Origin of the sequence: Flavobacterium suncheonense GH29-5 = DSM 17707 (assembly GCF_000430025.1) — a bacterium.
Lineage (GTDB): Bacteria > Bacteroidota > Bacteroidia > Flavobacteriales > Flavobacteriaceae > Flavobacterium > Flavobacterium suncheonense.
This window is the reverse complement of the sequence record NZ_KE387021.1, coordinates 25,138-71,423: the sequence shown is the minus strand read 5'-3', so window position 1 is coordinate 71,423 and position 46,286 is coordinate 25,138. Positions and strand designations below refer to the sequence as shown.

General features: G+C 39.7%; 45 protein-coding genes, 1 other RNA gene and 1 pseudogene. 29 read left to right on the top strand and 18 right to left on the bottom strand.

Annotation, left to right across the window (positions count from 1 at the left end; translation table 11 throughout):
* The 4 genes and pseudogenes from G498_RS16040 to G498_RS0112780 all read left to right on the top strand — a co-directional run.
* Window positions 1–179 (top strand): annotated as a pseudogene (locus G498_RS16040) (HYR-like domain-containing protein); the annotation flags it as partial.
* A 9-nt stretch (window positions 180–188) separates the two neighbouring features.
* A complete protein-coding gene (locus G498_RS0112790) occupies window positions 189–3,947 on the top strand; it encodes an HYR-like domain-containing protein (protein WP_154656457.1) in 3,759 nt (1,252 codons plus the stop codon).
* 47 nt (window positions 3,948–3,994) lie between these two features.
* Entirely contained in the window at window positions 3,995–4,903 is a 909-nt protein-coding gene (locus tag G498_RS0112785) for a PorP/SprF family type IX secretion system membrane protein (protein WP_026981511.1), read from the top strand.
* Between the two features lie 11 nt (window positions 4,904–4,914).
* Window positions 4,915–6,846, top strand: a complete 1,932-nt coding sequence (locus G498_RS0112780) for an OmpA family protein (protein ID WP_026981510.1) — start codon at window positions 4,915–4,917, stop codon at window positions 6,844–6,846.
* Window positions 6,847–6,948: 102 nt separating this feature from the next.
* Here the strand turns inward: G498_RS0112780 and G498_RS0112775 are convergent, their stop codons facing one another.
* The 6 genes from G498_RS0112775 to pyrR all read right to left on the bottom strand — a co-directional run bounded on the left by G498_RS0112775 (window position 6,949) and on the right by pyrR (window position 11,322).
* The gene (locus G498_RS0112775) at window positions 6,949–7,455 is read right to left on the bottom strand and encodes a CAP domain-containing protein (RefSeq protein WP_026981509.1); all 507 of its coding nucleotides are present in this window, start codon (window positions 7,453–7,455) and stop codon (window positions 6,949–6,951) included.
* A 154-nt stretch (window positions 7,456–7,609) separates the two neighbouring features.
* Window positions 7,610–8,254 (bottom strand): pyridoxamine 5'-phosphate oxidase, encoded by a 645-nt coding sequence (pdxH, locus tag G498_RS0112770; RefSeq protein WP_026981508.1) that lies wholly within the window; start codon window positions 8,252–8,254, stop codon window positions 7,610–7,612.
* A gap of 70 nt (window positions 8,255–8,324) precedes the next feature.
* The gene (locus G498_RS0112765; RefSeq protein ID WP_026981507.1) at window positions 8,325–9,230 is read right to left on the bottom strand and encodes a ribonuclease Z; all 906 of its coding nucleotides are present in this window, start codon (window positions 9,228–9,230) and stop codon (window positions 8,325–8,327) included.
* Between the two features lie 74 nt (window positions 9,231–9,304).
* On the bottom strand, window positions 9,305–9,637 hold the full coding sequence (locus G498_RS0112760; protein WP_026981506.1) for a hypothetical protein: 333 nt from the start codon (window positions 9,635–9,637) through the stop codon (window positions 9,305–9,307).
* Between the two features lie 88 nt (window positions 9,638–9,725).
* The gene (locus G498_RS0112755; protein ID WP_026981505.1) at window positions 9,726–10,652 is read right to left on the bottom strand and encodes an aspartate carbamoyltransferase catalytic subunit; all 927 of its coding nucleotides are present in this window, start codon (window positions 10,650–10,652) and stop codon (window positions 9,726–9,728) included.
* Window positions 10,653–10,719: 67 nt separating this feature from the next.
* Window positions 10,720–11,322 carry a bifunctional pyr operon transcriptional regulator/uracil phosphoribosyltransferase PyrR gene (pyrR, locus tag G498_RS0112750; protein ID WP_026981504.1) on the bottom strand — a complete coding sequence of 201 codons (603 nt, stop codon included), beginning with the start codon at window positions 11,320–11,322 and terminating at the stop codon, window positions 10,720–10,722.
* A gap of 187 nt (window positions 11,323–11,509) precedes the next feature.
* Between pyrR and G498_RS0112745 the strand changes: the two genes are divergently transcribed.
* The 5 genes from G498_RS0112745 to G498_RS0112725 all read left to right on the top strand — a co-directional run bounded on the left by G498_RS0112745 (window position 11,510) and on the right by G498_RS0112725 (window position 14,913).
* Window positions 11,510–12,388 (top strand): pirin family protein, encoded by an 879-nt coding sequence (locus G498_RS0112745; protein WP_026981503.1) that lies wholly within the window; start codon window positions 11,510–11,512, stop codon window positions 12,386–12,388.
* A 204-nt stretch (window positions 12,389–12,592) separates the two neighbouring features.
* Complete coding sequence (locus tag G498_RS0112740) at window positions 12,593–12,913, top strand: GNAT family N-acetyltransferase (RefSeq protein ID WP_026981502.1); 321 nt, start codon at window positions 12,593–12,595, stop codon at window positions 12,911–12,913.
* Between the two features lie 100 nt (window positions 12,914–13,013).
* Window positions 13,014–13,628, top strand: a complete 615-nt coding sequence (locus G498_RS0112735; RefSeq protein ID WP_026981501.1) for a hydrolase — start codon at window positions 13,014–13,016, stop codon at window positions 13,626–13,628.
* A gap of 3 nt (window positions 13,629–13,631) precedes the next feature.
* Complete coding sequence (locus tag G498_RS0112730; protein ID WP_026981500.1) at window positions 13,632–14,519, top strand: pirin family protein; 888 nt, start codon at window positions 13,632–13,634, stop codon at window positions 14,517–14,519.
* Between the two features lies 1 nt (window position 14,520).
* Window positions 14,521–14,913: an OsmC family protein gene (locus G498_RS0112725; protein ID WP_026981499.1), complete on the top strand. Its 393-nt coding sequence runs from the start codon at window positions 14,521–14,523 to the stop codon at window positions 14,911–14,913.
* A gap of 46 nt (window positions 14,914–14,959) precedes the next feature.
* On the opposite strand, the gene G498_RS0112720 is transcribed toward G498_RS0112725, so the two are convergent.
* On the bottom strand, window positions 14,960–15,487 hold the full coding sequence (locus tag G498_RS0112720; protein WP_026981498.1) for a helix-turn-helix domain-containing protein: 528 nt from the start codon (window positions 15,485–15,487) through the stop codon (window positions 14,960–14,962).
* Window positions 15,488–15,794: 307 nt separating this feature from the next.
* Between G498_RS0112720 and G498_RS0112715 the strand changes: the two genes are divergently transcribed.
* The 10 genes from G498_RS0112715 to G498_RS0112665 all read left to right on the top strand — a co-directional run bounded on the left by G498_RS0112715 (window position 15,795) and on the right by G498_RS0112665 (window position 23,983).
* Entirely contained in the window at window positions 15,795–16,595 is an 801-nt protein-coding gene (locus G498_RS0112715; RefSeq protein ID WP_026981497.1) for a hypothetical protein, read from the top strand.
* A gap of 296 nt (window positions 16,596–16,891) precedes the next feature.
* Complete coding sequence (locus G498_RS0112705; protein ID WP_026981495.1) at window positions 16,892–17,275, top strand: hypothetical protein; 384 nt, start codon at window positions 16,892–16,894, stop codon at window positions 17,273–17,275.
* A gap of 16 nt (window positions 17,276–17,291) precedes the next feature.
* Window positions 17,292–17,948: a sigma-70 family RNA polymerase sigma factor gene (locus G498_RS0112700; protein ID WP_026981494.1), complete on the top strand. Its 657-nt coding sequence runs from the start codon at window positions 17,292–17,294 to the stop codon at window positions 17,946–17,948.
* A 196-nt stretch (window positions 17,949–18,144) separates the two neighbouring features.
* Window positions 18,145–18,813: a VOC family protein gene (locus tag G498_RS0112695; RefSeq protein ID WP_211227766.1), complete on the top strand. Its 669-nt coding sequence runs from the start codon at window positions 18,145–18,147 to the stop codon at window positions 18,811–18,813.
* A 189-nt stretch (window positions 18,814–19,002) separates the two neighbouring features.
* Entirely contained in the window at window positions 19,003–19,680 is a 678-nt protein-coding gene (locus G498_RS0112690) for a response regulator transcription factor (RefSeq protein WP_026981492.1), read from the top strand.
* The gene (locus G498_RS0112685; protein WP_026981491.1) at window positions 19,677–20,951 is read left to right on the top strand and encodes a sensor histidine kinase; all 1,275 of its coding nucleotides are present in this window, start codon (window positions 19,677–19,679) and stop codon (window positions 20,949–20,951) included. The genes G498_RS0112690 and G498_RS0112685 overlap by 4 nt, the downstream gene beginning before the upstream one ends.
* 68 nt (window positions 20,952–21,019) lie before the next feature.
* A complete protein-coding gene (locus G498_RS0112680) occupies window positions 21,020–21,469 on the top strand; it encodes a PepSY-like domain-containing protein (RefSeq protein WP_026981490.1) in 450 nt (149 codons plus the stop codon).
* Window positions 21,470–22,294, top strand: coding sequence for a DUF2490 domain-containing protein (locus G498_RS15170; RefSeq protein ID WP_051269907.1), 825 nt, complete (start codon window positions 21,470–21,472; stop codon window positions 22,292–22,294).
* A gap of 335 nt (window positions 22,295–22,629) precedes the next feature.
* Window positions 22,630–23,475 (top strand): tetratricopeptide repeat protein, encoded by an 846-nt coding sequence (locus G498_RS0112670; RefSeq protein WP_026981489.1) that lies wholly within the window; start codon window positions 22,630–22,632, stop codon window positions 23,473–23,475.
* Between the two features lie 82 nt (window positions 23,476–23,557).
* Window positions 23,558–23,983 carry a DUF1801 domain-containing protein gene (locus tag G498_RS0112665; protein ID WP_026981488.1) on the top strand — a complete coding sequence of 142 codons (426 nt, stop codon included), beginning with the start codon at window positions 23,558–23,560 and terminating at the stop codon, window positions 23,981–23,983.
* Between the two features lie 71 nt (window positions 23,984–24,054).
* Here G498_RS0112665 and G498_RS0112660 read toward each other — a convergent pair whose 3' ends face one another.
* A complete protein-coding gene (locus G498_RS0112660; protein WP_026981487.1) occupies window positions 24,055–25,671 on the bottom strand; it encodes an ABC-F family ATP-binding cassette domain-containing protein in 1,617 nt (538 codons plus the stop codon).
* Between the two features lie 157 nt (window positions 25,672–25,828).
* On the opposite strand from G498_RS0112660, the gene G498_RS0112655 reads away from it, so the two are divergent.
* The gene (locus G498_RS0112655; protein ID WP_026981486.1) at window positions 25,829–27,238 is read left to right on the top strand and encodes a TlpA family protein disulfide reductase; all 1,410 of its coding nucleotides are present in this window, start codon (window positions 25,829–25,831) and stop codon (window positions 27,236–27,238) included.
* A gap of 134 nt (window positions 27,239–27,372) precedes the next feature.
* Here the strand turns inward: G498_RS0112655 and fsa are convergent, their stop codons facing one another.
* The 5 genes from fsa to ffs all read right to left on the bottom strand — a co-directional run bounded on the left by fsa (window position 27,373) and on the right by ffs (window position 30,487).
* Window positions 27,373–28,029, bottom strand: a complete 657-nt coding sequence (fsa, locus tag G498_RS0112650) for a fructose-6-phosphate aldolase (RefSeq protein ID WP_026981485.1) — start codon at window positions 28,027–28,029, stop codon at window positions 27,373–27,375.
* A gap of 40 nt (window positions 28,030–28,069) precedes the next feature.
* On the bottom strand, window positions 28,070–28,873 hold the full coding sequence (locus tag G498_RS0112645; RefSeq protein WP_026981484.1) for an SDR family oxidoreductase: 804 nt from the start codon (window positions 28,871–28,873) through the stop codon (window positions 28,070–28,072).
* A 1-nt stretch (window position 28,874) separates the two neighbouring features.
* Window positions 28,875–29,264 carry a hypothetical protein gene (locus G498_RS15165; protein ID WP_161625344.1) on the bottom strand — a complete coding sequence of 130 codons (390 nt, stop codon included), beginning with the start codon at window positions 29,262–29,264 and terminating at the stop codon, window positions 28,875–28,877.
* A 61-nt stretch (window positions 29,265–29,325) separates the two neighbouring features.
* The gene (locus G498_RS0112635; RefSeq protein ID WP_026981483.1) at window positions 29,326–30,324 is read right to left on the bottom strand and encodes an enolase C-terminal domain-like protein; all 999 of its coding nucleotides are present in this window, start codon (window positions 30,322–30,324) and stop codon (window positions 29,326–29,328) included.
* Between the two features lie 64 nt (window positions 30,325–30,388).
* An RNA gene (gene ffs, locus G498_RS15660) (signal recognition particle sRNA small type) lies at window positions 30,389–30,487 on the bottom strand.
* Window positions 30,488–30,575: 88 nt separating this feature from the next.
* On the opposite strand from ffs, the gene G498_RS0112625 reads away from it, so the two are divergent.
* Window positions 30,576–31,652: a glutaminyl-peptide cyclotransferase gene (locus tag G498_RS0112625; protein WP_026981482.1), complete on the top strand. Its 1,077-nt coding sequence runs from the start codon at window positions 30,576–30,578 to the stop codon at window positions 31,650–31,652.
* 50 nt (window positions 31,653–31,702) lie between these two features.
* A complete protein-coding gene (locus G498_RS0112620) occupies window positions 31,703–32,032 on the top strand; it encodes a HopJ type III effector protein (protein WP_026981481.1) in 330 nt (109 codons plus the stop codon).
* 65 nt (window positions 32,033–32,097) lie between these two features.
* Here G498_RS0112620 and G498_RS0112615 read toward each other — a convergent pair whose 3' ends face one another.
* On the bottom strand, window positions 32,098–32,706 hold the full coding sequence (locus G498_RS0112615; RefSeq protein ID WP_026981480.1) for a hypothetical protein: 609 nt from the start codon (window positions 32,704–32,706) through the stop codon (window positions 32,098–32,100).
* Between the two features lie 157 nt (window positions 32,707–32,863).
* Window positions 32,864–34,750 carry a molecular chaperone DnaK gene (gene dnaK / locus G498_RS0112610; protein WP_026981479.1) on the bottom strand — a complete coding sequence of 629 codons (1,887 nt, stop codon included), beginning with the start codon at window positions 34,748–34,750 and terminating at the stop codon, window positions 32,864–32,866.
* Window positions 34,751–34,966: 216 nt separating this feature from the next.
* Here dnaK and G498_RS0112605 point away from each other — a divergent pair, with 216 nt between their 5' ends.
* On the top strand, window positions 34,967–36,328 hold the full coding sequence (locus G498_RS0112605) for a DUF6056 family protein (RefSeq protein WP_026981478.1): 1,362 nt from the start codon (window positions 34,967–34,969) through the stop codon (window positions 36,326–36,328).
* A 9-nt stretch (window positions 36,329–36,337) separates the two neighbouring features.
* Here the strand turns inward: G498_RS0112605 and G498_RS0112600 are convergent, their stop codons facing one another.
* Complete coding sequence (locus tag G498_RS0112600; RefSeq protein WP_026981477.1) at window positions 36,338–37,594, bottom strand: SMP-30/gluconolactonase/LRE family protein; 1,257 nt, start codon at window positions 37,592–37,594, stop codon at window positions 36,338–36,340.
* 139 nt (window positions 37,595–37,733) lie between these two features.
* Between G498_RS0112600 and G498_RS0112595 the strand changes: the two genes are divergently transcribed.
* Window positions 37,734–39,155, top strand: coding sequence for an L-serine ammonia-lyase (locus G498_RS0112595; protein ID WP_026981476.1), 1,422 nt, complete (start codon window positions 37,734–37,736; stop codon window positions 39,153–39,155).
* A 77-nt stretch (window positions 39,156–39,232) separates the two neighbouring features.
* Here the strand turns inward: G498_RS0112595 and G498_RS0112590 are convergent, their stop codons facing one another.
* Window positions 39,233–39,667: a Cif family virulence factor gene (locus G498_RS0112590; RefSeq protein ID WP_026981475.1), complete on the bottom strand. Its 435-nt coding sequence runs from the start codon at window positions 39,665–39,667 to the stop codon at window positions 39,233–39,235.
* A 142-nt stretch (window positions 39,668–39,809) separates the two neighbouring features.
* On the opposite strand from G498_RS0112590, the gene panB reads away from it, so the two are divergent.
* The 5 genes from panB to ypfJ are packed head-to-tail and all read left to right on the top strand — an operon-like array spanning window position 39,810 to window position 44,458.
* Window positions 39,810–40,628 carry a 3-methyl-2-oxobutanoate hydroxymethyltransferase gene (panB, locus tag G498_RS0112585; protein ID WP_026981474.1) on the top strand — a complete coding sequence of 273 codons (819 nt, stop codon included), beginning with the start codon at window positions 39,810–39,812 and terminating at the stop codon, window positions 40,626–40,628.
* 36 nt (window positions 40,629–40,664) lie between these two features.
* Window positions 40,665–41,360: an RluA family pseudouridine synthase gene (locus G498_RS0112580; RefSeq protein WP_026981473.1), complete on the top strand. Its 696-nt coding sequence runs from the start codon at window positions 40,665–40,667 to the stop codon at window positions 41,358–41,360.
* Window positions 41,361–41,399: 39 nt separating this feature from the next.
* Window positions 41,400–42,773 carry a DUF5723 family protein gene (locus tag G498_RS0112575; RefSeq protein WP_026981472.1) on the top strand — a complete coding sequence of 458 codons (1,374 nt, stop codon included), beginning with the start codon at window positions 41,400–41,402 and terminating at the stop codon, window positions 42,771–42,773.
* Window positions 42,774–42,797: 24 nt separating this feature from the next.
* The gene (locus tag G498_RS0112570; RefSeq protein WP_026981471.1) at window positions 42,798–43,583 is read left to right on the top strand and encodes a DUF2189 domain-containing protein; all 786 of its coding nucleotides are present in this window, start codon (window positions 42,798–42,800) and stop codon (window positions 43,581–43,583) included.
* 20 nt (window positions 43,584–43,603) lie between these two features.
* A complete protein-coding gene (gene ypfJ, locus G498_RS0112565) occupies window positions 43,604–44,458 on the top strand; it encodes a KPN_02809 family neutral zinc metallopeptidase (RefSeq protein ID WP_026981470.1) in 855 nt (284 codons plus the stop codon).
* A gap of 98 nt (window positions 44,459–44,556) precedes the next feature.
* Here the strand turns inward: ypfJ and G498_RS0112560 are convergent, their stop codons facing one another.
* The gene (locus tag G498_RS0112560; protein WP_026981469.1) at window positions 44,557–46,092 is read right to left on the bottom strand and encodes a YifB family Mg chelatase-like AAA ATPase; all 1,536 of its coding nucleotides are present in this window, start codon (window positions 46,090–46,092) and stop codon (window positions 44,557–44,559) included.
* Window positions 46,093–46,286 lie beyond the last annotated feature (194 nt).

The following is a 46,286-nucleotide window of genomic DNA, read 5'->3' as shown; positions in this document are numbered from 1 at the left end:
TAAGTTGTTCCTCATTAGTACCAACAGCTGCCGTACTTACCGCTAACGATAATTGTGGCGGAAGCGTAACCGGTGTACCAAACGATGTGGTAATTCCGGGAAGCTGTCCTAATTCATATACAATTTTACGTACTTGGACTTTCACAGATTCTTGTGGTAATAGCTCTACGGCTTCACAAACTATTACCGTGAACGATAATATTCCGCCTGTAGCACCTTCTGCTCCGGCTAATATTACCGTAAGTTGTTCTTCATTAGTACCAACAGCTGCCGTACTTACCGCTAACGATAATTGTGGCGGAAGTGTAACCGGTGTACCGAATGATGTCGTAACTCCGGGAAGCTGTCCTAATTCCTACGTGATTGTACGCACTTGGACTTTCACAGATTCTTGTGGTAATAGCTCTACGGCTTCACAAACTATTACCGTGAACGATAATATTCCGCCAGTTGCTCCGGCAGCTCCGGCTAACATAACTGTGGCTTGTTCTTCTTTGGTACCGACTGCGGCTGTACTTACCGCTAACGATAATTGTGGCGGAAGCGTAACCGGTGTACCAAACGATGTGGTAACTCCGGGAAGTTGTCCTAATTCCTACGTGATTGTTCGCACTTGGACTTTTACAGATTCTTGTGGTAATAGTTCTACGGCTTCACAAACTATTACCGTGAACGACAACATTCCGCCTGTAGCACCTCCTGCTCCGGCTGATATAACTGTGGCTTGTTCAGGATTGGTTCCGGCTATGATTTCTTTAACAGCTACTGATAATTGTAACGGTTCCATTACTGTGTCTGGTGTTGACAGTATTACTTCCGGTAATTGTGCCAGTTCTTATACAATCACAAGAATCTGGACTTTTACAGATGGTTGTGGTAACACTTCATCTGTAAGTCAGACAATTAATGTTGCTGATACTTCTTCTCCAGTATTGCCTCAAGCACCGGCTGATGTAACTGTCGCCTGTAGTGCTGATGTTCCGGCAATGATTTCGCTTACTGCCACTGATACCTGTGCAGGACCAATTACTTCTGTAGGAGTTGATACCATTACTCCGGGAAGTTGCCCTAATTCCTATGTAATTACCAGAACTTGGACTTTTGGAGATTTATGCGGTAATACATCATCCGTTTCGCAAACGATTACAGTAAATGATAACATTGCACCTGTCGCTCCTGCAGCACCGGCTAACGTTACTGTTTCTTGTAGTGCAGAAGTACCTGCGATGATTTCACTAACCGCTAACGATAATTGTCAGGGTGAAATTACAGTACAAGGAACAGACAGTATTACTCCGGGCGATTGTGTTAATTCGTTTGTAGTTGTCAGAACCTGGACCTTTGTGGATGCTTGTGGTAATACTTCATCAGTTAGTCAGACCATAACAGTGGATGATAATGTAGCACCTGTTCCGCCATCACCTCCTGTAAAATTAGAAATCTCTTGTAGTTCTGAAGTACCAGCTATGATTTCACTTACTGCAATTGATAATTGCTCGGGACCAATAACCGTACCAGGTGTTGATAGCATAGCTCCTGGTGATTGTCCAAATTCATTTGTAATTACCAGAACCTGGACATTTACGGATGCTTGTGGTAATACAGCGGTAATTTCACAACTTATTGAAGTTGAAGATACCGTAGCACCAGTAGTTCCTGAAGCTCCGGCCGATGTTACTATAGCCTGTGGAACCGAAATTCCGGCCATGATTTCCCTAACCGCGACTGACAACTGTCAGGGCGACATAACCGCAGAAGGTGTAGATACAATCACTCCGGGACAATGTGTTAACTCTTACGTAATCACCAGAACCTGGACGTTTGTCGATGCCTGTGGTAATACTTCATCGGTATCGCAAACCATCAATGTAAATGATACCATTGCTCCGGTTATTCCTGAAGCTCCGGCTGATGTAACTGTAGCTTGTGGAACCGAAATTCCGGCCATGATTTCCCTAACCGCAACAGACAACTGTCAAGATCCGATAACTGTGGAAGGCGTTGACGCCATCACTCCGGGTGCATGTGCTAATTCTTATATAGTTACAAGAACCTGGACCTTTGTCGATGCTTGTGGCAATACATCATCGGTATCGCAAACCATCAATGTAAATGATACCATTGCTCCGGTTATTCCTGAAGCTCCGGCTGATGTAACTGTAGCCTGTGGATCTGAAGTTCCGGCCATGATCACCTTAACCGCAACAGACAACTGTCAAGATCCGATAACTGTGGAAGGCGTTGACACCATCACTCCGGGTGCATGTGCTAATTCTTATGTAGTTACAAGAACCTGGACCTTTGTCGATGCTTGTGGCAATACTTCATCGGTATCGCAAACCATCAATGTAAATGATACCATTGCTCCGGTTGTTCCTGAAGCTCCGGCTGATGTAACTGTAGCCTGTGGATCTGAAATTCCGGCCATGATTTCCCTAACCGCAACAGACAACTGTCAAGATCCGATAACTGTGGAAGGTGTTGACACCATCACTCCGGGTGATTGTCCAAATTCTTATGTAGTTACAAGAACCTGGACCTTTGTCGATGCTTGTGGCAATACATCATCGGTGTCGCAAACCATCAATGTAAATGATACCATTGCTCCGGTTGTTCCTGAAGCTCCGGCTGATGTAACTGTAGCCTGTGGATCTGAAGTTCCGGCCATGATCACCTTAACCGCAACAGACAACTGTCAAGATCCGATAACTGTGGAAGGCGTTGACACCATCACTCCGGGTGCATGTGCTAATTCTTATGTAGTTACAAGAACCTGGACCTTTGTCGATGCTTGTGGCAATACTTCATCGGTATCGCAAACCATCAACGTGAGCGACACTATTGCTCCTGAATTACCGCCGGCTCCTGTTGATATCACAGTTTCCTGTTCGGGAGATGTTCCGCCATCAATATGGTTGACAGCTACAGATAATTGTGGCGTTGAAATAACTGTCTTGGGAGAAGATTCCTCAACAAGTATTGCAGAAGGAACCTGTATTAATTCCTATATCATCACCAGAACCTGGACGTTTACAGATGCTTGCGGAAACACTTCATCTATCGCACAAATAATAACTGTTCACGATGAAATTGCTCCAATTCTTGAAGATGAAGATTTCCAATCTGAAATGACCGTAACCTGTACAAACATACCAGATATGCCAGAGCTCAATTTTACAGACAATTGTGGTGGTTCGGTAACGGTTGAAAGTTCTCAGGAAATTGCAAATGAAGTACAGGACGAAAATAATCTGATTATCTCCTACGACATCATCAGAACCTGGACAGCTACCGACACTTGCGGAAATTCAACTGTCATTACACAAACCATTCATGTAACTGTTGGCGACACGTTCAATGCAGGAACTAAAGAATTATGTAGTAATGATTCTGCTAATGCAAGTTATAACCTGAATCAGCTGCTGACAGATTTAGTGAGTGAAGACGAATTAGACGGAACATGGACTATTGAAAATGCAGGTTTTGAATCAGCACTTCAAGGCAGCATTTTAAATGTGACTGCACTTCCTGTTGGATATTACACTTTGGTTTACAATTTAGACACTAATGATAGTTTCTGTCCTAGAAAATATGAGTTCTACCTCCATGTTCTTGATGATTGTGGAGTTTTGGCAGAATGTTCTATAAATGTATTTAATGCCGTTTCTCCGAATCATGATGGTTTAAATGACATTTTTTACATTGACGGTATTACCTGTTATGCAGAAAATAACGTAAAAATTTATAACAGATGGGGTATTTTAGTATACGATGAAAACGGCTACAACAATGCGGATATTTCCTTCAATGGTGTGTCTGAAGGCCGTTCTACACTCAACAGAGGCGAAGAATTACCAGACGGAACCTATTTCTACATTTTAAAATACAAAAGTAATGAAACAGGAAACTGGCTGGATAAATCAGGATACTTATATTTAAACAGATAATTCTCATAATACTGTTATGTACTAAAATTAATATTAAATTAGTGATCATGAAAACAAAAATAATAACACTCGTTTTAGGATTAATCGGTATGATGGGGTATTCGCAACAAGACTCACAATACACGCAGTATATGTACAATACTGTTAATATAAATCCTGGTTACGCCGGTTCGCGTGAAGTACTGAGTATTTTCGGATTGCACAGAAGCCAATGGGTAGGACTGGACGGTGCGCCAACCACTAATGCGTTTTCGGTAAACTCCCCTATTGGTGATTCGAGTTTCGGAATTGGGCTATCTGTAGTAAACGACCGCATTGGTCCGGCAGAAGAAAATGCCATCTCCGCCGATTTGTCTTATTTTATTCAAATGTCTGACAATTATAAACTGGCTTTCGGTTTAAAAGGAACTGCCAATCTTTTCAGTATCGATGTCAACAAACTGAACATTCAGCATCAGAATGACCCGCAATTCCAAAATCTGGATAACGATTTCAGTCCGAATGTGGGTGCCGGAATTTACTTGTATTCCGATAAATTTTATGCTGGTTTGTCTGTTCCGAATTTCTTTGAGACCAAACGTTATAAAGACAATTCGATTTCCATTACACAGGAAAGATTACACTATTATTTCATAACCGGATACGTTTTTGAAACAGGCCCTAACTTAAAAATCAAACCTTCCGTTTTAGCGAAAGCTGTTGAAGGTGCGCCATTACAGTTAGATGGTTCCTTAAACTTCCTGCTTTATGAAAAATTAACTCTTGGAGCAGCCTATCGCTGGGATGCTGCGTGGAGTGCGATGGCCGGATTTCAGATTACCAATTCCATTTTTATAGGATATGCGTACGATGCTGAAACTACTCAATTAGAAAATTACAACTCTGGTTCCCATGAAGTTTTCCTTCGATTCGAGTTGTTCAACAATTCTAAAATGTTAACTCCACGTTTCTTCTAAACTGAATGATCATGAAAACCAAAGCAATACTTTTACTGGCAATTTTCACCACTTGCAGCGCATATTCCCAATTAGGAATAGGACGATTGGCAACAGCTGATAAAAAATACGACAAATACGCTTACATAGATGCAATTGAGATTTACGAAAAAGTAGCCGAAAAAGGACATAAATCCGCAGATTTGTTCGAAAAACTGGGCAACTCTTACTATTTCAACGGCGAATATGATAAGGCGGAAAGATGGTACGGCGAGTTATTTGCCATGACCAACGATGTGGAACCGGAATACTATTTCAGATATGCACAAGCACTGAAAGCAGTCGGAAAATATGACAAAGCAGACGAGTATCTTATAAAGTTCTTTCAGAAAACCAACAATCCAACCGGAGAGGAATTGCAGAACAACAAAGATTATCTGAAACAGTTACGCGTAAATTCAGACCGTTATACAGTCGAAAATGCAGGAATTAATACCGAATTTTCAGATTATGGTGCTTTCCTGAAGGGAGACGAGGTAATCTTTACCTCTGCCCGTTCGACCGGCGATGTTTTCCAGAAAAAACACACCTGGACGGGACAATACTTTACAAGATTGTTTACGGCAAAAGCCGGTGAAGACGGAATGCTGAGCGATGCCAAAGAATTCTCGAAAGATTTAGACAGCAAATTCAATGAGGCAACGCCGGTATTTACGAAAGACGGCAATACCGTGTATTTTACCCGTAACAATTACAACGACGGTAAAAAAGGGAAAAGCAGCGATAAAATCAATAAGCTGAAAATTTACAAAGCCACGTTAAAAGACGGCAAATGGACCGATGTAACCGAACTGCCTTTCAACAACGACAATTACAGCGTTGCTCACCCGGCTTTAAGCGCTGATGAGAAAACATTGTACTTTTCTTCAGACATGCCGGGAACTTTGGGACAATCGGATATTTTCCGGGTTGCGATTAACGATAACGGTACTTTCGGATCGCCTGAAAATTTAGGGCCGGCTATCAATACGCCGATGCGCGAGACCTTCCCTTTCATTACAGATAAAAACGTGTTATACTTTGCTTCCGACGATCATTTGGGTATTGGAGGTTTGGATGTTTTTGAAGCCAAAATGAACAAAGACGGAAGTTTTACCGCTATCAAAAATGTAGGAGCTCCCGTTAACAGTGCCAAAGACGATTTCGGTTATGTTGTAAATTCCAAAACACACATTGGTTATTTTACTTCCAATCGTGACGGTGGTGTTGGTTCGGACGACATTTACAAATTCAAAGAAAATGTTTGCGAACAATTGCTGAAAGGAACCATCACCGATAAAGAAACGGCTGCAGCGCTTCCGGGAGCAAAAGTTTCCCTTTTCGATGCCAATATGGAACTGATCAAAGCTGTTGAAGCTAATGAAAACGGTGATTTCGCCTTTGAAGAAAACATCGACTGCGACAAAAAATACTATGTACGAGCCGAAAATCCGGACTACGAAACGAAAGAAATCAGTGTTTCCATTCCGTTAAAATCCGGCGAATCGAGAGCCGATATTGCCTTAGAAAAACGCATCAAACCAATAGAGGTTGGTACCGATTTAGCCAAAATTTTCGACATCAGCATCATCTATTTCGATTTGGACAAATGGAATATCCGCCCGGATGCAGCCGTCGATCTGGAAAAAATCATAGCGGTTATGAAACAATATCCGAACATGAAAGTTGATATCCGTTCCCACACAGACAGCCGACAGACTCATAAATACAATGAGCGATTATCAGACCGAAGAGCAAAATCAACTTTAGAATATATGGTTAAAAACGGAATCGAACGCAGCCGATTGTCTGCTAAAGGTTTCGGAGAGACACAGCTGGTTAACGGATGTTCCGACGGTGTACCTTGCAGTGAGGCCGAACATCAGAAAAACAGACGTAGTGAATTTATTATTCTTAGCATGTAATTTTAAAAATTTACAACCATTAAAAAAGCATCCGTTTTGGCGGATGCTTTTCTTTTTTTGGATTATTTAAACCCAGAAACTAAACACATATTTTTAGTAAGCTTACTTTCTGATAAACAAGTTGGTAAAGTATTTCTTTCCTTCAGCATTCTCTCGTACCGAAATACCACAATGCGTGTAATTACCTTCAATGTTTGCTTTGTGTGACGGGCTTGCCAGCCAGGCATCCACTACAGACTGCGCAGTCGAATAGTTGTATGCAATGTTTTCCCCAACGGAAACCGCACCTAACGTTTCTTTTAAATTATCCTCTCTTTGGGCAAAAAGGGCGTGTGTTAACGTATTAACCGAGATCATATATTCGTCATGATCTTCTGCGACATTCGAAATATGGTTGATTTTTTCAAGCGAATTAAGTCCTTTACTCTCTCTGTACTGATTAATCAATTCGGCAATCTCCAACTCAATAGGACTGTATGCATAGTTATTGTTTACAACATAGTTAGCGCTTTCTGCCGGAGCTGTTTCATCTGTACTATCTGTAGAACAAGAAGCAAAAGTTATGAGTAAGGCAATGATCGATAAGGGGCGAAAAATTGTTACTTTCATAAACTAAAATTTAAATGTTATTGTTTTTGCTTCGGTATCAATTTCAATTCGTAACTCATTGATAACGAGACAAATGTACATCAAATTCGATTAACTGCAAATTAAATCGACGAAATGCACAAAATTTTAACATTTAAATCTATTTTATTAACCTTTAAGGAGATAGTCTTTCAATTTTCCAGTCAAAATTGTCTAAAAGTGTGTAACGGATTCGGTCGTGCAAACGATTCGGTCGTCCTTGCCAAAACTCAACGGAAACGGGTCTGACCAGATAGCCACCCCAGCTTTTCGGTCGCGGGATTGCTCTGTTTTGGTATTCTTTTTCCAAAGTTTTGAGATTTTCTTCTAAATAAGTTCTGGACGGAATCACTTCGCTTTGCGGTGAAACCACAGCGCCGAGTTTACTGCCGTCCGGTCTGCTGTCGAAGTAATTGTCCGAAACGGTTTCAGGAGTTTTCTCGGCAATCCCTTTAATGATTACCTGCCGTTCCATGGAATGCCAAAAGAATGACAGACAGATATTAGGATTGTTGGCAATAGCTTTTCCTTTTTCAGAATTATAATTCGTGTAAAAAATAAAGCCTTCTTCGTTAAACTTTTTAAGCAGTACCACGCGCGATTTAGGAAAACCATCTAAACCAATCGTGGATACGGTCATGGCGTTCACTTCTCCTTCTACTCCCAAATCTTCCGTTTCGTAAAACCAGCGATGAAACAGATTCATCGGATCTTCGGGTATATTGGTTTCCAGAAGTTCGCTCTTTTCGTAGGATTTGCGGTAGTTGCTTAAATCAGACATGGCTTATTTGCATTATTTCTTTTTGGTGAATAACCTGAAAATAAATTTAATTATTCTGCTGAAATAGGTTTCAGAATTCGATTTCTTTTCCATCATCTGCCAGTATTACGTTAGTAAAAACGGTTTGCGCTTCTTCCTGAAAACGCTCAATTTTATCATATCGGGTGGAATAATGTCCCAACAGTAAAATTTCCGCATTAGCCAATTTAGCAATTTTTGCGGCTTGTTTGGCAGTGGAATGCATAGTTTTTTCCGCCAGATATTCTTCGGAATCCAAAAAAGTACTTTCGTGGTACAAAACCGTAACGTTTTCAAGCAGCGGTATAATGCTTTCATCGTAAACGGTATCCGAACAAAAGGCATAGCTTTTAGCCGGTTCCGGATCGAAAGTGAGTTTTTCGTTGGGAATTACACGGCCGTCTTCTAAAGTAATATCACCTCCGTATTTAATTTTATTGTAGTAAACCACATCAATGTCATGATTCAAAATCGCATCGATATTCAGTTTACGCTCTATATTTTTCTCTAGGAAAAGATAACCGTTGGTGTACACCCGATGCTTCAGCGGAATGGTTTTTACGACTACTTTTTCGTCTTCGTAAACCACTTCGCTTTCAGTACTTTCCAATTCATGAAAATATAAATTGTAACCTGTATAAGAATTTGATAATCTGAGTTGTAGCAGGATTATCTCTTTTATTCCTTTAGGTCCGTAAACGTGTAAATCCGCCTGACGGTTTAAGAGCATAAACGTTGAAATCAGCCCAACCAAACCATAAAAATGATCGCCGTGAAGGTGCGAAATGAAAATGTGCTCTATTCTTGAAAACTTGATTTTGTTCTTACGAAGCTGTACCTGTGTTCCTTCCCCGCAATCGATGAGAAACATGCGGTTTTTGATTTCCAGAACCTGAGACGTCGGATTGGTTATAGTACGTGGAGTTGCGGCATAACAGCCTAGAATAGTGAGTTTCATGTGTAAAGTATTCAGTGTTCAGAAAGCAGTATTCAGTAAAAAATCTATGCTTCTAACCGCTACTTTCAACTAAATTAAAAACCTAAATCCCGTTCGATTTCTTCCATTTCAATCATGTCGTGGGCTTCCAAAAGTGTCGGAACCACCAACATGGAAGACGGAACATCATTAAAATCAATATTTTCTGCGACAATTACGAACGATTTTTTGGCTTTTTTGTGTTTTTTAGACAAATCCGCAAAGGCCTTAATTCCTTTAATATCCACCGATTTGTCTTTGGTTATATCCAAAACGAGATTGCGTTCTTTAAGCGCATCGTACTGACTGGTAACCTTTTGCAGAAATTGCAGAATATTACCTTCGGTATCTTTAACTATAGTGGTATGTTCTTTATGCTCTACTTTCATAAATTAATTGGTAAAGTGCTGAAACGCTAAGTTACTGAGGATTTTTAATTTCTACAACAACTTTTCCCTTTTCCCTTTTCCCTTTTCACTACTTAATCTTCTGCGCCAGCAAATAAATCACCGCCATACGAACCGCCACGCCATTCTCCACCTGATTTAGAATTACAGATTGTTGAGAATCAGCCACATCCGAAGTAATTTCAACCCCACGATTGATTGGTCCCGGGTGCATAATTACGATTTCTTTATCAAGCGAATCAAGTAACGCTTTATCCACACCATATTGTTGGGAATATTCTCTTGTGGACGGGAAATAATTCACATCCAAACGTTCATTTTGTACGCGAAGCATATTTGCTACATCACACCATTCCAATGCTTTGCGAAGATTTGGTTCATATTTTACCCCTAATGATTCAATATATCTCGGGATCAGTGTTTTTGGGCCACAAACCATTACTTCAGCACCTTGCATCTGCAAAGCAAAAATATTGGACAACGCCACACGTGAGTGCAGAATATCACCCACAATTACCACTTTCTTCCCTCCTACATCACCAAGTCTTTCTCTAATTGAATAACTGTCCAATAAAGCCTGAGTTGGATGTTCGTGGGCTCCGTCACCGGCATTTACAATGCTCGCTTTTACATTTTGCGAAAGGAAATAAGCTGCTCCGGGGTTTTTATGGCGCATGACCACCATATCCACTTTCATCGAAAGAATGTTGTTTACCGTATCGATAAGCGTTTCCCCTTTTTTAACTGAGGATTGTGCCGCTGAAAAACTCATCACATCGGCCGAAAGCCTTTTTTGAGCTAACTCGAAAGACAATTTGGTACGCGTACTGTCTTCAAAGAAAATATTCGCAATGGTTATGTGTTGTAAAGACGGTACTTTTTTAATCGGACGATTAATCACTTCCTTGAACTGGTCGGCAGTTTCAAAGATTAAATCGATATCGTTTTTGTTGATGTATTTTATTCCAAGTAAATGATTGACACTTAGCTCTTTCATTGTATGTTGTGTTGTTGTATTATTTAGATTGAAAGATTGAAAAATTAAAAGATTAAAAGATTAAAAGTCACATATCCGATTCTTCTCCCTTTCCCTTTTCCCTTTTCTCTTTTCCCTTTTCACTTCTCACTTCCTTCGCCACCAAAAGCACCTGATCTTCCCCATCATTTTCCTTCCAGTTCACGATTACTTTTTCGTTATTGATGGCATCTACCTGTCTTCCGCGGTAATCCGGCTGGATGGGCAAATCGCGACTGAAACGTCTGTCAATGAGCGTTAAAAGCTCTATGCCTGATGGTCTTCCGAAGGACTGAATGGCTGTTAAAGCGGCACGGATGCTTCTTCCGGTGTACAGTACATCGTCTATAAAAACCACTTTTTTGTCTTCTACAATAAAATCGATTTGGGTTTTATTGGCTTCTAAAGGTTTTTCGTTTCGGCGGAAATCATCTCGGAAAAACGTAATATCCAGAAAACCAAGCGGAACGTTTTTGATATTGTATTCCTGCTCTAAAATCTGTTTGATTCTTTCTGCCAGATATTTGCCTCTGGGCTGAATTCCGATAAGAATAGTGTTGGAAAAATCGAGGTGTTTTTCGATTAACTGACAGGCCAAACGATGCAGAATGATATTGACTTCCTTAGAAGTAAGCAATACTTTTTGACTCATAATGAAGTGTTGTGTTTGGGATGTAAAAGTACGATAAATTTATTAATCTGAAAGATTATCCCTGATAATTGAGTAACTTTAGACAATATTTCTTCTTACAATCGCATCGTTTATTTCTTAACCTAAATTAAGTGCTTTCCCACTTTTGATGCCGTAACTTTGTGTAACAATTTAAATCAAGAACATCATGGCAACAAAAAAAATAGAATTAGTAGCCGAACCAAGAGCACCACATTTTGTGGGCGACGGCTTCAGAGTACACAACTTCATTCCAAGCGGATTTCGTTTGGATATGGAACGCATGAGTCCGTTTATCATGTTGGATTACAACTCCAAATATCGTTTTGCGCCGTCTGAAATTCCGAGAGGCGTTGGCGTGCATCCGCACAGAGGTTTTGAAACCGTAACGATTGCCTACAAAGGAAAAGTAGCGCACCACGACAGTGCCGGCGGCGGCGGAATTATAGGTGAAGGCGATGTACAATGGATGACCGCAGCTTCCGGTGTATTGCACAAAGAATATCACGAAGAAGAATTCAGCAAAACCGGCGGAGAATTTCAGATGGTACAGCTTTGGGTGAATTTGCCGGCGAAAGACAAAATGAGCCAGCCCAAATATCAGGCGATTGAAAACAGCCAAATGGGACGTTACGAACTTCCGGACAATGCCGGTTTCATCGAAGTGATTGCGGGAAATTATAAGGATGTAAAAGGCCCTGCTTCCACTTTCACTCCGGTACATATGCAAAATGCAAAACTGAACAAAGGCGGAAAAGCAACTTTTTCATTCCCGGCACATTACAACACCGCTTTATTGGTAATCGAAGGTAGCATCAAAGTAAATGACGACAAAACCGTTCCGACCGATCATTTCGTATTGTTCGAAAACGAAGGCGAAGAATTTACCATCGAAGCATTGGAAAACGCCGTAGTTTTAGTATTAAGCGGCGAACCAATCAACGAACCGATTTTCCCTCACGGCCCATTCGTAATGAATACCCGAGAAGAAATCATTCAGGCCATTGAGGACTTTAATAACGGAAAATTTGGATATCTTGAGGATTAATTGAGAAGCAAGGGATGTGAGATAAGGGATAAGGGATAAGGGATAAGGGATAAGGGATAAGGGATAAGGGGTAAGTATCTAACACTCTAATAATCTTATTATCAAATTATCAAATTATCAAATTATCAAACCATCAAATTATCAAACCATCAAACAATCAAACCATCAAACAATCAAACCATCAAACAATTTAAAAATTAAGAAATGAAACCTGAATTTGAAAATATCCCCTTAGTAAAAAACGAAGCAACCCATCGTTTTGAAATCACTGTTGACGGTCATAAAGCCTTTATCGACTACAAAGAAAGACCGGGAAAAATCTCTTTAATTCACACCGAAGTGGAACCCGAACTCGAAGGCAAAGGTGCCGCAACCGCTGTAATCGAAAAAACATTGGTTTACATCGAGGAAAACGATTATAAACTCGTTCCGCTTTGCCCGTTGGTGTTTGCGTACATCAAAAGACATCCGGAATGGAAGCGTATTGTTTCTGATGATTTTAAAGGATTTGAGGAGGAGAAGTGAGAAAGAGACAAGAAGCAATAAATAAATAAACTTATATGACTCACAGGGTTAAATTTAAATTTTCAATCTTTAAATTATTCAATCTTTAAATCTTCTTAACATGAGCAGTACAGTACCTATTCGCGACCCCAAAACCGATCACTTGCTAAGTCCTGAAAATTCAGCGCTTATTATTATTGACTATCAGCCTGTTCAGGTTTCTTCCATTAAATCGATGGATCAAGCTCTTTTGGTTGAACAGATTGTCCGCCTTGCCAAGACCGCAAAAGTGTACAATATCCCCGTGGTTTTGTCTACCGTAAATGTGAAAACAGGCCGAAATCAGGATACTATTGCGCCTTTGAAAGAAATTTTGGCCGATGAACCTTCCTACGACCGAACAAGTATCAACGCCTGGGAAGACAAAGAATTTTATGAAGCCGTTAAAGCCACCGGAAGAAAAAAACTAATCATGGCAGCCCTCTGGACGGAAGCCTGCTTAACTTTCCCCGCTTTAGACGCTCTGAAAGAAGGCTTTGAAGTTTATCCTGTAGTTGATGCCGTTGGCGGAACCTCTTCAGAAGCTCACAATGTTGCTCTAAGAAGAATGGAACAAGCCGGAAGTCAGCTAATTTCAGTAAACCAATTGCTTTGCGAATTACAGCGCGACTGGAACAGAGAAGAAACCGTACCAGGCTTCTTTCAGGTATTATTTAAAGACGGAAAAATACATTAAACTATGTCAAACGTACAATTAATTATAGAAGAACGTTCTGCCGATATCGGTAACTTTATGGTGGGACGCTTGCTTCCGTTTCGTGAAAAAAGAACCGTTGGCCCGTTCGCCTTTATCGACCACATGGGGCCAACCTGCTTAAAAGACTATCAGAATCTGGATGTTGCACCGCATCCGCACATTGGGCTTTCTACCCTAACCTATCTGTTTGAAGGCAGCATCATGCACCGCGACAGTTTAGGAACCGAAGTGGAAATCCAACCGGGAGCCGTGAACTGGATGACCGCCGGAAAAGGCATCGTGCATTCCGAAAGAACGCCGGAACGCTTAAGAACTTCCGATAAAATGCTGCACGGCTTACAAATCTGGGTGGCACTTCCGAAGGAACTCGAAGAAATGGAACCGAATTTCACTCATGTGGAAAAAGACGATTTGCCGCATTGGGAACAAGACGGCGTTTCCATCAAACTCATTGCCGGGGAAGCGTTTGGCAGAAAATCTCCGGTTCCGGTGTACAGCCCGTTGTACTTTCTGGAGATAAAATCCACATCGGCACAAAAAGTAAAAATCGGTGAAGATTTGTTTGGTGAAAGTGCGCTGTATATCCTCGAAGGAAGCATTACGGACGGCAACAACGTATTCGAACCCAAACAGATTTTAATCGCCAAAGACAGCAAACTCTGCGAATTTGAAATGGCGGAAAACACGACTGTTTATATTTTCGGCGGCGAAGCTTTCCCGGAAGAACGCTTTATTTACTGGAATTTCGTTTCCTCCCGAAAAGAGCGCATCGAACAAGCCAAATCTGATTGGGAAAATCAAACTTTTCCGAAAGTTCCGGGTGAAACCGAATTTGTCCCGCTTCCGCCAGCCTTAAAAAACTTTAAATAACATGGAAAAAATAACTGCACATATCGGAACCCAAAATTATAAAGTTGACGTTCAGGGCGCCAAACAAACCCTAATCATTGATGAGCCGGCCGAATTAGGCGGTCAGGATTTGGGTGTGAATCCGAAGGAATTGCTTGCCGCTTCCCTGGGCGCGTGTACGTCCATCACCCTGAAAATGTATGCCAATCATAAAGGCTGGGATTTAACCGATGTGAATATCGAAGTGACTTTCGACTGGGACAAAGAAAATTCCAAATCGTTCTTCACCCGAAAAATTGAACTGATTGGCAATTTAGACGACACCCAACGCCAACGCCTGCTGAAAATCGCCGACAGTTGCCCAGTGCACAAAGTTTTTATGAATCCTGCGGAAGTGACAACGGTTTTGGTGTAAACCACTCACCTTTCCAAACTGAAAAAATTTAAAAGGGTTGGAATGCCTATTTAAAACGTTCCAACTCTTTTTTTATTAGCTCTTGCAGCTGCTGCTGCGCCTTTAGTTTAAGTTCGCACTGCAACTGCGCCGCCTTTCCGTACTTTTCAATACCGCTCTTGGCTCTGTAGTGTAGCATTGCTATAAATTCCTTTGACGGCCTTTCGTCTTCCGGAAGTTCGGTTTCCAGATATAGCGCCAGTTCCCCGGCAGAAATGCTTTTCTGATACTTCGCCTGTATTTTTTCAAGTTCGCGGTTTAACTCGTAGATTTCGATTTCGGTGTTTCTGAATTCGTGCTCCAATAAGGCAATGCATTTGGCATTTTGCGCTTTATCATCGGGTAATGTGGCTTTTTCCTGTAGTTTCTTTTGTACGTGGTTGTACATCAGTACAAGTTTGAACATTTTGACAGCAGGTAATAACCGTAAACCCAGCTCAAACAAGGCGATTTGACTCTTGGTTGTTTTTAATAAAAAGGCAGTTTCCTCTTGGGTAATGCCTAAAATTGCTCTGTAATCCCTCTGTTTTGTCATGTGAATGGGCGTGTAGTATGCTGTAATTTTTTGATCTTGATTTTTGATTTGATTACAAATTTGTAATTTTTATTTCAAATGTAACAATTTGATTACAATTCTGTAATCTTTTTGAACTATTTTTTCAATTGATTACAAGAGTTATTCACCGTAATGAGCAGTTTGATTGTCAATAACTTTTGGGATGAGTTTGTGAGAAAATTGATATTTTTGGATGGCTGATATGTATTTGTATACATATCTATGAGTTAGCAGCCACTTTAAATTAACGATGCCATAAAAACCCAATCTAAAATGCAAATTTATCATGGATGAAGCAGTTAAACTACCTCATATAAGACTTAAACCTACTATTAAGCAAAAAATTAATTTTCATCCTAGTGAATTAGATAACACTATAGTTCCTGAAGAAAGTAAAAACTGGATTAAGAAATACCAAAAATCAAATCAACTTCATGATGGCTCGACAATTTTAATGTTTGACGATGAGATTGTATATGGATTTGATTTTCTTTATAAAAACGAAAAATATATAGTTCAAGAAGTTAATCCTGTAACAATTTTTTATTCAAATGCTGTTATGTGTCACCGATTACTTGTGGACGCTAGAAATAAATTAATTGCCAATTCTCAAAGAATAAAAGATCTAAAAAAATCAAATACTCAACCAAGTGATTTTTCAGATTTCTTCCAAGTTGCTGTAAATATGATTATAAACTTACAAGCTACTATTGAGAGTTTTGCTAATCGTTTGATTCCAGAAGATTATGCGTTTGTTGACATTAATGGCAATTCGTTCGAACCTTCCATAATACATAAAATAAATACAACTTTACCAGAATTAAAAGGTGAAAAATTTAAATCCAAACATGGAAAACAGAATAATTATTTAAGGCAATTAATTGAATTAAGAAACGAAATTGTACATTTAAAACCTGCAGGAGATCCAAATTCAGCTTATAAAGAAGTTTATCGCAGATTAATAAATTTCAAATATCTTGAAACACTGCAAGCGGTAAGATTATTTGTGGATTTTTATGAAAAGGATTTAATAGAAGAATGTCCTTGTCAAAAGGAATATTTTTATAAAATTGAAGTTATTGAATAACTAATTCTAAAATAAAAGCGGCTGCTAACAGCGGTTTTGTGCAAGCGGGGTTTGGGTGTTTATCGGTAAAGTCAGTGTTTGCACTTCTTCTCCGAAGTGAGGCTTTTTCTTTCAAACTTTTAGGTATATTTGTAAACATCAGTAATAAAAATCCCCGCCTTCACAAAGCCGGCGGGACGTTGCACAACATTTTTAAAACAATCGCAAAAAAAAACAACCAGCCTGTAACCTTTCCGTTTCAGCCCTACTCTAAAATAGTATAAGTCTAATGTATTGTAACACTTAATACTAAAGAAATGGAAAACACAAATTTAAATCAGGCAATCCAACCAACCTTTACTTTATTGAAATTTACTTTTGGCCTTGTGCCCATAGTAGCCGGTTTGGATAAATTCACCAATCTGCTAACCAATTGGGAACAATACATGCATCCCGGCATTAGTGAAATGTTGCCTTTTTCCGCGCACACTTTCATGATGGTTGTTGGAGTGATTGAAATTATTGCAGGTATCATTGTTTTGAAAAAAACCGAACTTGGCGGATATATTGTAGCCGCCTGGCTTACCCTTATTGCCCTTACCCTTCTGGCAAGTTTAAACTATCTGGATGTTGCAGTGCGCGATCTTGTAATGGCAATTGCTGCATTTTCTATGGCCAGAATCGCTAAATTTATACAATAAAACAACAAAGGCATCAATGAATTCATTCGAACAATATACCGATTTTGAACTGGTACAAAAGATTCTCGCGGGCGAAACGGAGTTATTTGAAATCATCATCCGCAGGAATAACGCGGCTTTGTACAAAATCGGAAGATCCTACAACTACAACCATGAAGATACACAAGACTTAATGCAGGACACTTACATTGATGCCTTTACCCATTTATCGAAATTTGAAAACCGCGCGACTTTTAAAACCTGGATTATAAAAATCATGCTTAACAACTGCTTCCGCAAGCAGCACAAATGGAATTACCAAAATATTACCGCCAAAGAAATAACCGATAAATCCCAACCGATGTTTTCAAACCCCCAACATACAGACACCAACAGCTCCGTTCTAAACAGAGAACTGAAATTGGTTATTGAAAACGCCCTGCAAAACGTCCCGACAGATTACCGCCTGGTTTTCACCCTGCGCGAAGTTAACGGCCTGAGTGTGGCGGAGACTTCAAATGTGTTAAACATCAGCGAATCCAACGTAAAAGTCCGCTTAAACCGCGCCAAAACCATGCTCCGTAAAGAAGTGGAAAAAGCCTATTCCGCAGAAGAAATTTTTGAATTCAACCTCATTTACTGTGACACCATGGTTGAAAAAGTGATGCAGAAACTTAAAGAACTTCCTAAGTAAAAGCATCGCATTAAAATCACCTTTACTTTCCTCTTTTTTCGTTAAATAACAGCACCGCAAGAACCAGACAAAATTATTAGCGGGTTTTTAAATTTTTGGTGATACACTTCCCTCCTTCACCCTTTTCCCTTTTCCCTTTTCCCTTCTCACTTTTCACTATCTTTGTAAACACCAACCACCCAAAAACCAAACCGTTATGAATAATTTCAGTAACCGCCCTCGTTTAGACAGAGCCAAAATGACAAGACCAAAAAGGAATAAATCCTTTTTTCTGTGTGCCATTGCGCTTTGCCTGACAACCTCTTGTTCAAATTCAAGTCAGACAAATAATCCCGACAAGTCAGTCAATCAGAACACCACAACAAACGACATTAACACAACGATTAAAAATAAAAATATGATTACTCAAAAAATTACCCCCTCAATTTGGGTAGAAACAACAGATGCTAAAGCCGTTGCCGACTATTACCTTTCAATTTTTAAAGACGGTAAACTTAAGGAACACCACAAATACACAAACCCACCGGAAGCAGGAGGCGGAAAATTTGAAACAGCGCTTATTGAAATTGCCGGTATGGAAGTAAGTATTTTAGCAGCAGGGCCGTTTCAGAAATTTAATGAGTCCGTTTCCCTTGTGATTAATACAAAAGATCAAGCCGAAACAGATTACTATTGGAATGCATTGACTACAAACGGCGGACAGGAAAGCTCCTGCGGCTGGTGCAAAGACAAATACGGTTTATCCTGGCAGGTGGTTCCAGTTGAATTTTATGAACTAATAAACAATACTGACCCAAAAATCAGAGAAAAGGCATTGAAAAACACTTTACAGCAAAAGAAACTAATCCTTTCCGAGCTTAAATAAACCCTGTTTCCTGACAGAAACCTATGATTAAGCAGCGCAAAACCGAACTGCTGGGAAGCCTTGTATTCCTACTCCAGCAATATTCTGAAAAAGGAAGGAATTCCCAACTCTTTCCCAAATTCAATCCTTAACTTTGTGGCTGTGAAATGCTTTGTATTCTGTCAAACCTAAAAAGCAAATTAGTTACAGATGAAAATTCTGATTGTTGAGGATGAACCCGCCTTGCTGAAAACCTTAGTCGATTCACTTACGAAAGAGTATTTTGTAATTGAAACGGCGAACGACTTTTATTCGGCAGAGGAAAAAATGGAATTGTACGACTACGACTGCATTTTACTCGACATTATGTTGCCCAACGGCAGCGGACTTCAGCTTTTGGAACAACTGAAAAAAGCAGGAAAACAGGGAAATGTCATCATTATTTCTGCCAAAGATTCGCTGGACGACAAACTAAAAGGCCTTGAGCTCGGAGCCGACGATTACCTCACAAAACCGTTTCACATAGCCGAACTCAACGCAAGAATTAAAGCCGTAATCCGCAGAAACCAGTTAGACGGAAAAAACACGATTGAAATTGCAAACACCGTTTTAGACTTAAAAGAACGCACTTTCGTTGTAAACAATACAATCGTTCCGCTAAACCGAAAAGAGTTTGATATCCTGAATTACTTTCTGCTCAACAAAAATCGTCTGGTTACCAAAACAGCTTTGGCAGAACACGTTTGGGGCGACAACACAGACCAGGCCGACAATTACGACTTTATTTATTATCAGATTAAAAATTTGCGGAAGAAATTAACCGAAGCAAAAGCGGAAATAGAAATTGAAGCCGTTTATGGCATCGGATACAAGTTAACGGAACAATGAAATTATTAAACAAATCGCTCATTTACCTTTCGGTTTCGCTGTTTTTTGTTATCGGCCTCTGGACTGTTGTTTTCTATTTCAATATGTTCCGGGAAATTAAAGAAAGTATTGATGAAGGCTTAGAAAATTACAAACGGCAAATTATCTATCAGGCTCAAAAAGACCCGACCATTTTAAATAAAAAAACTTTTGCCGAAGGCTTTTTTGCCATTCGGGAGATTTCGCAGGCACAAGCCGTAGCCATGACAGACACGTATACCGATACGATAATGCTGATGCAGGATGCCGACGACGAAGCCCCCGAGCCGGAACCCGTTCGCCTGCTCAAAACCGCGTTTGAAAATCATGGAAAATACTACGAATTGCGCGTTATCAATTCTATGGTGGAAGAAGATGATTTGGTTAAAGAATTGTTCCGCGAAGCCCTTGGTCTTTATCTGCTTTTGATTGCCATCATCATTTTCATTAACAATTTTGTGCTGCAACGTCTTTGGAAACCGTTTTATTCCTTTTTGAATCAGCTTAAAAAATACCGCATTGGCAACAAGTTCCCCGAAGTAAAAACCGAAACACAGGAATTTAACGACCTGCAAAAAGCCGTAACCATTTTGCTGCAACGCAATGCGGAAACCTACGAGCAACAAAAGCAATTTATCGGCAATGCTTCCCACGAACTGCAAACGCCTTTGGCCATTGCCACCAACAAACTGGAACTGCTCATTGAAAAAGGAAACTTACAACCCGAACAAGCTGAAAACATTGCAGAAACGATAAACATCATTGAACGTTTGGTGCGTTTAAATAAATCGCTGTTGCTTTTAACCAAAATTGAAAACAACCAGTTTTTAGACAACAAAACGGTTTCGTTCAACGAAGTGGTAAAACAGAGCGTAAACGATCTGGAAGAAATTGCCGACTACAAAAACGTAACCATTTCCGTTTCTGAAACTTCCGAATTAACGGCACACATGAACCTTTCGCTTGCGTATGCTGTGGTTTCAAACCTTTTGCGGAATGCCGTTTTTCACAATACAGAAAACGGAACCGTAACCGTTACCATTTCTGAAAAAGCAATTACCATCCGCAACACGGGAAGCAAAACGCCAATCAGCGAAACACAATTATTTTCGCGTTTTCACAAAACTGAAAGCAACACAAACGGCACCGGACTTGGTCTTGCCATCGTAAAAGCCATTTGTGATTTATACGAATTCCCTATCGTTTACCGTTTTGAAAACGACTTGCATTGTTTTGAATTGCGGATAAAATAATTTTTCCGTTCCCAAATCTTTCCAGATTGCTGACTGAACTTTGGATTATAATTTAAAATCTAAAGAAAATGAAGAAGGTATTTTTAATGGGTTCGCTTGTATTGGCACTATTCGCCAACACAGCATCCGCACAGGATTTACATCAAAGTCAGGTTCCGTCGTTAGTACTAAACAGTTTTCAGAAAGCATTCCCGAAAGCAACTGACGTAGAATGGGAACTGGACGGACAAAACTACAAAGCAGAATTTGAAACCGGCCTGCTTGGAACAGACCACGACGTCTGGTACAGCAAAACAGGAACGTTAATTCGCCACAAAGAAGAAATTTCCAAAAACAAATTGCCTCAGAAAGTGTTGGCAAAAATCAACCGCGACTTTAATGGTTATCGTGCAGACGACGTGAAAAAAATTACCGAAGGCGGCAAAACAACCTACACTCTTGAACTGAAATCATTCACAAAAGAATGGAAAGTGGCGTTGGACAGCGAAGGAACTCTTTTAAGTAAAGTGGCCGACTAAATGAAAAAGCATTTTATAAGTACATTGTTTTTCTGCTTCTTTTTTGGCACCGTATTTTCACAAATCAGTCCGCCCGGCTTGGGCAAAACCCAAATCGCGGATTGGTTTGCTTTTGGTGTCCGTCAGGAGTTGGACACGATTGAAGGCAAAGGCTGGCAATCGATGTCATACATCGGCGTGGCGCGAAAAAGCAATCCCGACAATTACAACCCGTTTTACAAACCCGCCATTTTAGTAGTTAATCAGGAATTTTATCATCAGTTTCATGAAACCTGGCAGTATTCTTTGGCACTAAGCTACCGCAGACAGGACGAATATTCAGACCAACCGCCTTACGAACATGATGATCCGAGATTAAAACAGGAATTCCGTTTGTACAGCCGACTTTCTTACATCTTCAGTACTTCACGAATAAAACTCGTACCGACCTTCCGACAGGAATTCCGCAAATTTTATTCGCCTGACTTTAAAAACTTAGACGAAGATTTTCAGTTTCGTTCGCGCCTTCGTTTGCAACTGACTGTAAATTTAGACGAGGACAATCAACATCGTCTTATTGGAAGTTCAGAGCAATTATTTTCGATAAGCAAAGAAAATAAGTCCAACACCCGGACCGATTTTAAGTATCGCGAAAGCCGCTTTTCCCTGTATTATTCTTATTCGCCAAAAGCATCACCGTTTATTTTCAGCCTTGGTTATATGAACAATCTGGTCGGACAGAAAAATCCGTTTAGCGCACATTATGCAGGATTTGACATCGTGATTGAAAATCCGTTTAAACTGCAACAACGTCGCAAAGCCAACATTAAAGAGAATTTTGAGTAACCTGTTTTGCTCCTTTTGTTTTTTTTTTGTCTTTTTACAGCCAAACCCTCAACCAACAAGGCGGACGTCATTACTGCCAGAAGCGCTTTGTTACAAACAACACCTTTTACAATGACAAAGTTGTTGTGAAACGAAACGCGCTTGTGATTTTTTGCTTTGAAATTTCATTTTGATCACAACTTTTTTGTGAGAGAGAATCCCTATACAGCACCATCAATAAAAAACAATATTTTTCTTTCTTTTTTAAAATTGCATTAAGATTTTGATAAATTTGTCAGAACACTAATACTCCTACAATTTTGAAGTTGGGAATAACCCTAATACCAAACCTTATTATGAAGCAATTTATTACTTCCCTTGTTCTCACCCTTACTTTTTTTTCCTATTCCCAAAGCGAACTCAAATTTGATAAACGGTTTGGGCAGAGTGAAAACAAATGGGTTGTTTTTCAGCCGGACAGCACCGGAGTTTACAATTTCGGATTTATTTACATTGATGAGCAGGCGGGTTTTACTTTTGACTATTCCGGAACCTTTGCCATAAATAGCAGCGGAAAATATATTCCTGAAAAAATTGACAGCAAAGGCCGAATGAAATACCGTTTGCAACCCAACAATGTACTTGTTGCTCATATCCCTGAATCAAAACTAAATGATTTAGAAGTTACTCCTGTACCGGATTGGCTGCAATACTATGAAGGCGATAAAAATTCCATTGAACGACTATACCGATGGGGATATTTATACAATGGAATGCATGAATGCGAAAAAGCATTGGAATATTTAAAAAAGGCGGAAAAAATCAACCCAAATCATAATGGGTTAAGTGTTGAACTGGCCTTTTCATACAATTGTTTGCAACGCTATGACGAAGCATTGGTTGTGCTTCAGAAAGCGCTTAAATATAATGAACAAGACGCTTATACTGTTAAAGAATATATTTTTGCTTTAGTAAAGAAAGGAAGATTAGAAGACGCTAAAGCTTATTTCCGAAAATCACAGAAAACCCTTCAGGATAAAACATATATCCCCGAAAGTGCCTACAACATTCTACATCAGTATTTTTTGAATAAAGAGGTTAAAAAATTTGACGAATGGCTGAAAGAATCTGAAAGCGTTTTGGCAACAAGTCCTCAGTTTAAAACTATGGTAGAGAAAATGAAAAACGAGATTAAAAACTAACAAGGACACACAAATACATATCACATAGCAAGATATTTGGTATCTTTGATAGTAGAAAAACTCAACAAAACCATAAATAAAGATGGACATACCGAAACAAATCGAAGCTTACATTAACAGTCATCCGGAAGCGAAACGCAATGACATGCAAACCCTGCACCACATGATTCTGGAGCTGAACCCGGCCTGTCAGTTATGGTTTCTGGACGGAAAGAACAGTGAAGGCAAAGTCGTTTCCAATCCCAATATCGGTTACGGACAACTCAATATCCGATATGCAGACGGTACAAGCAAACCGTTTTATCAGATTGGTATGAGTGCCAACACTTCGGGTATTTCGGTTTACATCATGGGCATTAAAGACAAAACGTATTTACCCAAAACATTTGGAGAAAAACTCGGAAAGGCAAGTGTTACAGGCTATTGCATTAAGTTCAAAGCCCTGAAAGACATCGACACGGAAATACTGAAAGCCACTGTAGAATTCGGGTTTAACAATCAAAACTAAAACGGAACTGACGTAAAATCAACTCCAAAAATTCCATAAAAAATCCCGCCAATCAGCGGGATTTTTCACTATTAAGAATACATCTTCGTTCTCAGTTCTTTAATTTTCGGATCGTCAAGGTAATCGTCAAACGTCATGTAACGGTCGATAACGCCGTTTGGCGTAATTTCCACTACTCTGTTGGCAACGGTTTGCGCAAACTCGTGGTCATGTGTGGTAAACAATACCGACCCTTTAAAGTTTTTCAACGAGTTGTTGAAAGCCGTAATCGATTCCAGATCCAGGTGGTTGGTTGGTTCGTCTAACATTAATACGTTCGCTCTGATCATCATCATACGCGATAACATACAACGCACTTTTTCCCCTCCGGACAATACAGAACCTTTTTTTAACGCTTCTTCACCGGAGAACAGCATTTTCCCTAAGAAACCACGTACGTACACTTCGTCTCTTTCAGGTTCGGTTTTCGCCCACTGACGTAACCAGTCCACTAAGTTTAAATCGGTTTGGAAAAATTCGTGGTTTTCAGACGGTAAATAGGATTGTGTGGTGGTAATTCCCCACTCGTAGGTTCCGGAATCTGCTTTTAAATTGCCGTTTAAGATTTCATAGAAAGCGGTAGTGGCACGGGAATCTCTTGAGAAAACCACCACTTTATCACCTTTGGCCATGTTTAAATCTACATTTTTAAACAACACTTCCCCTTCAATGGAAGCGCTTAAGCCCTGAACATTCAGAATCTGATCTCCGGCCTCACGCTCCTGTTCAAAAATAATCGCAGGGTAACGACGGCTGGACGGTTTGATTTCTTCCAGATTTAATTTATCAATCATTTTTTTACGGGAAGTTGCCTGTTTCGATTTGGCCACGTTCGCCGAGAATCGACGGATAAACTCTTCTAATTCAGCCTTTTTCTCTTCGGCTTTCTTATTCTGTTGTGCTCTTTGCTTTGCTGCTAACTGAGACGACTCATACCAGAACGTATAGTTTCCGGAATAATGGTTGATTTTCCCGAAGTCGATATCCGAAACGTGCGTACAAACCGCGTCCAGGAAGTGACGGTCGTGAGAAACCACCAAAACCGTATTGTCATAATTTGCTAAGAAATTCTCTAACCAGCCGATGGTTTCAAAGTCAAGGTCGTTGGTAGGTTCGTCCATGATTAAAACGTCCGGATTTCCGAAAAGCGCCTGTGCCAATAAGACACGTACTTTCATCTTTCCTTCCATGTCGCCCATCAGTGTATAATGATGCTCGGCTCCGATTCCTAAATTCGATAACATGGCTCCGGCATCGGATTCGGCATTCCATCCGTCCATTTCGTCAAACTGCATTTGCAATTCTCCGATACGGTCGGCGTTTTTATCGTCGTAATCGGCATATAATTCATCCATTTCTTTTTTAATGGCGAACAATACTTTATTTCCCATCAAAACGGTTTCCAGAACCGTGTGGTCGTCAAACATATTGTGGTTCTGGTTTAAAACCGACATACGTTTTCCGGGCTCAAGGATTACGCGCCCTGAAGTAGGCTCGATTTCCCCGGCAAGTATTTTAAGAAATGTTGATTTTCCGGCACCGTTTGCCCCAATAATACCGTAGCAGTTACCCTGGGTAAAAGTTACGTTTACTTCGTCGAATAAAATTCGCTTACCAAATTGTACCGATAAATTTGAAACTGTTAACATTGATTGCTTATTTTTTTTTAAAGTGTTGCAAAAGTAGAAAAAATAACGGAGTTTTGATGCGGTTTATTTAGAATGTGTTTATGCTTAATTTAACTGTACCTTAACAGCAAGTTAAGTATTACAAAGTTACTTTTGTTTGGTAATTAACTGATTTTGAATGTTTGCCTACTTTAAAAACCTACTACTTCCGCTAACAACGGTAACCATTTGTTCTTTCTTTTCCTGCCAGAAGGAATTTAAAGATGACAACTATACTGCTTATTTTGGTGGCGAAATCGTTAATCCAAACAACAGATATGTCTTATTATTAAAGGACAATGAGGTAATCGACTCTATTTTACTGGACGAGAAAAACCGTTTTTTAAAGAAATTCGACTCGCTGGCACCGGGCATGTATACCTTTAAACATGAACCGGAATACCAATACATTTATTTCGACAAAAACGACAGTTTAATGATTCGCCTGAACACCAAAGAATTCGACAACTCCTTGGTTTTCTGCGGTCGCGGCGATTTAAAAAACAACTTCCTGATTGAAATGTTTCTTAAAAATGAAGAAGACCGAAACGCTTCATTTGGCCTTTATGACAAGGATTACAAACATTTCACCAAAAGCATCGATTCGTCCTATAAGGTTAAAAAATCTTTCTATTTAAGACGTAAAACAGAAATCGGCTGGAATGAAAATTTTGATCAGTATGCCAAAGCCTATCTGGATTTAAGTCATTTGGCCAAAAAAGAGATTTACCCGATTGCGCACAAAAGAAGAACAGGCGAAGACATTTGCCAAAAACTTCCGAAAGATTATTACGCATACCGAAAAGACATCAATTTTAACAACGAAGAACTTTCAACTTTTGTTCCTTTTGTCCGTTATCTGAACGCTTTGCTGAACAATTATGTGTACAGAGATTGCGACAGCGAAATTCAATACGAAAAACAGGCACTTGAATACAACATCCAAAAGCTTAATATTGCCGATACACTTATCGACAACAAAAAAATCAAGAATGCCGTATTGAACAATATTGCGTTTATGTATTTGCTGGAAGATCAGAACATGGCGAACAACAAAAAATTCTTCGACCGTTATTTCCAGTTGTCCACCGATAACAGCAAGCACAACGAGATTAAGAAAATCAGTAACGCAGTACAATATTTATCACCGGGAAATAAACTTCCCAAACAGGATTTCATAAATGTTTTCGGTGAGAAAATTGATTTCCAGCACATGGTTAACGGACAGACCGTAGTTTTTTTCTGGACCGTAAGCGCAAGATCACATTTTGAAGGCTCACATAAAAAAGCCATGGAACTGAAACAAGAATATCCGAATTTAAACTTCGTTGCCATAAACATCGATGAATCCAAAGAAAAGTGGGAAGCCACGCTAAACAATTATAATTTTACCAGCACAGTGGAAATTCACGCGAATGACGCCCAAAAACTTAAGGATGAATGGGTTATTACCAAAATCCACCGCGCGATATTGTTAAACCCTGACGGAACCATCAAAAACGCCTTCATCAGTTTATTTGAACCGGATTTCGGAAGCTATTTGAAGTAGTTCTCAGTCGCAGTTTACGGTCAAAAACACAAAAATATTCATAGATTTTCAACATAAAAAAGGATTCAATTTTATTGAATCCTTTTTATTTTTAAGTAAAGTGAGTCACTGAAAACTGTGACTGCGACTGCTTACTATTTATTCCCTTTCTCGTAATCTGCAATAAACTGCGCAATTCCTATATCGGTTAACGGATGTTTCAACAAGCCCATGATGGATGATAAAGGTCCCGTCATAACATCAGCACCAATTTTAGCACAGTTAACCACGTGCATGGTGTGACGTACTGAAGCCGCTAAAATCTGCGTTTCAAAAGCGTAGTTGTTATAAATCTGACGGATTTCGTCAATCAGGTTTAAACCGTCTGTGGAAACATCGTCCAAACGGCCTAAGAATGGTGAAACATACGTTGCTCCTGCTTTGGCAGCCAAAAGCGCCTGACCTGCCGAGAATACTAAGGTTACATTCGTTTTGATTCCTCTGTCTGAAAAATATTTACAAGCTTTGATGCCTTCTTTAGTCATTGGTAATTTTACCACGATTTGCTCGTGTAAATCAGCAAGCTCCTCACCTTCTTTAATCATGCCTTCCAAATCCATGGCGTTTACTTCGGCACTTACGTCTCCGTCTACGATATTACAGATGTCAACATAATGTTTAAGGATATTGTTTTTCCCTGTAATGCCTTCTTTCGCCATTAACGACGGATTTGTGGTTACTCCATCTAAAATTCCTAACGCCTGAGCTTCTTTAATCTGCTCTAAATTTGCTGTATCAATAAAAAATTTCATATATAAAATAGTTGTGTTTCAAAATTAATCGGTTGCAAAATTACAATTTATAATGGTTCATTAATAATTTCTCATACATTTTGTCCGGAATCACACGTTTCAGCACAATCGAAAATTTCTGCATAAAAGCACCAACTTTATAATGTACATTCGGATTTGGGTTCTGGATAATTGCATAAATCGCCAACGCCATATCGTTCGGGTTGCTGCCGCTGTCTACGTGTTCGTTCATTTCTTTCAGCGTATTACCGTACGGAATTTCATAAGCCGAACCTTTTAGAACCGGAGCATGGTAACGTCCGGCGACAATATTGGTGGCAAAATCACCTGGCGCAACATTCGTAATCTGTACGCCGAAAGATTTGGTTTCCATGCGCAACGCCTCCGTAATCAGTTCCAAAGCGCCTTTTGAGGCGGAATAAACGCTTCGGTAAGGTAATCCCATATAACCGGCAATAGACGTAATATTAATAATCAAACCGGATTTCTGTGCGCGCATTTGCGGCAAAACGGCTTTCATTACTTCAATTGGTCCGAACAAATTGGTTTCAAAATTGTTTTTGATTTCTTCGGATGGAATTTCCTCCAAAGGCCCGGTAATACCAACTCCTGCGTTATTGATGACAATATCCAGACGTCCCGATTTTTCAATTACTTCGGAAACAGCTTTTTTGATGCTTTCTGTATTGCGGACATCTAAAGCGACCAATGGAAAAACGGAATTTTCCACACGCTCGGGATTTCTGCTGGTTCCGTAAACCGTAAATCCTTTTTGGTGTAAAAATTCCCCGATTGATTTACCGATGCCGGACGAACCTCCGGTAATTAAAACGACTTTGCCCATTTTAGATATCTGCTACTATTTCAAAAACTCCGTCAATTTTCTCTCCACTTATTATGGAAGTATAATACACTAAACCGTTTTCAATTTTATTGATTTGCACATTCATGGATGTACCCGGGCCAAATGGGAATTCGGGCACATTGATTTCTATTATCTTGGCCTGATACTCACAGTCGTTAATCCATTTAAGTTCTGATTTAATGTAGTATTTGCCATTGTTCAGATACTCTGTGATTTTGTCCCCTTTAATTACGATATAGGAATTAGGATCATCGATATCCATATATCTTAATCTGCAGTCTTTTAAAACTTTACAATCGATTTTTTTAGATTGACCAAAAGAACTAAAGGAAAAAGCAATAAGCAAAAGGAAGGCACTAAATAATCTCATCTGTTTTTTAGTATAAATTAGGATAACAATGCGAAAGTACGCATTTTTAGAAGTTTTCCAACTATAAAATCTGAATCCCGAGCCCAGGTTTTTCTGAAAGCAACACTTTTCCGAATGCAATTTTAGAACCGTTTGCAATATCGTTTGAAATTAAGTTTGCTCCGTCTAAATCCACAAAATCCACTAACGGAACCAAAGCGGCTCCGGCAGAAATTCCAACGGTGGATTCCGTCATACAGCCAATCATAATCCTGAAATTCAGATTTCTGGCAGTTTTAATGAGTTCCAGAGCCGGAGTTAAGCCGCCGCATTTGACCAATTTGATGTTGATGCTTCTGTAATGCGGTTTCAATACTTTCAAATCGATGTTTTCCTGACAGTCTTCGTCGGCCATCCAGTTTGGAAATTTATCGGCGTTTAAATTTGAATAATGCTCAGCTCCGGGTTTCATGGGTTGTTCCACATACGTAAATTGCTGTGAAAGCTCATGATTTTCGAGCCATTGGCATTGTTCCGCTGAATAACTTCCGTTAGCATCTAAAGCGACTGTTTTTCCGCAATTGAGGAGTTGTTCAATTTCTTTTTCGTTAAAATGATTGCATTTTACTTTGAATTTCGTCCAGGCGGATTGTTCAATTTTCCGGAGTTGTTCTTCGATTGGTGCCGTACTGATGGTGATGGAAGATTCCGGCAACTGATTCACGTTGATCGCATTCAGTTCGATAAAACTTCTGTTTTCCAGTTTCCCAAACAAATCCCAATACGCACAATCCAATGCAGAACGCAGAAAACTAGGTAGTTGCAGACTTTCTAAAAACTGACAAAATGCTGTCGGATGATTTATACTCTGGCTTTCGATTTTGACTTTTATAAGATGTAGTTTTTTATCAAAATCAGCTAAACTGATGTGGTAATAGTCGATTCCGGTACATTCTCCGTAACCTGAAAAACCGTGTTTGGAAAGCTGCACCACAAGCGCTTCTCTAAAGGAATAACTTCCGTAAGAAATTGAAAAGGTTTCTTTTAGATTAAATCTAACAATTTGCCAGGATAAAACCATTGGTAGTATTTGAATGGCTCTAAAATAAAAAAATCTCCTCAAGGGAGATACTATTTTTCTGAAAAAATGGCAAGCGACCTACATCGCACCGCTACAACCGCATACCTTTGCTGTGTTCCCACCCTGGAGGAGTCTGCAGGAGCTGGTCGTGTAGGACTTGCCGGTGCAAATGTACAACTTTTTTATTTTTTTGCAAGGCAATTGGACGATAATAAATAACGTTGTATATTGCTTCTATCAATTTTTAAACCATGAAAAAGCATAACTCTTTAGCTTTCATTTTATTAGGCTTAGCTATAATTTCCTGCGACGGAAGCAAAAAAGACGGAGAAAATTTATTTTCCATCAATTCCGACAATTTAAAAGTACAATATCAGCCTCAGGAATCGCTTTCGCTGACCCTGAAAAACCCTGAAAACAAAGTTTTAGATTCGGTTATCTATTACATCAACGATAAAAAAATAGGTTCCGTAAAAGGGAATGAAAAATTAGATTTCGCTTTCGCGGATCAGAAGTTAGGCTATCAGAACATCAAGGCTTTGGCCTATTACGAAGGGGAAAACGCAGAAACGACTTATCGTGTGGAACTGGTTTCCGACATTCAGCCCAAACTGTTGAACTATACGATTGTGAACACTTATCCGCACGATTTAAAAGCTTACACGCAAGGGCTTGAATTCCATAACGGTATTCTGATTGAAAGTACCGGAAACGGAGCCGGAAACGGGACAGGCTTACGAGGAAAATCATCCCTGCGCAAAACCGATTACAAAACCGGAACTGTCAGCAAAATTGTAGAATTACCCGATCACGTTTTTGGTGAAGGTTGTACGGTTTTAAACAACAAAGTATACCAGATTACCTGGCAAAACAACGAAGGTTATGTGTATAATGCGGATACTTTCGAAAAAGAAAAGACCTTCAAATATTTCAAAAACATGGAAGGCTGGGGCTTAACCAACGACGGTAAAAACCTGTTGATGTCGGATGGTTCCGAAAAAATCTATTTTGTCGATCCGGTGGATTTTAAAGAAGTGGATTACATCAATGTGTACACTGCCGGAACGAAAATCAAGGCCGTAAACGAAATGGAATGGATTGACGGAAAAATTTACGCCAACATTTATACCATGGACGCGGTTGCCATCATCAATCCTAAAAACGGTGCTGTTGAAGCGGTTATTAATTTATCCGATTTAAAAACAAAAGTAACGCAACATCCGGACATTGACGTATTAAACGGTATCGCCTACAACCCGAAAACCAAAACCATTTTTGTCACTGGTAAAAACTGGGATAAAATGTTTGAGATTAAGGTTAGTGAATAGTGAAAAGGGAGAAGAAATTTTCTTAAAAAAAACAAAAATTGCTGGCAGTAATGAGTTTACCTGATAAAGTTAAGACAAATCCTGAATCCGTTTCGTTTGCTGAAGTAATCGAATACATCGACTCGAATTTCACCTTTACTCCTACCCGGTTTACCAACGGCGAAACGGTAAACGAGGCGAATCAGAATAACGGTTCCTGTAAAATATTTTATTTTGCAAAAATGCATTCGCTATCTCAGGAACAAACCTTACAGTTATTCGGAGAGTATTACCGCATTGACGTGTTGCAGCATCCGGACAGAACCGATCATCAGAACATCCGCAACTTCATGAAATTTGGTTGGAAAGGCATTCACTTCGACAACGAGGCTTTGCGATAACGGTAACAAATCAATATAAAAAAACTCCTCAAATTAATGAGGAGTTTTTTTTTAAAGCCGATGGTTTATTTTTTCTTTTTGGGAGCTGCAGCAGCGGTAGCGGCAACAAATTTTTTATCGGTTGGATTATAGGTATATTTTGTTTCGCTCTTTTTATCTTTCAGAATAAAATCTCCGGTTGGTAAAAGCGTAAATTCAAACCCTTCACGACGCATACGCTCCTGGGTTTCGGAAGCATTTTTCAGTTTGTCTAAGAAAACTTTTTCAACAATATGCGTGGTGCTCTGTACATTGCCGATCATTTGGGTTTTCGTGGCTACGTCCCAGATTTCGGAAACGATTACGGTAGCATCTTCTGTTTTTAAATCGGTTTTGGTGGTACCTTTTTCGGTCCAGGAAATATAATACATTGGTGTTTCTTTGGCTTTGAAACCCGTGATTTTTACTTCAGACAAAGTATTTTTAGCGTCTACCGGCTTTGAAAAAAGGAGTTCTTTTTTTCCGTCGGCAGTTACATAAACATGAACTTCGTTTTTAACTTTTTCGGCAGTCAGGTTATCGGTTTTGGCTAAAACTCCTGTTTCGGTTTTGGTTTTAGCAGTACTTTTTTTCTTTTGGCTAAAACCCGTAATGGTAAATAAGGTTAATGCAATTAGCAATACTGTTTTTTTCATAATAATTTATAGTTTTCTTGGAATGGAAAAATACAAAATTATTCGTCAAAAAAGCAAATGTTCAGATATTTAACAAATATACCGTTTGCTGTTACCCTAAAAAAAAAAATAGGCCGTCCTTAAGGGACGGCCTATTCTCATTATCTTATTCGGAAGTTTATTTCACTTCTTCGAAATCTACATCCTGTGTCTGATCTCCGTTTGCGTCATTTTGTGGTTGCGCTTCGTGAGTCTGACCTTCTGCCTGTGCTTTGTACAATTCTTCGGAAGCATTTTTCCACGCTTCGTTGATTTTATCCAAAGCCGGCTGAATGGTGGCTACGTCTTTAGTTTCGTAAGCTTTTTTCAATTCATCCAATGCTCCCTGAATGTTCGACTTGTTTCCTTCAGACAATTTATCTCCGAATTCCGAAAGTTGTTTTTCAGTCTGGAAAATCATGCTGTCTGCCTCGTTCAGTTTATCCACTTTTTCTTTCGCAGCTTTGTCTGCTTCTGCGTTTATTTCTGCTTCTTTGCGCATTCTTTCGATTTCTTCCTGAGTTAATCCTGAAGACGCTTCGATACGAATATCGTGTGATTTTCCGGTTCCTTTGTCAACCGCTGTTACGTGGATGATACCATTCGCGTCGATGTCGAAAATTACTTCGATTTGAGGCACACCTCTTGGCGCTGGCGGAATGCCGTCTAAGTGGAAACGACCGATTGTTTTGTTATCGTTTGCCATTGGACGCTCTCCCTGCAAAACATGGATTTCTACTGATGGCTGATTGTCTGCCGCTGTAGAGAATACCTGTGATTTTTTAGTTGGAATGGTTGTATTGGCTTCGATTAGTTTGGTCATTACACCACCCATGGTTTCAATTCCTAAAGAAAGCGGCGTAACGTCTAACAACAATACGTCTTTTACGTCTCCTGTTAACACACCACCCTGAATAGCAGCACCGATTGCCACAACTTCATCAGGGTTTACGCCTTTTGAAGGTTTTTTACCGAAGAACTTCTCTACCTGCTCCTGAATAACCGGGATACGGGTTGAACCTCCAACCAAGATTACTTCGTCAATGTCTGAAGTGCTTAAACCGGCATCTTTCAACGCTTTAGCAACCGGATCCATAGAACGTTTTACCAAATTGTCAGCCAATTGCTCGAATTTAGCACGGGTTAAAGTAACCACTAAGTGTTTTGGTCCTGAAGCCGTAGCCGTAATATAAGGCAGGTTGATTTCAGTCTGTGCAGAAGATGACAACTCGATTTTTGCTTTCTCAGCAGCTTCTTTCAAACGTTGTAATGCCATTGGGTCTTTACGTAAATCCACACCTTCAGCAGTGTTGAAATCGTTAGCTAACCAGTCGATGATTACCTGGTCGAAATCGTCACCTCCTAAGTGCGTATCTCCGTTTGTAGACAATACTTCGAAAACGCCGTCTCCTAATTCAAGGATGGAAATATCGAAAGTACCACCACCTAAGTCATACACAGCAATTTTTTTGTCATGACCTGATTTGTCCAAACCGTATGCTAACGCAGCAGCAGTCGGTTCGTTGATGATTCTTCTTACTTTTAAACCTGCAATTTCACCAGCTTCTTTAGTAGCCTGACGTTGTGCATCGTTAAAATAAGCCGGAACGGTAATAACAGCTTCCGTTACAGTTGTTCCTAAATAATCTTCAGCGGTTTTCTTCATTTTCTGAAGCGTCATGGCTGATAATTCCTGCGGCGTGTAAAGTCTTCCGTCGATATCAACACGTGGTGTGTCGTTGTCTCCTTTTACTACTTTATAAGCTACAGTTGATGCTTCTTTTGCACTTTCTGAGTATTTGTTACCCATAAAACGTTTAATTGAAGCAATGGTCTTTGTAGGGTTAGTTACCGCCTGACGTTTGGCAGGGTCACCTACTTTAATTTCTCCACCTTCTACAAATGCGATTACAGACGGTGTGGTTCTTTTTCCTTCGGCATTAGCAATTACAACCGGTTCTCCACCTTCCATTACTGCAACGCAAGAGTTGGTTGTTCCTAAGTCGATTCCGATAATTTTACTCATAATATAAATCTCCTTTATTGTTCGTTTTGATTGCCCCTCTACGAGTGAGCAGTGTTTTTGACACGCTTTCTCAAATGACAATCATTGTGCCAAGCAAAAAAAAGAGGAAAATTGTCAGATTCTGTTAAAAAATGAATTTGAAATACTGACAGGATGACATTTTTAAACGAAAAATCTTCAGGAAAACTATATATTTGACAGCAAATTCAACAGACAATGACAGCATACAACAATCCGAAAAGCAAAGAAACTGCAATATACATTTTAGGATTATTTGTTATTGCTGTGATTTTAGGCCTAAACTTCCTCACTTTTTATTGGGCGGATGATTATGCCATACTCAATGAAATAAAAGAACTCGGAATCTTTAAAAGATGTCTTAATGGTTATTATACCTGGGACGGACGTTACATGACGCCTGCCGCCTTTTTTCAGGGCGCTTTCCTGCAGCACCTGCCCGTTCAATTAACAACTTTTATCTGGAACAGTTGCTTTTTACTCAGCGGATACTTTCTTTATTTGCTGATTAACCATGAAACTAATTCAAAAGTAAAGAATTATTGGGCTTTTGTAATAATTGGAGCATTTTGGCTGGGTTCCTACAGGCACATCGGGCAAACAATTTATTGGGCTACCGGTGGCGTGTATTCCCTTAACTTATTACTCGGAGCACTATGGCTTTTAGGATTTAACCATATGCAAAATGGCAAACTTCTTAAAAATCGAATAGGATTTGCATTCTTTACAATATTGGTTAGTTTAACCACTCAGAATCTTATAATTAGTCTGTTGACACTACTCTGCCTTTCGCTGTGCCTTAACTATTTAGAATCCGACAGAGTGAATCTGAAATTCAATGTACTGTTATTGTTAATCCTTTTGGGCGGTACATTTTTTCTTTCCTCAGCACCTGGAAATTTCATCAGAATGAAAGAAATCAACGGAGGAGGCTTTAGTCATATTTCATTGTCCACACTTTTAAAAAATTTCGGTTTCATCCTATTTTCCTACCTTAAGTTTTCCTTTTTTCTTTGTCTTCTGGCATTAATAATCGGGTTGTCAATTATCCGTTTCAAAATAAATATCAAACTGAATAACGTAGTCTTTGTTCCCGACTCCAAAGAGAAAGTCATTAGATTTATTAAAACCTACAAGTACTTTTTAGTTGCATTGAGTACTGTTTTACCTTTTCTGACAATGCCAGAAGTTTTGTCGACAAGAACAACTATTTATTTTATGTTTTTTCTCTTTGCTTTCATTATAATTTTTACGGAACGATTATCAGTTACGAAAAAGGGGAAATTGACAACTGTGCAAACAGCAATTATTGTGTTAATTTACTCTTCCATAGTAATTTTCGGAATACATAACTACATTAAAGGGTCCGTTCTTAAAGACGAAATTACAAAGCGTGAACAACTCCTCAAACAATCAAAAAACAAAGTCATAACGGTTAAAGTAATAAATGACGAGATGAAGTCTTATTGCTTTGAAATCAGAGACTATAAAGATTCTGAAGATTGGGCATTAAAAGCTCAGGAAATTTATTTTGGTGTGCAGAAAATCAATCTTGAGTAAACAGATTCCCTAATTCAACTTAAATTCAAACAGCATCGGATTTTCTAACTTCGAAAGGTCTAAATTTCCGTTTTTACCATAAGCCGTCCACGGTGAATTTCCGAAGAAATAAAGTGTATCCTTAATAACCGTAGCCAAAGCCGGTTCATTAAACTCAGGTCGGTTATTGTCAATTACTTTGAAACCTGAAATACTGTCCTGCTTTTCACTTAATTCATACTGAATTACCCGAATCGGTCTCACGCCGTTATGAATAGCAAACAAAGAATTTTCATAAAACGTCAACCCGTCAATTCCTTTGGTAGTCGTGCCTTTCGGAAATTTTAGCCAGGTTTTGTTTTGCGGATTTTGAACATCGATTACCAAAATCCCTTTCAGATAATCCGCGATATACAGTTTTGACTGATCTTCGTTGAACGTCAGTCCCTGCAAATTGAACGCCTCGGTTTTCAAGTCCAGCCAAACGGATAATTTATCGTCGGAAATCTTATAAATCAAGGCTTGCCCACTGTCTGAAATATACACGTTGCCTTGTTTATCCAGCACCAAATCTCCGAAAACATGACCGCCTTCCACGGCAAAACGTTTTACAATCTTTTTGGTTTTGATGTCGATTTTCAATACTGCTGCCTTGCCTTCCATTTCTTTTGAAAATCCAATCATTTCCGGCATTACGGCAGTGGCAACCCAAAGATATTTCCCTTTAGCATCGGCTTTCATGGCAAAAGTTGAGAATTGGCTGTCTGTAAACCAATCCGAACATTTTCCGGTCTTAAAATCGAAGGAAACTATCTTTTTTTGCCGGATACTTGATGCCAGCCAAAGTTTCTGTTTCTTCAGATATTGTAGACTTTCCGGATGCAAATCTTTTTCGCTTAATGAGATAACTGATTGTGAATTCGTAACGGTTTTGTCCAAATCAGCTTTCAGTTGAATAACCTTTTGAAATGCTTCGGATTGTCTGATGTTGTCGAAATCAGCATCTTTCTCAAAATCAACCTTATTATTCGTCAAAACCAGCTTTTCCAAAACGGAAACCGCTTTTTCTTTCTCATTATTTAAAGCATAAGCCGATGCTAGATTATAAGTAAATGTCGGATGCAAAGGCCGTATGCTGTCCAGCTTTTCCGTAAGTTTTAAAAACAGAGAATAATTTTTTGCTTTGTAAGCCTCGGTGCTTTGGTTGTACAATTCTCTTTGTGACTGTGAAAAACCGACCGCTGAAAAGGAAAATACAGTCAGTAACGCTAAAATCTGATGCTTCATGTTTTTTGATTGATATGTCAAAAATACAGTTTTAAAACAAATAGGAAAATTGTGGTTATTATAAAAAACATAAAGGACTATGAACTGTCAAATTATCCGATTATCTTTGTGTTAAACAAACCAAATCAATACTAAAGTTATGGAATGCATTTCTGTTTTTGATATGCTTAAAATCGGTGTCGGACCGTCAAGTTCCCACACGCTTGGCCCCTGGAGAGCTGCCGAACAGTTTCTTGCGGAAATCCGCGAGCGCAATCTCATCGATTCTATCAACCGGATTAAAGTCGATTTATACGGTTCGCTTTCGCTGACAGGCCACGGACACGCCACAGATTTAGCCGTCATGTTAGGTTTAAGCGGCGCCGATCCGGAATACATTCCCGTGGAAAGCATCGATGTGATTATTTCGGCCATCAAAAACAAAAAAGAAATTTTCTTAGGAAACGAAATCCTCATTCCTTTTGATCCGGAAACTGACATCGTTTTCAATAAAAACTTCCTGCCTTTCCATGCCAACGGACTGACTTTCACCGTTTATACCGATACGGAGCAATACAGTTCCACCTTCTACTCCATTGGCGGTGGCTTTGTGGTAAAAGAAGACCGCGAACATGCCAAAGAAAACAAAGAAATAAAATGTGCCTTCCCTTTTCCTATTGATAAAGCCGAAGAATTGCTGGCTTACTGCAAAAAGGAAAACAAGAAGATTTCGGAAATCGTTTTCGAGAATGAAAAATCAATGCGACCGGAACACGAAATTCATTCGGAATTGCTGCGGATTTGGGACACCATGCTGGAATGTATGTACATCGGCTGTCATACCGAAGGTACGCTTCCCGGCGGATTAAACGTTCGCAGACGCGCGTATGACATGCACAAAAACCTGATTGGCGTTTTACCGTATGACAATCCTTATTCGTGGCTTCAGATTATCCGTCAGACCGAAGTGAAATTCCGTCAGATTTTGAAATGGGTAAGTTGTTTCGCCTTAGCCGTAAACGAAGTAAATGCTTCCTTAGGCCGCGTCGTTACTGCTCCAACCAACGGAAGTGCCGGTGTAATTCCTGCTGTTCTGATGTATTATATGGTAATCGAAAACCACGATGCCAACGAAGAACAAATCAAACAATTTTTGATGGTAGCCGGAGAAATTGGCAGTATTTTCAAAAAAGGCGCAACCATTTCAGCAGCGATGGGCGGATGTCAGGCGGAAATCGGCGTATCATCTGCAATGGCGGCCGGAGCTTTGTGTGAAGTAATGGGCGGAACTCCGGAACAGGTATTAATGGCAGCAGAAATCGCAATGGAACATCATCTTGGATTGACTTGCGACCCGATTGGAGGTTTGGTGCAAATTCCTTGTATTGAAAGAAATACCATGGGTGCCATCAAAGCCATTAACGCAGCAGAATTAGCCTTGGAAACCGATCCGAAAAACGCAAAAGTGCCTTTAGACAAAGTAGTCGATACCATGTGGCAAACCGCTAAAGACATGAACAACAAATACAAAGAAACTTCCGAAGGCGGACTGGCAATTGCCGTTAACTTAGCGGATTGTTAATCTCAAAAAATAAACCGCAGATTCGCAGGTTATAGTCATTAAAATCTGTGAATCCGCGGTTTCATATTTAATAAAGACTATTTTTTTCCACGGGTATCAATAAGGTGGATAATCTTCCAAACGTCATTTTCCTTATAAAAAGTAAAGGCGTTTACTCCGGAATGACTTAATTTCCCGTTGATGTAGAATTCATACGGCGTCCAGGCGTGCGCCATTTTTCCGTCAATTTGGATGTTGTAGCTTAAAATTTGTTCTTCAAAGGTCATGTTTGCGGGAAAAGTAGCGATTGATTTGTAAAATTCCGAAGTCTTTTCCGTTTCGAATTTAGTTCCTTTCGGACCTTCCATAATGGACTGCAAAATCAGATTTTCATGGCAAACCGATTTTATTTTTAAAGTGTCTTTGGCGTGAAAAGCTTCAAAAAACGTTTTAACAGTGTTCTCCACTTCTGCCTTTTGTGCAAACGAAGCTGTTGAAAAACAAAATATTATCAGCAAAAGTATTTTTTTCATAACCGGAAGTTTTTTAGGTATAAGTAGTATTTATGGGAATTATGTTACGCTATTTTGGAAATTGTAGTAATTTTACAGAGTATAATAAAAAGAACATTGTTAGCAATCAATTTCTGATTTCTAACTTCTAATTTTTAAAATCATGTCTGTAGCGAAAAAAGATTACAAAAGAATTACCACAAAATCATTAATTGATATGAAAGCCAACGGGGAAAAGATTTCCATGTTAACGGCTTACGATTATACCATGGCGAAAATTGTAGACAGCGCCGGTGTGGATGTTATTTTGGTTGGAGATTCTGCCAGTAACGTAATGGCCGGACATGAAACCACTTTACCTATTACTTTAGATCAGATGATCTACCACGCTTCGTCTGTGGTTCGTGCGGCGGAAAGAGCTTTGGTGGTGGTGGATTTACCTTTCGGAAGTTATCAGTCGGATCCTCGTGAGGCGCTTCGTTCTTCCATCCGAATCATGAAAGAAAGTGGCGGTCACGCCGTGAAAATGGAAGGCGGAAAAGAAATTAAAGACAGTATCAAAAATATTCTGCACGCCGGAATTCCGGTAATGGGACACTTAGGGTTAACCCCGCAGTCCATCTACAAATTCGGAACCTATACCGTTCGTGCCAAAGAAGATGCCGAAGCTGAAAAACTTTTAGAAGACGCCAAAATGCTGGAAAAAATCGGTTGTTTCGCCTTAGTTTTGGAAAAAATTCCTGCTGCCTTAGCCCAAAAAGTAGCCGAAAGCATCTCAATCCCGGTTATCGGTATCGGAGCCGGTAGCGGTGTAGACGGACAGGTTTTGGTGTTGCATGACATGATTGGTATGACACACGAATTCAGCCCAAGATTTTTACGTCGTTATATGAATTTGTACGAAGATATGTCGAAAGCCATCGGACAATATGTAAGCGATGTGAAAGCCGTGGATTTTCCTAATGCGAATGAGCAATACTAGTCAGCAGTTTTCAGTAATCAGTTAGCAGTTATTTCAGTGTCTGAAAAAATAATTTCCACAAAAGATAATCTTCAGGTTCTTCACGAAGACAATCATATTATTGTGATTAACAAACGTGTTGGTGATATTGTTCAGGGTGATAAAACCGGTGACAAACCCTTGTCGGATGTGGTTAAAGAATACATCAAGGAAAAATATAACAAGCCGGGAGAAGTTTTCCTGGGCGTTGTACATCGGCTTGACCGGCCTACTACCGGAATTGTGGTTTTTGCAAGAACTTCTAAAGCATTAACACGTTTAAACGATTTGTTCAAAAACCGTGAAACTCAGAAAACGTATTGGGCCATCGTTAAAAATCAGCCGCCAAAAACGGAAGACAATCTCGTTCATTTTCTGAAACGGAATCCGAAAAACAATACTTCTAAAGCCCACACCAAAGAAGTACCTGACAGTAAAAAAGCCAGCTTAGATTACAAAATCATTAAGAAACTGGATAATTATTATGCTCTGGAAATCAATCTGCATACGGGAAGACATCATCAGATACGAAGTCAGCTTTCTGCTATTGGCTGTCCGATAAAAGGTGACTTAAAATACGGTTTCGACCGAAGCAATCCGGACGGCGGTATTCATCTGCATGCCCGAAAACTGGTGCTAACCCACCCGGTTACCAAAGAAGTTTTACAGATTATTGCTCCCGTTCCCAACGATGCGATTTGGAATTGTCTCTGAATTTTTGTTAATTTATAACATTAATTTTAACATTTTCAGATGAGGAAACAACTACTTTTCGGAATTGCCCTACTCAGTCTCAATGTCTTTTCCCAGGAACATTTCTCGGGAATCAATATCTCTAAACGTGGCGGATTGCTCAACGCCTCCATCAATCCTGCTGAATTGACCAACATGAGCCAAAAATTCGACATCAATGTTTTTAACATGAGTTTGAATTTATCCAACAATAAAATAGGTTTCAGCGACTTAACGGACGGAACCGATTTGGAGAAAAAAATTTTCAGCGGATCTGAACCTACTTCGGCCCGACTTGACGTTCTGATACAAGGTCCTTCTTTTGCCATGAAACAGAAAAAATGGGGCTTTGCCCTGTGGACTGCTTCGAATATTAAAGCCAACGCTATTGATGTGGATGTTAACTTCGGAAATGCCGTAACCAATTCCTTTTTAGGTACAGCCGACATCAATTCCGGTTACAACCAAAGATTGAACGCGGCTTCCTGGAGTGAAATCAATTTGTCGGCTGCAAGAGATATTATCGAAATCGGCAATCACAAGTTAAGCGCCGGTGCTACCTTAAAACTTCTCTTCCCCGCTTCTTATATGAATATGGGAGTTAATCATTTGCAGGGCCAACTTACCACCGAACCGATTTCCGGCGACATCTATCTCGACAATGCAACAGCGAGCATGAATTTCTCTTATTCCGGTTCCTTAGCCAACAGTTATGAAGACAGTTCCAATTACAGCGAATTGTTTGCCGGCGGCTTAAATGGTTATGGCATCGATTTTGGTTTTAACTATCAACTCAAAGAGAAAGTACAGGAATCAACCGATGGTGGCGATTACACAGTTGATGGTTATAAACTAAATGCAGGACTTTCCTTCCGAAACATGGGAAGCATGACCTTTAAAGACAATAATAACCATTCTTCCAATTACGCTTTAAATATCCCGGATGCTGTTGGTATCGGCGGTTTGAATTTATCTGATTTTGAAGGTACGGAAAGTATCGTAGACATTGAACAAACCCTGATTGACAAAGGCTATCTGACCAAAGAAACCTCGTCGGGTCCTTTTAAAGTGAAACTTCCTGCTGTAATCAATGCCTATGTTGATTATAAAATTTACAACAAATGGTCGGTTTCAGCGTATATGCAACAAAAAATTTCCGATGACAGTCAGAACGATTTTACGACGATTCAAAATACCGTAACCTTAACCCCGCGCTTTGGAGGAAAGAACTACGAATTGTACCTGCCGCTTTCCAGCAATGAAGTTTCCGGATTTACCACGGGATTTGGTTTCCGTCTTGGCGGCTTTTTCTTAGGTTCTGGTTCTATCGTTACCGCGGCCTTAAACGATTCAAAACAAGCAGATATTTATATGGGATTCCGTTTTGGAATTTAATTTAACTTAACTCACTTATTTACAATGAACAACAAAAACAAAATTGAGCAACTTAAACAAAACGGTTATTCTTTAGACTTAGGAGATGTGATTTCTCAAAGTTTTGAAAATTATAAAAAAATTGCCCTGAATGCCGGCATCGCCACGTTAATAGTTTCTATTGTTTTGATCGCCTTAATTTTTGGAGGAATCGGAATATTTTTCGGTTTTACCGATTTAGCATCAAATATGGCAGATTTTCACGTCAGTAACTTTTCAGCCACTACACTTATTCTGTATGTTATAGGAACATCACTGGTGGCTGCTATCATTTATCCGTTTACCGCCGGAATTTTTAAAATGGCCAATGAAGCCGAAATGGGAAGAGCAACAAGCATGTCTACCGCTTTTGATCATTACAAATCCGATTCTTTCAAAAATCTGTTCCTTACCGGACTTTTGTTGGGTTTCCTAACAAACTTCCTGGCTGTACTGTTCCAATATTTTCACCTTGACATAATCGGAACACTGGTAACTTACATCGTGACATTTTTTGCCGTATTTGCCATTCCCTTGGTCATTTTTGAAAAAAACGAACCTACTGAAGCAATTTTAAACAGTTTTGCATTGGTTATCAAGCAGCCTTTTGTAATTTTAATAGCATTAATTGTTAGTGCAATTATAGCAATGGTTGGAATAATCGGTTTGTGTATCGGAATATTTTTTACGCTCCCGGTTATTTACTCCACACAATACATTCTTTTTAAAAATGCGATAGGTGTTGAAACGAAAAATGAAATGGAAGAAATTGGTATGAATACAGATTTATAAACCGTAAATACATTTAATCTATGAAATGGCAAGGCAGAAGAAAAAGTGACAACGTTGAAGACCGTCGTGGCATATCCGGTGGTCAGGTAGCTGTTGGGGGAGGTATAATCGGTATCATTGTTTTGCTGCTGAATGTTTTTGGCGGAGAAAACGCAAAAATGCTCACTCCCGTTTTGGAACAAATGCAGCAAGGCCAGCAATCCGCTCCTACTGAACAAGTTGAACTCACTCCCGAACAAAAAGAATTAGGCGATTTTGCCGCTACCGTTTTTGCCGATACAGAAGATGTTTGGCACAAAATTTTTAAAGAAAACGGCATGACGTACGAAGAACCTAAAATGGTGTTGTTTACCGGACAGGTTCAGACGGCCTGTGGTGGGGCAACTTCTGCTTCCGGTCCTTTTTATTGCCCTGGCGATAAAAAAGTATACATGGATTTGGACTTCTTTGAAGAATTGCGAACAAGATTTGGTGCCAAAGGCGGTGATTTTGCCATTGCCTATGTAATTGCACACGAAGTGGGACATCACGTGCAAACCCTTTTGGGAACTTCCGGAAAAGTACGCCAGTTACAAGCCGGTAAAAGCGAGGCTCAGGCCAATAAACTTTCCGTTTGTTTAGAATTACAGGCTGATTTTTACGCCGGACTTTGGTCGCATTACAACCAGAAATACATCGAAGAAGGCGATATTGAGGAAGCTTTAAGCGCCGCACACGCTGTGGGTGACGATGCTATTCAAAGTAAAATGCAGGGCCACGTTATTCCGGAATCCTTTACACATGGAACTTCAGCTCAGCGCATTAAATGGTTTACTCGGGGTTTTAAAACCGGAGATATCAAGCTTGGCGATACATTTGCCGAGGAATTGGATTGAAATTAGAATTCCATACTTAAAGGCTGTCCCGTTATTGTGACAGCCTTTTTTATTTTTAACAGTATAAACTGCTAACTGTAACTGCCAACGGAATACTGTTATCCCAGCCATCCTTCCCTATCCAGACTTCGGTATTGAATAGCTTCTGAAATGTGATCAGACTTTACACTTTCGCTTCCTTCCAAGTCTGCAATGGTTCTGGACACTTTTAAAATTCTGTCGTAAGCTCTGGCTGATAAATTTAACCGCTCCATGGCAGATTTTAATAATTGTAACGACGTGTCATCCAGTTTGCAGTGTTCACGGATGTGTTTGGTGGTCATCTGGGCATTATAATGGATGCTCTCCAGTTTTTCAAAGCGTTTCGACTGAATATCCCGCGCTGCAATTACACGTTTTCTGATTTCAACACTGCTCTCGCCGTTTCTGACATCGGATAATTTTTCGAAAGGCACTGGTGTTACTTCCACATGAATATCAATACGGTCTAAAAGTGGGCCGGAGATTTTGCTGAGGTAACGCTGCATTTCTGCCGGAGACGAACTAACCGGTGCGTCCGGATCATTGAAATAACCTCCCGGGCTGGGATTCATACTCGCCACCAACATAAACGAAGACGGATAAGTTATGGTAAATTTCGATCGCGAAATAGTTACTTCCCGATCTTCCAAAGGTTGTCGCATGACTTCCAGAACGTCTCTTTTAAACTCCGGCAATTCGTCGAGAAACAAAACACCGTTATGCGCTAATGAAATCTCGCCAGGTTGAGGATAAGAACCTCCTCCGGCAATAGCAGAACAAGAAGTATTATGGTGCGGGCTGCGAAATGGGCGCTGGTTCATCAGGCCGATATCTTTCATTTTACCGGCTACACTGTGAATTTTTGTGGTTTCCAGAGCTTCTTTCAAGGTCATGGGTGGTAAAATACTTGGTAACCGTTTGGCTAACATGGTTTTACCGGCTCCCGGCGGTCCGATTAAAATCAGATTATGACCTCCGGCTGCAGCAATTTCCATGCATCTTTTGATAGATTCCTGCCCGCGTACTTCGGCAAAATCGAACTCCGGAAAGTCTAAGGTTTTAAAAAATTCTTCGCGTGTATTGACGATGGTGGGTTCAAGAACAGTCTTCCCGTTAAAAAAATCGATAACCTGAGAAACATTTTCCACGCCATAAACATCCAGCCCTGAGACGATGGCAGCCTCTTTTGCATTCTGTTGCGGCAAAATGAAACCTTTAAATCCTTCTTCTTTGGCTTTAATAGCAATGGGTAAGGCTCCTTTTATGGGCTGTAAACTTCCGTCGAGCGACAATTCGCCCATAATGATGTACTGATCGGTTTCCGAAGATTTTATCTGTCCTGATGCTTCTAAAATCCCTATCGCTAAAGTTGCATCGTATGCAGAACCTTCTTTTCGCAAATCGGCGGGCGCCATATTGATGGTTATCTTTTTCCCGGGAAGTTCGTAACCGGTATTTTTTAAGGCTGCGGCAATGCGGTAGCAGCTTTCTTTTATGGCATTATCGGGTAATCCTACCAAATGATAACCGATTCCTTTATCGATATTGACTTCTACAGTGATGGTTGTGGCGTCTACCCCGAAAACGGCGCTTCCAAATACTTTTGTTAACATGGCGTGTAATTTTTATCAAAAATAATACTTTTCTTATAAAAAATTATATCCCACATAATGATTTTAAAAAAATAAAATATGGAAACAGATTGAAAAGTAGTTTGGAATCACTAATGTGGATTAATGATTTAATTTGTAATACACTGATAAATAAACATTAACTAGGAAATCTGTTCTTATTAATCATAGAATGT

Bases quoted from the DNA above. Each gene is read 5' to 3' on its own strand.
- G498_RS0112670 (WP_026981489.1), top strand. From the start codon at position 22,630: ATGAAGCAATTTATTACTTCCCTTGTTCTCACCCTTACTTTTTTTTCC.
- G498_RS0112590 (WP_026981475.1), bottom strand. From the start codon at position 39,667: ATGAAAAAAATACTTTTGCTGATAATATTTTGTTTTTCAACAGCTTCG.
- G498_RS15170 (WP_051269907.1), top strand. From the start codon at position 21,470: ATGAAAAAGCATTTTATAAGTACATTGTTTTTCTGCTTCTTTTTTGGC.
- G498_RS0112690 (WP_026981492.1), top strand. From the start codon at position 19,003: ATGAAAATTCTGATTGTTGAGGATGAACCCGCCTTGCTGAAAACCTTA.
- G498_RS0112605 (WP_026981478.1), top strand. From the start codon at position 34,967: ATGACAGCATACAACAATCCGAAAAGCAAAGAAACTGCAATATACATT.
- G498_RS0112740 (WP_026981502.1), top strand. From the start codon at position 12,593: ATGAAACCTGAATTTGAAAATATCCCCTTAGTAAAAAACGAAGCAACC.
- pyrR (WP_026981504.1), bottom strand. From the start codon at position 11,322: ATGAGTCAAAAAGTATTGCTTACTTCTAAGGAAGTCAATATCATTCTG.
- G498_RS0112615 (WP_026981480.1), bottom strand. From the start codon at position 32,706: ATGAAAAAAACAGTATTGCTAATTGCATTAACCTTATTTACCATTACG.
- G498_RS0112775 (WP_026981509.1), bottom strand. From the start codon at position 7,455: ATGAAAGTAACAATTTTTCGCCCCTTATCGATCATTGCCTTACTCATA.
- G498_RS0112600 (WP_026981477.1), bottom strand. From the start codon at position 37,594: ATGAAGCATCAGATTTTAGCGTTACTGACTGTATTTTCCTTTTCAGCG.
- G498_RS0112645 (WP_026981484.1), bottom strand. From the start codon at position 28,873: ATGGGCAAAGTCGTTTTAATTACCGGAGGTTCGTCCGGCATCGGTAAA.
- G498_RS0112665 (WP_026981488.1), top strand. From the start codon at position 23,558: ATGGACATACCGAAACAAATCGAAGCTTACATTAACAGTCATCCGGAA.
- panB (WP_026981474.1), top strand. From the start codon at position 39,810: ATGTCTGTAGCGAAAAAAGATTACAAAAGAATTACCACAAAATCATTA.
- G498_RS0112560 (WP_026981469.1), bottom strand. From the start codon at position 46,092: ATGTTAACAAAAGTATTTGGAAGCGCCGTTTTCGGGGTAGACGCCACA.
- G498_RS0112700 (WP_026981494.1), top strand. From the start codon at position 17,292: ATGAATTCATTCGAACAATATACCGATTTTGAACTGGTACAAAAGATT.
- G498_RS0112625 (WP_026981482.1), top strand. From the start codon at position 30,576: ATGAAAAAGCATAACTCTTTAGCTTTCATTTTATTAGGCTTAGCTATA.
- G498_RS0112760 (WP_026981506.1), bottom strand. From the start codon at position 9,637: ATGAAAGTAGAGCATAAAGAACATACCACTATAGTTAAAGATACCGAA.
- G498_RS0112745 (WP_026981503.1), top strand. From the start codon at position 11,510: ATGGCAACAAAAAAAATAGAATTAGTAGCCGAACCAAGAGCACCACAT.
- G498_RS0112575 (WP_026981472.1), top strand. From the start codon at position 41,400: ATGAGGAAACAACTACTTTTCGGAATTGCCCTACTCAGTCTCAATGTC.
- G498_RS15165 (WP_161625344.1), bottom strand. From the start codon at position 29,264: ATGAGATTATTTAGTGCCTTCCTTTTGCTTATTGCTTTTTCCTTTAGT.
- G498_RS0112685 (WP_026981491.1), top strand. From the start codon at position 19,677: ATGAAATTATTAAACAAATCGCTCATTTACCTTTCGGTTTCGCTGTTT.
- G498_RS0112680 (WP_026981490.1), top strand. From the start codon at position 21,020: ATGAAGAAGGTATTTTTAATGGGTTCGCTTGTATTGGCACTATTCGCC.
- G498_RS0112730 (WP_026981500.1), top strand. From the start codon at position 13,632: ATGTCAAACGTACAATTAATTATAGAAGAACGTTCTGCCGATATCGGT.
- G498_RS0112715 (WP_026981497.1), top strand. From the start codon at position 15,795: ATGGATGAAGCAGTTAAACTACCTCATATAAGACTTAAACCTACTATT.
- fsa (WP_026981485.1), bottom strand. From the start codon at position 28,029: ATGAAATTTTTTATTGATACAGCAAATTTAGAGCAGATTAAAGAAGCT.
- G498_RS0112720 (WP_026981498.1), bottom strand. From the start codon at position 15,487: ATGACAAAACAGAGGGATTACAGAGCAATTTTAGGCATTACCCAAGAG.
- ypfJ (WP_026981470.1), top strand. From the start codon at position 43,604: ATGAAATGGCAAGGCAGAAGAAAAAGTGACAACGTTGAAGACCGTCGT.
- G498_RS0112765 (WP_026981507.1), bottom strand. From the start codon at position 9,230: ATGAAACTCACTATTCTAGGCTGTTATGCCGCAACTCCACGTACTATA.
- G498_RS0112570 (WP_026981471.1), top strand. From the start codon at position 42,798: ATGAACAACAAAAACAAAATTGAGCAACTTAAACAAAACGGTTATTCT.
- dnaK (WP_026981479.1), bottom strand. From the start codon at position 34,750: ATGAGTAAAATTATCGGAATCGACTTAGGAACAACCAACTCTTGCGTT.
- G498_RS0112725 (WP_026981499.1), top strand. From the start codon at position 14,521: ATGGAAAAAATAACTGCACATATCGGAACCCAAAATTATAAAGTTGAC.
- G498_RS0112695 (WP_211227766.1), top strand. From the start codon at position 18,145: ATGAATAATTTCAGTAACCGCCCTCGTTTAGACAGAGCCAAAATGACA.
- G498_RS0112755 (WP_026981505.1), bottom strand. From the start codon at position 10,652: ATGAAAGAGCTAAGTGTCAATCATTTACTTGGAATAAAATACATCAAC.
- G498_RS0112660 (WP_026981487.1), bottom strand. From the start codon at position 25,671: ATGTTAACAGTTTCAAATTTATCGGTACAATTTGGTAAGCGAATTTTA.
- G498_RS0112635 (WP_026981483.1), bottom strand. From the start codon at position 30,324: ATGGTTTTATCCTGGCAAATTGTTAGATTTAATCTAAAAGAAACCTTT.
- G498_RS0112705 (WP_026981495.1), top strand. From the start codon at position 16,892: ATGGAAAACACAAATTTAAATCAGGCAATCCAACCAACCTTTACTTTA.
- G498_RS0112655 (WP_026981486.1), top strand. From the start codon at position 25,829: ATGTTTGCCTACTTTAAAAACCTACTACTTCCGCTAACAACGGTAACC.
- G498_RS0112620 (WP_026981481.1), top strand. From the start codon at position 31,703: ATGAGTTTACCTGATAAAGTTAAGACAAATCCTGAATCCGTTTCGTTT.
- G498_RS0112735 (WP_026981501.1), top strand. From the start codon at position 13,014: ATGAGCAGTACAGTACCTATTCGCGACCCCAAAACCGATCACTTGCTA.
- pdxH (WP_026981508.1), bottom strand. From the start codon at position 8,254: ATGTCTGATTTAAGCAACTACCGCAAATCCTACGAAAAGAGCGAACTT.
- G498_RS0112780 (WP_026981510.1), top strand. From the start codon at position 4,915: ATGAAAACCAAAGCAATACTTTTACTGGCAATTTTCACCACTTGCAGC.
- G498_RS0112785 (WP_026981511.1), top strand. From the start codon at position 3,995: ATGAAAACAAAAATAATAACACTCGTTTTAGGATTAATCGGTATGATG.
- G498_RS0112595 (WP_026981476.1), top strand. From the start codon at position 37,734: ATGGAATGCATTTCTGTTTTTGATATGCTTAAAATCGGTGTCGGACCG.